General features: G+C 72.3%; 50 protein-coding genes and 1 pseudogene (2 of these 51 only partly in view). 35 read left to right on the top strand and 16 right to left on the bottom strand.

Annotated elements, in window-relative coordinates; all coding sequences use genetic code 11:
• Both ACIP89_RS09075 and ACIP89_RS09070 read right to left on the bottom strand, forming a co-directional pair.
• A protein-coding gene (locus tag ACIP89_RS09075) for an MFS transporter (protein WP_401922926.1) crosses the window boundary here: on the bottom strand, positions 1-845 show its 5' portion. Its footprint begins 490 nt before the window's first position; only the first 845 of its 1335 coding nucleotides appear in the window; the start codon lies at positions 843-845; its stop codon lies beyond the left edge, outside the window.
• 96 nt (positions 846-941) lie between these two features.
• Complete coding sequence (locus ACIP89_RS09070; RefSeq protein WP_024491321.1) at positions 942-1382, bottom strand: MarR family winged helix-turn-helix transcriptional regulator; 441 nt, start codon at positions 1380-1382, stop codon at positions 942-944.
• A gap of 145 nt (positions 1383-1527) precedes the next feature.
• Between ACIP89_RS09070 and ACIP89_RS09065 the strand changes: the two genes are divergently transcribed.
• On the top strand, positions 1528-1734 hold the full coding sequence (locus tag ACIP89_RS09065) for a ribbon-helix-helix protein, CopG family (protein WP_389207718.1): 207 nt from the start codon (positions 1528-1530) through the stop codon (positions 1732-1734).
• A 54-nt stretch (positions 1735-1788) separates the two neighbouring features.
• Here ACIP89_RS09065 and ACIP89_RS09060 read toward each other — a convergent pair whose 3' ends face one another.
• Positions 1789-3243, bottom strand: coding sequence for an NCS2 family permease (locus ACIP89_RS09060; protein ID WP_401922923.1), 1455 nt, complete (start codon positions 3241-3243; stop codon positions 1789-1791).
• 185 nt (positions 3244-3428) lie between these two features.
• Here ACIP89_RS09060 and ACIP89_RS09055 point away from each other — a divergent pair, with 185 nt between their 5' ends.
• Positions 3429-3737 (top strand): DUF2530 domain-containing protein, encoded by a 309-nt coding sequence (locus ACIP89_RS09055; protein WP_401922921.1) that lies wholly within the window; start codon positions 3429-3431, stop codon positions 3735-3737.
• A gap of 114 nt (positions 3738-3851) precedes the next feature.
• A complete protein-coding gene (locus ACIP89_RS09050) occupies positions 3852-6335 on the top strand; it encodes an HAD-IC family P-type ATPase (protein ID WP_401922918.1) in 2484 nt (827 codons plus the stop codon).
• A 27-nt stretch (positions 6336-6362) separates the two neighbouring features.
• Here ACIP89_RS09050 and ACIP89_RS09045 read toward each other — a convergent pair whose 3' ends face one another.
• The 3 genes from ACIP89_RS09045 to ACIP89_RS09035 form a co-directional block, all read right to left on the bottom strand.
• Entirely contained in the window at positions 6363-7106 is a 744-nt protein-coding gene (locus tag ACIP89_RS09045; RefSeq protein ID WP_401922916.1) for a calcium-binding protein, read from the bottom strand.
• Between the two features lie 163 nt (positions 7107-7269).
• On the bottom strand, positions 7270-10476 hold the full coding sequence (locus ACIP89_RS09040; protein WP_402114569.1) for a sacsin N-terminal ATP-binding-like domain-containing protein: 3207 nt from the start codon (positions 10474-10476) through the stop codon (positions 7270-7272).
• A 570-nt stretch (positions 10477-11046) separates the two neighbouring features.
• Positions 11047-11973 carry a DUF3027 domain-containing protein gene (locus ACIP89_RS09035; protein WP_401922913.1) on the bottom strand — a complete coding sequence of 309 codons (927 nt, stop codon included), beginning with the start codon at positions 11971-11973 and terminating at the stop codon, positions 11047-11049.
• A gap of 420 nt (positions 11974-12393) precedes the next feature.
• On the opposite strand from ACIP89_RS09035, the gene ACIP89_RS09030 reads away from it, so the two are divergent.
• Genes ACIP89_RS09030 through ACIP89_RS09015 form a run of 4 tightly spaced genes read left to right on the top strand, consistent with a single transcriptional unit; the run spans position 12394 to position 15956 of the window.
• Positions 12394-13863: an MFS transporter gene (locus ACIP89_RS09030; RefSeq protein ID WP_402113924.1), complete on the top strand. Its 1470-nt coding sequence runs from the start codon at positions 12394-12396 to the stop codon at positions 13861-13863.
• Between the two features lie 27 nt (positions 13864-13890).
• A complete protein-coding gene (locus ACIP89_RS09025) occupies positions 13891-14373 on the top strand; it encodes a DUF2771 domain-containing protein (RefSeq protein WP_401922908.1) in 483 nt (160 codons plus the stop codon).
• A gap of 37 nt (positions 14374-14410) precedes the next feature.
• Positions 14411-15118 (top strand): futalosine hydrolase, encoded by a 708-nt coding sequence (locus tag ACIP89_RS09020; protein WP_402113921.1) that lies wholly within the window; start codon positions 14411-14413, stop codon positions 15116-15118.
• Complete coding sequence (locus ACIP89_RS09015; RefSeq protein ID WP_402113920.1) at positions 15099-15956, top strand: 1,4-dihydroxy-6-naphthoate synthase; 858 nt, start codon at positions 15099-15101, stop codon at positions 15954-15956. The genes ACIP89_RS09020 and ACIP89_RS09015 overlap by 20 nt, the downstream gene beginning before the upstream one ends.
• Positions 15957-16019: 63 nt before the next feature.
• Here the strand turns inward: ACIP89_RS09015 and ACIP89_RS09010 are convergent, their stop codons facing one another.
• Positions 16020-16403 carry a cold-shock protein gene (locus tag ACIP89_RS09010; RefSeq protein WP_073732911.1) on the bottom strand — a complete coding sequence of 128 codons (384 nt, stop codon included), beginning with the start codon at positions 16401-16403 and terminating at the stop codon, positions 16020-16022.
• Between the two features lie 161 nt (positions 16404-16564).
• Here ACIP89_RS09010 and ACIP89_RS09005 point away from each other — a divergent pair, with 161 nt between their 5' ends.
• Complete coding sequence (locus ACIP89_RS09005) at positions 16565-16789, top strand: hypothetical protein (RefSeq protein WP_401922900.1); 225 nt, start codon at positions 16565-16567, stop codon at positions 16787-16789.
• A 273-nt stretch (positions 16790-17062) separates the two neighbouring features.
• Here ACIP89_RS09005 and ACIP89_RS09000 read toward each other — a convergent pair whose 3' ends face one another.
• The 4 genes and pseudogenes from ACIP89_RS09000 to ACIP89_RS08985 all read right to left on the bottom strand — a co-directional run bounded on the left by ACIP89_RS09000 (position 17063) and on the right by ACIP89_RS08985 (position 20203).
• Complete coding sequence (locus ACIP89_RS09000; protein ID WP_401922898.1) at positions 17063-17701, bottom strand: HAD family hydrolase; 639 nt, start codon at positions 17699-17701, stop codon at positions 17063-17065.
• Between the two features lie 136 nt (positions 17702-17837).
• Positions 17838-17990, bottom strand: a pseudogene (locus ACIP89_RS08995) (helix-turn-helix domain-containing protein); the annotation flags it as partial.
• A gap of 105 nt (positions 17991-18095) precedes the next feature.
• The gene (locus ACIP89_RS08990; RefSeq protein WP_401922895.1) at positions 18096-19013 is read right to left on the bottom strand and encodes an RNA polymerase sigma-70 factor; all 918 of its coding nucleotides are present in this window, start codon (positions 19011-19013) and stop codon (positions 18096-18098) included.
• Entirely contained in the window at positions 19010-20203 is a 1194-nt protein-coding gene (locus ACIP89_RS08985; RefSeq protein WP_402113917.1) for an NAD(P)/FAD-dependent oxidoreductase, read from the bottom strand. Before ACIP89_RS08985 ends, ACIP89_RS08990 begins: the two co-directional genes overlap by 4 nt.
• Before the next feature lie 481 nt (positions 20204-20684).
• Here ACIP89_RS08985 and ACIP89_RS08980 point away from each other — a divergent pair, with 481 nt between their 5' ends.
• Genes ACIP89_RS08980 through ACIP89_RS08965 form a run of 4 tightly spaced genes read left to right on the top strand, consistent with a single transcriptional unit; the run spans position 20685 to position 24631 of the window.
• Positions 20685-21695, top strand: a complete 1011-nt coding sequence (locus ACIP89_RS08980; RefSeq protein WP_401922890.1) for a FecCD family ABC transporter permease — start codon at positions 20685-20687, stop codon at positions 21693-21695.
• Positions 21692-22762, top strand: coding sequence for a FecCD family ABC transporter permease (locus tag ACIP89_RS08975; protein WP_401922888.1), 1071 nt, complete (start codon positions 21692-21694; stop codon positions 22760-22762). Before ACIP89_RS08980 ends, ACIP89_RS08975 begins: the two co-directional genes overlap by 4 nt.
• Positions 22759-23604 carry an ABC transporter ATP-binding protein gene (locus ACIP89_RS08970; RefSeq protein ID WP_402113915.1) on the top strand — a complete coding sequence of 282 codons (846 nt, stop codon included), beginning with the start codon at positions 22759-22761 and terminating at the stop codon, positions 23602-23604. The genes ACIP89_RS08975 and ACIP89_RS08970 overlap by 4 nt, the downstream gene beginning before the upstream one ends.
• A gap of 40 nt (positions 23605-23644) precedes the next feature.
• A complete protein-coding gene (locus tag ACIP89_RS08965) occupies positions 23645-24631 on the top strand; it encodes an ABC transporter substrate-binding protein (RefSeq protein ID WP_402113912.1) in 987 nt (328 codons plus the stop codon).
• A 536-nt stretch (positions 24632-25167) separates the two neighbouring features.
• Here the strand turns inward: ACIP89_RS08965 and ACIP89_RS08960 are convergent.
• Together ACIP89_RS08960 and aspS are read right to left on the bottom strand one after the other, a co-directional pair.
• Entirely contained in the window at positions 25168-26007 is an 840-nt protein-coding gene (locus ACIP89_RS08960) for a L,D-transpeptidase family protein (RefSeq protein ID WP_402113910.1), read from the bottom strand.
• Positions 26008-26278: 271 nt separating this feature from the next.
• Entirely contained in the window at positions 26279-28096 is a 1818-nt protein-coding gene (gene aspS, locus ACIP89_RS08955) for an aspartate--tRNA ligase (RefSeq protein WP_401924721.1), read from the bottom strand.
• Between the two features lie 164 nt (positions 28097-28260).
• Here aspS and ACIP89_RS08950 point away from each other — a divergent pair, with 164 nt between their 5' ends.
• Entirely contained in the window at positions 28261-30390 is a 2130-nt protein-coding gene (locus tag ACIP89_RS08950; protein WP_401924724.1) for a SpoIIE family protein phosphatase, read from the top strand.
• A 76-nt stretch (positions 30391-30466) separates the two neighbouring features.
• Here the strand turns inward: ACIP89_RS08950 and ACIP89_RS08945 are convergent, their stop codons facing one another.
• Positions 30467-31573: an AI-2E family transporter gene (locus ACIP89_RS08945; RefSeq protein WP_402113907.1), complete on the bottom strand. Its 1107-nt coding sequence runs from the start codon at positions 31571-31573 to the stop codon at positions 30467-30469.
• An 84-nt stretch (positions 31574-31657) separates the two neighbouring features.
• Complete coding sequence (locus tag ACIP89_RS08940; RefSeq protein ID WP_401924730.1) at positions 31658-32614, bottom strand: pirin family protein; 957 nt, start codon at positions 32612-32614, stop codon at positions 31658-31660.
• Positions 32615-32833: 219 nt separating this feature from the next.
• Between ACIP89_RS08940 and ACIP89_RS08935 the strand changes: the two genes are divergently transcribed.
• From ACIP89_RS08935 to ACIP89_RS08845, 19 genes are all read left to right on the top strand, one after another.
• Positions 32834-33823, top strand: a complete 990-nt coding sequence (locus ACIP89_RS08935) for a LuxR C-terminal-related transcriptional regulator (protein ID WP_401926223.1) — start codon at positions 32834-32836, stop codon at positions 33821-33823.
• 219 nt (positions 33824-34042) lie between these two features.
• Positions 34043-34222 carry a hypothetical protein gene (locus ACIP89_RS08930; protein ID WP_402113904.1) on the top strand — a complete coding sequence of 60 codons (180 nt, stop codon included), beginning with the start codon at positions 34043-34045 and terminating at the stop codon, positions 34220-34222.
• A gap of 52 nt (positions 34223-34274) precedes the next feature.
• Complete coding sequence (locus ACIP89_RS08925) at positions 34275-35606, top strand: nucleotide sugar dehydrogenase (protein ID WP_402113902.1); 1332 nt, start codon at positions 34275-34277, stop codon at positions 35604-35606.
• Positions 35603-38692, top strand: coding sequence for an amino acid adenylation domain-containing protein (locus ACIP89_RS08920; protein ID WP_402113900.1), 3090 nt, complete (start codon positions 35603-35605; stop codon positions 38690-38692). The genes ACIP89_RS08925 and ACIP89_RS08920 overlap by 4 nt, the downstream gene beginning before the upstream one ends.
• The gene (locus ACIP89_RS08915) at positions 38689-39492 is read left to right on the top strand and encodes a polysaccharide deacetylase family protein (RefSeq protein ID WP_402113898.1); all 804 of its coding nucleotides are present in this window, start codon (positions 38689-38691) and stop codon (positions 39490-39492) included. Before ACIP89_RS08920 ends, ACIP89_RS08915 begins: the two co-directional genes overlap by 4 nt.
• Positions 39489-40784 (top strand): MFS transporter, encoded by a 1296-nt coding sequence (locus ACIP89_RS08910; RefSeq protein WP_401926215.1) that lies wholly within the window; start codon positions 39489-39491, stop codon positions 40782-40784. Before ACIP89_RS08915 ends, ACIP89_RS08910 begins: the two co-directional genes overlap by 4 nt.
• A gap of 58 nt (positions 40785-40842) precedes the next feature.
• Complete coding sequence (locus tag ACIP89_RS08905; RefSeq protein ID WP_401924746.1) at positions 40843-42135, top strand: ATP-grasp domain-containing protein; 1293 nt, start codon at positions 40843-40845, stop codon at positions 42133-42135.
• A gap of 87 nt (positions 42136-42222) precedes the next feature.
• Entirely contained in the window at positions 42223-42630 is a 408-nt protein-coding gene (locus tag ACIP89_RS08900) for a glyoxalase (RefSeq protein WP_401924749.1), read from the top strand.
• 126 nt (positions 42631-42756) lie between these two features.
• Complete coding sequence (locus tag ACIP89_RS08895; protein WP_402113897.1) at positions 42757-44301, top strand: Ldh family oxidoreductase; 1545 nt, start codon at positions 42757-42759, stop codon at positions 44299-44301.
• Positions 44298-45242, top strand: coding sequence for a Gfo/Idh/MocA family protein (locus ACIP89_RS08890; protein ID WP_401924754.1), 945 nt, complete (start codon positions 44298-44300; stop codon positions 45240-45242). Before ACIP89_RS08895 ends, ACIP89_RS08890 begins: the two co-directional genes overlap by 4 nt.
• Positions 45239-45991 carry a hypothetical protein gene (locus ACIP89_RS08885; RefSeq protein ID WP_402113894.1) on the top strand — a complete coding sequence of 251 codons (753 nt, stop codon included), beginning with the start codon at positions 45239-45241 and terminating at the stop codon, positions 45989-45991. Before ACIP89_RS08890 ends, ACIP89_RS08885 begins: the two co-directional genes overlap by 4 nt.
• On the top strand, positions 45988-46887 hold the full coding sequence (locus tag ACIP89_RS08880) for a sugar phosphate isomerase/epimerase family protein (protein WP_401924758.1): 900 nt from the start codon (positions 45988-45990) through the stop codon (positions 46885-46887). The genes ACIP89_RS08885 and ACIP89_RS08880 overlap by 4 nt, the downstream gene beginning before the upstream one ends.
• Positions 46884-47684: a sulfotransferase gene (locus ACIP89_RS08875; protein ID WP_401926206.1), complete on the top strand. Its 801-nt coding sequence runs from the start codon at positions 46884-46886 to the stop codon at positions 47682-47684. The genes ACIP89_RS08880 and ACIP89_RS08875 overlap by 4 nt, the downstream gene beginning before the upstream one ends.
• Before the next feature lie 30 nt (positions 47685-47714).
• A complete protein-coding gene (locus ACIP89_RS08870) occupies positions 47715-48986 on the top strand; it encodes an ATP-grasp domain-containing protein (protein ID WP_401924763.1) in 1272 nt (423 codons plus the stop codon).
• An 81-nt stretch (positions 48987-49067) separates the two neighbouring features.
• Entirely contained in the window at positions 49068-49889 is an 822-nt protein-coding gene (locus tag ACIP89_RS08865; RefSeq protein ID WP_402113891.1) for a glycosyltransferase family 2 protein, read from the top strand.
• A gap of 21 nt (positions 49890-49910) precedes the next feature.
• On the top strand, positions 49911-50825 hold the full coding sequence (gene cysD, locus ACIP89_RS08860; RefSeq protein WP_402113889.1) for a sulfate adenylyltransferase subunit CysD: 915 nt from the start codon (positions 49911-49913) through the stop codon (positions 50823-50825).
• A gap of 2 nt (positions 50826-50827) precedes the next feature.
• Positions 50828-52180 (top strand): sulfate adenylyltransferase subunit 1, encoded by a 1353-nt coding sequence (locus ACIP89_RS08855; RefSeq protein WP_402113886.1) that lies wholly within the window; start codon positions 50828-50830, stop codon positions 52178-52180.
• A 1-nt stretch (position 52181) separates the two neighbouring features.
• Positions 52182-52943, top strand: a complete 762-nt coding sequence (locus ACIP89_RS08850; protein WP_401924772.1) for an ABC transporter ATP-binding protein — start codon at positions 52182-52184, stop codon at positions 52941-52943.
• Entirely contained in the window at positions 52930-53823 is an 894-nt protein-coding gene (locus ACIP89_RS08845) for an ABC transporter permease (protein ID WP_401926197.1), read from the top strand. The genes ACIP89_RS08850 and ACIP89_RS08845 overlap by 14 nt, the downstream gene beginning before the upstream one ends.
• A 47-nt stretch (positions 53824-53870) precedes the next feature.
• Here the strand turns inward: ACIP89_RS08845 and ACIP89_RS08840 are convergent, their stop codons facing one another.
• Complete coding sequence (locus ACIP89_RS08840; RefSeq protein WP_018522179.1) at positions 53871-54311, bottom strand: SseB family protein; 441 nt, start codon at positions 54309-54311, stop codon at positions 53871-53873.
• Positions 54312-54475: 164 nt separating this feature from the next.
• Here ACIP89_RS08840 and ACIP89_RS08835 point away from each other — a divergent pair, with 164 nt between their 5' ends.
• From ACIP89_RS08835 to ACIP89_RS08825, 3 genes are all read left to right on the top strand, one after another.
• Positions 54476-56302, top strand: a complete 1827-nt coding sequence (locus ACIP89_RS08835) for an acyl-CoA dehydrogenase (protein ID WP_401926195.1) — start codon at positions 54476-54478, stop codon at positions 56300-56302.
• Positions 56303-56491: 189 nt separating this feature from the next.
• The gene (locus tag ACIP89_RS08830) at positions 56492-57169 is read left to right on the top strand and encodes a hypothetical protein (RefSeq protein ID WP_402113884.1); all 678 of its coding nucleotides are present in this window, start codon (positions 56492-56494) and stop codon (positions 57167-57169) included.
• 61 nt (positions 57170-57230) lie between these two features.
• Positions 57231-57671, top strand: partial view of a M18 family aminopeptidase gene (locus ACIP89_RS08825; protein ID WP_401924783.1) — the 5' end (the start) only. 861 nt of this gene lie beyond the right edge of the window; 441 of the gene's 1302 nt are visible here — the first part of the coding sequence; its start codon is at positions 57231-57233; its stop codon lies beyond the right edge, outside the window.

Raw genomic sequence — 57671 nt, 5'->3', positions numbered from 1 at the left:
ATGTTGAAGAACGAGTACATCCCGGCGCCGCCGTGGAAGACCTCGTCCGCGTAGGCCGTCAGCCAGATCGGGAAGTTGAATCCGAACGTTCCGACGAAGCCGACCAGGACGATCGGCCAGATCAGCTCCGGGCGGCCGGAGACGTAGCGCAGCCCCTCGCGCAGCTGGCCCTTGGCGCGCGGTACGACCACGGCCTTGTGCAGCTCGCTCGTGCGCATCATCATCAGGCCGACGAGCGGCGCGAGGAACGACAGGCCGTTGAACATGAACGCCCAGCCGCTGCCGACCGAGGTGATGAGCACACCCGCGACGGCGGGACCGATGAGCCGGGCGGACTGGAAGTTCGCCGAGTTCAGGCTGACCGCGTTCCGCAGCTGGGCGGGGCCGACCATCTCGGAGACGAACGACTGGCGGGCCGGGTTGTCCACGACCGTGACCATGCCGAGCAGGAACGCGATCAGGTAGACGTGCCACACCTGGACCACACCGGAGAGCGTGAGCACCGCGAGCGCGACACCGCACAGGCCCAGCGCGGCCTGGCTGAAGAGAAGGAGCTTGCGCTTCGGGAGCCGGTCGGCGATGACGCCGCCGTAGAGGCCGAAGAGCAGCATGGGGAGGAACTGGAGTGCCGTGGTGATACCGACGGCGGTGGCGGACCCGGTGAGGCTCAGGACGAGCCAGTCCTGCGTGATGCGGGACATCCAGGTACCGGTGTTGGAGATCACGGCGCCGGTTGCGAACAGGCGGTAGTTACGGATCTTCAGCGACGAGAAGGTCCCGCCGGGCTTGCTCTCGTGGGTGGAAGTCGGTGCGGGGGCGGAGTCTGCTCCGGATCCCGTACTCAAAAGGGTTCGCCTCCTCGGGCGTGGACATCTTGCTGACTGACGGGGATGCGGCGGCGGGGGCGGTGCGCCGGTGATGGTCCGGCGCGGCCCGCTCCGCTACAGGTGGGCGAGCTTCTCCAGCACGGGGGCCGCGTTGCGAAGCGTCTCCCACTCGTCCTCGTCCAGGCCTTCGGCGAGGGTGGTCAGCCAGGCGTTCCGCTTGTTGCGGCTCTCGGCGAGCATGGCCTCGGCCTGCTCGGTCTGGCTGACCATCTTCTGACGACGGTCATCGGGGTGCGGTTCCAGTCTGACAAGTCCCTTCGCTTCCAGCAGCGCGACGATGCGGGTCATCGACGGCGGCTGCACATGTTCCTTGCGGGCCAGCTCACCGGGGGTGGCCGAACCGCAGCGGGCGAGCGTGCCGAGCACCGACATCTCGGTGGGGCTCAGCGACTCGTCGACACGCTGGTGCTTGAGGCGCCGGCCGAGCAGCATGACGGCGGAACGAAGGGAGCTCACGGCGGCGGCACTGTCGCCGTCGTGGATCAGGTCAGGCATGTTTGTTAGCGTAACTCATTACCTACCCTAAAGACCACTCGGTGGTACACGCGCGAGACCCGGATCACCAATCGATCACCCAAACGAGTGAGTCAGTTCCGGAAAGTCACGCGTGTCGGGCCCGGGAAACGTAACCCTGCTTGGCATGGGATCGACAGTGCTCAGCCTGCGGATAGACGGTGAGCTGCTCGACCGGCTCAAGCGGCACGCCGCCAGACGCGGAATGAGCGTCCAGGACTACGTGGTCCGGACGCTCATTCGCGATGACTTCGACGAGCGCTTCCAGGCGGCCGTCGACGAGACGGAGAAGTTCTACGGAGCGGACGGACGGGCGGCCGAGGAGGTCACCTGACCCCCTCGGCCGCCCGTCCGTCCGTTCGCGCGTCCGCCCGTTCGCGGCGGAGCGTTACGTGAGGCCGAGCGCCGGCATCGCGTAGTAGAAGACGAAGACCGCGGAGACCGCGTACATGGCCAACGGCACCGAGCGACCGCGCCCGGCGGCCAGCCGAAGCACGCAGAACGCGATGAAGCCGATGCCGATTCCGTTGGTGATCGAGTACGTGAACGGCATCATCACCATGGCGAGGAAGGCCGGCATCGAGAGCGTGTAGTCGCTCCAGTCGATGTCCCGCACCGAGCCCGAGATGATCAGGAAGCCCACCGCCAGCAGGGCCGGAGTGGCCGCCTGCGAGGGGACCATGGTCGCCAGTGGGGTCAGGAACAGCGCCGCCGTGAACAGCAGACCCGTCACGATGCTCGCGAAGCCCGTGCGGGCTCCCTCACCGACGCCCGCCGTGGACTCCACGAAGCAGGTGCCCGCGGAGGCGGAGCCCGCGCCGCCCGCCGCGACCGCGATGCCGTCGACGAACAGCACCTTGTTGATGCCGGGGAAGTTGCCGTCCTTGTCCATCAGCTTGGCCTCGTCGCCGACGCCGAGGATGGTGCCCATCGCGTCGAAGAAGCAGGACAGCAGCACGGTGAAGACGAACAGGATGCCGGTCAGCACGCCGACCTTGTGGAAGCCGCCGAACAGGCTGACCTCGCCGATCAGCCCGAAGTCCGGCGAGGAGACCGGGTTGCCCGGCCACTGCGGGACGGTCAGGCCCCAGGCCTCGCCCGGCAGGTCCGCGACCGCGTCGATGATCAGCGCGACCACCGTCATCGCGACGATGGAGATCAGGATCGCGCCCGGCACCTTGCGGACGATCAGCGCGAGGGTGAGCAGCGCGCCGAGCACGAAGACCAGGACCGGCCAGCCGTTGAGGTGGCCGTCGCCGCCGAGTTGCAGCGGGACGGTGGTGTGCGCGACGTCCGGGATGCGGGAGACGAAGCCCGAGTCGACCAGGCCGATCAGCAGGATGAAGAGGCCGATGCCGATCGCGATGCCCTTGCGGAGCGAGGTCGGTACGGCGTTCATCACGCGTTCCCGGAGCCCGGTCGCGACCAGCAGCATGACCACGATGCCCGCGAGGACGACCATGCCCATCGCGTCGGGCCAGCTCATCCGGGGGGCGAGCTGGAGGGCGACGACGGTGTTGACGCCGAGGCCCGCCGCCAGCGCGATCGGCACATTGCCGATGACGCCCATGAGGAGCGTGGAGAACGCGGCGACCAGCACCGTCGCGGTGACCAGCTGGCCGCTGTCGAGCTGGTGCCCGTACATGTCCTTCGCGCTGCCGAGGATGATCGGGTTCAGCACGATGATGTACGCCATCGCGAAGAAGGTGGCGAATCCGCCACGGATCTCACGCGCGACCGAAGAGCCCCGCTCGGAGATCTTGAAGAAACGGTCCAGGCCGCCGGAGGGCTGGGGAGCCGGGGGAGGCGTGGCGTCGACCGAAGCGGTGGCCGAGGGGGACATGTATGACCTCAGTCGTACCTAGAGGGGCTCAATATGGTCAGCTTTGGATGTTCACACGAATAATTCGAGACAGCCATAAGCAGATTCAGTATGAATACATAAGGCGAAGATCGCTATCTCCGCGCGTAGACCCTTGGGCCGACTGGCCTGGCCGCTCTTATGCACACGCCGCATACACTGACTGCATGGCGAAGTGGACACCGAAGCACGAGGCACCCGAGCCCCTGGAGGGGCCCGTCGTCGCCACCATCACGGGCGGCACGATCCTCTGGTTCGTCCTCTTCCTCGTCCAGCTCCCGTTCTACGGCTGGTTCGACGACCACGGGCACCTGTGGTGGGTGTGGACGTGCCTGGCCGGCGGCGCCCTCGGCCTGATCGGCATCTGGTACGTACGGGGACGCGACGCCGCGCTCAAGCGGGCCGCCGCGACCGCCGCCACCCCGCCGACCGGCTCCGGGGGCACCCCAGACGCCACCCCCGGCGCCACCGCCTGAGAGCGGACCGCGGCGCGGGTCCGTACCACCACGGGACGATTCCCGTCCTCCCCCGGTCTGATCTTCGGACCACCCGGTGGGTGAACCGGACGTTCCACCCGTACCGTCTGAACCATGACTCAGCGGGCACTCGACCCCTCCGGGGATGAGCCGAACAGATCCTCCGCGCCTTCCGGCGCCGACCGGCCGGTGATGACCGACGCCGGCAGCGAACTCGATCCGGTGCACCCGGCCGGGCCCCCGGCACCCGGCGGCGGGCGCGGGCTGACCGCGGCCGAGGTCGCGGAGCGGATCGCCCGGGGCGAGGTCAACGACGTCCCGGTCCGCTCCTCCCGGTCCGTGCGCGAGATCGTCCGCGCCAACGTCTTCACCCGGTTCAACCTGATCATCGGCGTGCTCTGGGTGATCATGCTGTTCGTCGCGCCGATCCAGGACAGCCTCTTCGGCTTCGTGATCATCGCCAACACCGGCATCGGCATCGTGCAGGAGTGGCGGGCCAAGAAGACCCTGGACAGCCTCGCGGTCATCGGTGAGGCCAAACCCACCGTGCGCCGGGACGGAGTCGCCGCCGAGATCTCCACCTCCGAGATCGTCCTGGGCGACCTCGTCGAGCTCGGCCCCGGCGACAAGGTCGTGGTCGACGGCACGGTCGCGGAGGCCGACAGCCTGGAGATCGACGAATCCCTGCTCACCGGCGAGGCGGACCCGGTCCTCAAGCGCGCCGGCGACCCGGTGATGTCCGGCAGCTTCGTCGTCGCGGGCGGCGGCGCCTTCGCCGCGACCAAGGTCGGCCGCGAGGCCTACGCCGCCCAGCTCGCGGAGGAGGCCTCCCGCTTCACGCTCGTCGAGTCCGAGCTGCGCAGCGGCATCTCCACCATCCTCAAGTACGTCACCTGGATGATGATCCCGACCGCGATCGGGCTGGTCCTCAGCCAGCTGGTCGTGAAGGACCACAACTTCAAGGACTCCGTCGCCAGGACCGTCGGCGGCATCGTCCCGATGATCCCGGAGGGCCTGGTCCTGCTGACCTCGGTCGCCTTCGCGATCGGCGTCATCCGGCTGGGCCGCAAGCAGTGCCTGGTCCAGGAACTCCCCGCCATCGAGGGACTGGCCCGGGTCGACGTCGTCTGCCTGGACAAGACCGGCACCCTCACGGAGGGCGGCATGGACGTCACCGAGGTGCGCGCGCTGAACGGCGCCGACGAGCCGTACCTGCGCCGCGTACTGGCCGCGTTCGGCGCCTCGGACCCGCGGCCCAACGCCAGCCTCCAGGCGATCATCGACGCCTACCCGGTCCCGGACGGCGAGGGCTGGCGCGTCACCCAGGCGCTGCCGTTCTCCTCGGCCCGCAAGTACAGCGGCGCCGCCTTCGAGGAGGCGGCGGGGCAGACTTCCGGCTGGCTCCTCGGCGCCCCCGACGTGCTGCTCCCCGAGGACGACCCGGCACTCGGCGAGATCGAACAGCTCAACCAGCAGGGCCTGCGCGTCCTGCTGCTGGCCCGGGTGGACGGGCCGCTCGACGACCCGGCGACCGCGACCGGGGCGGACCCGAGCGCGCTGATCGTCCTGGAGCAGCGGCTGCGGCCCGACGCCCGGGAGACGCTCGCCTACTTCGCCGACCAGCGGGTCGCCACGAAGGTGATCTCCGGCGACAACGCCGTCTCGGTCGGCGCCGTCGCCGCGAAGCTCGGGCTGCCGGGCGCAGAACACACCATGGACGCGCGCAAGCTGCCGACGGACCCCGACGCCATGGCCACCGCCATGGAGGAGAACACCGTCTTCGGCCGCGTCACCCCGCAGCAGAAGCGGGAGATGGTCGCCGCCCTCCAGTCCCGCGGCCACACCGTCGCGATGACGGGCGACGGCGTCAACGACGTCCTCGCCCTCAAGGACGCCGACATCGGCGTCTCGATGGGCTCCGGCTCCGAGGCCACCCGCGCGGTCGCCCAGATCGTGCTGCTCAACAACAGCTTCGCGACGCTGCCGTCCGTCGTGGCCGAGGGCCGCCGGGTCATCGGCAACATCACCCGGGTCGCCACCCTGTTCCTGACCAAGACCGTCTACTCGGTACTGCTGGCCGTCCTGGTGGTCTGCTTCCAGGTCGAGTACCCGTTCCTGCCCCGGCACCTGACCCTGCTGTCGACGCTGACGATCGGCATCCCGGCGTTCTTCCTCGCCCTCGCCCCCAACAAGGAGCGCGCACACCCCCACTTCGTGCGACGCGTCATGCGGTACGCGATCCCGTCCGGCACCATCGCGGCCGCCGCCACCTTCGCGACGTACCTGATCGCCCGGCACGTCTACACCGGCCCCGGCTCGCTGGACGCGGAGACCAGCGCGGCCACCCTCACGCTGTTCCTGGTCTCGATGTGGGTCCTGGCGATCATCGCCCGCCCCTACACCTGGTGGCGGATCTGCCTGGTGGCGTCGATGGGGGTGGCGTTCCTGATCGTGCTCGTGGTGCCCTGGCTCCAGGACTTCTTCGCGCTGAAGCTGGTCGGTGCGCAGATGCCGTGGACGGCGGTGGGCATCGCCGTGATCGCCTCCGCGGCACTGGAATACGCCTGGCGCCTGGTGAGCCGCCACTTCCCCGTGTAGCGGGGAGGCGGCGGCCCACCGCGGCGGCTACTTCACGTCGACGAAGTCACCCGCGGAGTTGACGGCCGGAGTGGAGGCCGTACCGGCGAAGCTGTAGCGCCAGTATCCGTCGACCGAGGCCTTCACCGTGGTCTTCAGGGTGCCGGTGCTGCTCGTCTTGACGGTCTTCACCGTGCTCCAGGTCTTGCTGCCCTTCTTGAGGAACTGCAGCTTGACCGACTGGCCGGTGTAGCCGTGGTACTTGAAGTCGTCCCAGTTGGCCCGCGCCAGCTTGCCGGTGACCGTGAGGGTCTTGCCCTTCTTCACCGGCTCGGGGGCGGCGTTGACGGTCTGCGTGGCCGCCCGCTGGAACTTGAAGCTGCCGGCCTTGTCCTTCCAGTTGTAGTCGCCGTCCTTGGCGTCCGCCCACACGTTGACGTACCAGGTGCCGGCGACGTCGTTGGAGTACGGCAGGTCCACCTTGGGGGCGACGGTGAACGAGGCGGTGCAGGTGCTCCCGGAGCACTTGGTGCTGTCCGGCGTCAGGTAGCCGAATCCGGGGCCCACCAGCTCAATGTCGATGCCCTCGATGCCGGAGTTGTCCTTGGCGGTCACCGCGACGGTGAACTTCTTGACGGCGCTGGTGCCGACCACCACGTTCTTGCCACCGTTGACCGTCACCTTGGTGATGGCGGTGTCGCCGTAGTGGCCGTTGGCCTGGGCAGCCGGTACGGCGAGGGCCAGCAGGCCCAGAGCACCGACGGCGACGGTCGCAGAGGTACGCATGCGCATGTGTTTCCCTGTGGGAAAGGGCCCCTGGTGCGCGAGCGCACCGGCGGGGCCGATCGGTCTGTTGAGCCGGAATGGCTCAACAGACCAGACACGCGAGGGATGTGAAGGGTTGCACGCGAATATGAAGATTTCGCGAAGCCCCCGAAATCGTGGGGCCGAACCGTCAGTCGAACCAGCGGTCCCGGGCCAGTTCGGCGGTGCGGGACGGGTCCTCCAGCAGCGCCGCGACCTCGAAGCGGCGCGGCCACTGGCCCGCCGCCCAGGCCAGGCCCGCCGCGACGCCCTCCAGGGTGGCGGCGTGCACCGTGCCGTCCGGGGTGCGGCGCCAGTCCAGCTCGACGCCGCCCGCGCGCAGTTCGCCGTGCTCGACGTAAGTGTCCGGGGTGCCGGGGCCGAGCAGTACCCGCACCGGCTCCGGGACCTGGTGCTCCTCGCCCTCTGACGTCACCTCCGCCTCGACGCTCTCGCCGAGCCGCCGCACCTGGAACAGCTCGGCCAGCTCCGCCGCGTTCGCCGGGGCGACCGGCAGCAGCGGCAGCCCCGCGGTCAGCGGCAGGAGATCGGGGGCGTCCGCGATCACCGCGTCCGCCGCGTCGACCACCCGTACCTCGCCGTCGACCACGGCCCGCAGCTCGTCCGGCAGCGTGACCTGCTCCGGTTCCAGCTCGGCCAGGGCGGTGTACAGGGAGTGCAGTTGTACGGGACCGACCGTGCGGTCCCCGTCCGCGAGCCGGCCCAGGAGCTCGGCCGCACCGCCGGGTTCGTCCAGCAGGGCGGCGACCGAGGTCCGTACGCCGAGCGAGCGCAGCACCTCGGCGTCGTCGAAGCCCGTCGCGTCCACGGAGTCGTACAGGCCCCTCAGCCGGGGATCGCCCCCGTCCGCGCGCAGGCCCGCCGGGCGGCGGCCGTCCAGCACCGGGTGGTCACGCAGCCACCAGGCGGTGTACGGGCGCACGGACTGCGTGGTGCCGTCCGGGAGGAGCACCCGCACCGGCTGGGTCAGGGCATCGCGCAGCGGGGGGCGGGCCAGCATCGCGAGCGCCTGGGGCCAGGCCTCGTCGTCGACCAGGTCGAGGTCGCGGACGGCGACGAGCTCGGTGGCGACGGGCGGCACCACGGTGTCCGGGAGCTGGTCCAGGATGTCCTCGCACCAGACGTCCACGGCGTCGAGCAGCCCGGCGTCGTCGGACTCCGCGAAGTCTCCGTCGCGGGGCTCCAGTTCGTCCGGGTCCAGCACCACATCGGTGGCCCGTACCAGCGCGAACGTGGCCAGCACCCCGCAGGCGGTGAGCGGCTGCTCGCCCCAGCGCTCGGCCAGCTCCTCGTCGCACAGGGCGAGTTCGCCCTCGCGCATGACGGCGGCGAACGGGCTTTGGGGCAGCACGAGTTCACCCGCGGGGGCGGACTCGCCGTCCTCGTCGGGCAGGGCCAGCGCGCCGAGCCAGGGCTCGTCGCCGGGCAGCAGCTCCGCGTCCCGGACGAGCGTGAGGACGGTGTCCACCAGCTCGTCGCCGTCCAGCGCGTCCTCGTCCCAGATCTCGCCCGCGTCCAGCGAACCGGCGACGGCGGCCCGCACCTGCGGGGTCGTCAGCACGGCGCGCGGGGTGGCGGGCAGGGCGCCCAGCCTCTCCAGGAGCGGGTGCGCGGCGTCCGGGTGGGCGACCTTCAGCCCGAGCCGGGCGAGCCGGTCCAGGACCGGCCCGGTCAGCGCGTCCGGGAGCGGGAGCAGGATCTGCCGGGGGCCGATGGTGGTGCGGGGAACGGCCGGGGCCTCGGGGTCGCCGCCCTGGGAGGCCGTGCCCGCGAGCGGCACCGGCAGCCCGGAGAGCCGGTCCGGGTCGATGCCGGCCAGGCTGTCGTACAGCCGCCGCCACCAGCCCGGATCGCGCTCCAGACCGGCGAGCCGGTCGATCGCCTCGGTCAGCGGCACCCGGGCGACACCCAGCGTGCGCAGCTCGACGCGGCGCTCCAGACCGGCCGGCAGCAGGCAGGGCAGCACTTCCGCCAGCACCGCGACGGTCCCGGCGCCGACCCCCTCCAGCACCTCGGCCTCCAGCGGCCGCAGCGCGGTGGTGGCCTTGCGGCCCTCTTCGGTCCCGGCGTCCCAGCTGTCCCAGCGGTCGGGCTCGGCCGCGGGATCGCGCGGCGCGGCGGGCTCCAGGAACGCGACGCGCGGCAGCCGCTCCAGGATCGCGGCGCGCAGCGCGCCGTCCAGCCCGCCCTTGCCGAGCGGTCCGGGCACGAGCGCGATGGTGGCGGTGGAGACCGGCTGCCAGTCGGCGAGCAGTTCGGCGTACGCGTCGGCCGCGCGCTGCACCAGGAAGTCGGTGAGCGGGCCCGTCGCGGGGTGGCGGCGGGTGGTGTCGAGCGGCAGCGAGGCGATGAGCAGGGCGGGGACGCCGAGCGGTTCGTCGGTGGGCGTCGGCGCGTGCACGACGGGTGCGGTACGGGGGCGCACCGGGGCGCCCTCCGCGTCCACCGGGACGGCCCAGGTCACCGACCAGTGCGGGCGCAGCCGTTCCTCCAGCGGGCGGCCGACGAGCAGGGCGGGCTCCACGGGGCCGTGCCGGGCGACGGTGCGCCAGCGGTTCGTGCCGCGCTCCGAGTCGTCTACGTGGACGTACGGGCCGTGCTGCGAGCGGCTCAACGTCCTTGTGGTGTCCGGGGTTTCGATGACGATCTCGTCGAGCCCGCTCAGCGTGAGCAGCAGCGCGTCGTCCACGGCGGCGAGCAGCCTGCCGACCAGGTCCTCCGCGCCGCCGTCGCGCAGCGGCAGGACGACGACGGTGTCGTAGCCTTCCGGAGCGGTGCCCTCCGCGGGCAGCGGGAGCCGGAGCAGCGGTACGTGTCCGTCGCGGCGGCGCAGTTCGTCGCCCAGCCCCGGGCTGCCGATGGCGGCGTCCCGGGCGAGGTCGCGAGCCTCGGCCAGGGACCAGCGCACGCCGCCGTGCCGGCCGATGACGGCGGGCTCGTCGCTCACCGCGAGCACGGCGGCGAACCCGACGCCGAACCTGCCGACGGCCCCCTCGTGGCCCTCGCGCTTGGCGGACGCGCGCAGCGTGGACAGCGACTCCACCCCGGTGGCGTCCAGGGGCGCGCCGGTGTTCGCGGCGGCGAGGACCGCCGGAGCGGTCGCGGTCGCCGGGTGCAGGGTGAGCCGGAGCCGGCCGGGTGCCTGGGCGCGGGCGGCGGCGTCGGCGGCGTTCTGGGCCAGCTCGACGACGAGGCGGTCGCGGTAGCCGCCGAGTGCGAGGTCCTCCTCGGCGTTGGCGTCCTCCCGGAAGCGGGCGGGTCCGGCGCCCCAGGCGTCGAGCACGCGGCGCCGCAGCCGTGCGGTGCCGAATGGGTCGGCCCCTTCGGTCGCATTCATGCTCACGCTGTGACTCCCTCGTCCGTGGTCCGTACGCGTACCGCGCGCTGCCCAGTGTGCGCCCTGTCCCGGCGCGGGGGTTCCGTCCTCAATCGCCGGACGGGCTGGGTTGTGCGGGGTGCTCCGCCGCTGCGGGGTGCGCCTGCCCCCGGTGGGTGGGGGGTGGTGCCCCTCCGGGGCGTCTCCTCGGAAATGGCGTGTTCACCCCGGACCGCGAGGGACCCGGGTCGTACGCCATTCCCTGCGGGGACCCCCCTGCACGTCCCCACCCCTGCGTCACTCGCGTCTGCAGACGCGGGACGGCCCGGGTTCGGGGGCGTGCAGGGGCGTCCCCGCAGAAAAATGGCGTACTACCCGGCCCCCGCTACGTCTCCGGTCGCCACGCCAGTTTTTGAGGAGACGCCCCGGAGGGACCCCGAACCCCCACCCACCGGGCAGGCGCACCCGCACCCAGCGGAGCACCCGCACAACCCAGCCCGTCCGGCGATTGAGGACGGAACCGGTTCGCCGGGGCACCCCGCACCCCGCACCCCGCACCCCACAAGCGCACCGGAACCCGCGGCGGAAGCCTCAGGAGTGGCCGAGGTCCTCCGACGGCGCGTCCGGCTCCGCCGGCACGGAGCCGGAATCCCGCGCCGGACGAAGCGGATACTCGTCCACCCGCATCGTGTCCAGCGCATGCGGCGCCGGCTTCGGCGGCTTCGGCATCACCGCGGCCTCCGAATGCCCACCGCAGCCGTACGACAGGGACACCACATGCCCGTCCGCCGGACCGAACTCGTTCGCGCACACCCCGAAGGCCTGCTTCAGCGAACCCGCCAGCGGCACCAGGAAGGCACAGGACACACAGGTGGCCGGCGCCGCCTGGGCCATCGGCGTCTTCGCGCCGAACCCCTCGTCCCAGCGGTCGGCCGCCGCGTACAGCCCGTACCGCGACAGCACCCGCGCACGCCGCATCCCGAGCTCGTCCGCGACGGACGCGATCGAACCGCGTCGCGGGGTCCCCGGGCGGGTCGTCAGCTCCGCGTCCTCCGACTCGACGAGCTCGGCCAGCTCACCGGAGACCGGGGAGTTGGGCGGCGGCTCGTCGTCACCGGTGTAACCGGGCTCCAGCCGGAGGTCGTCCGCCTCCGTGGGCAGCAGGTCGCCCGGCCCCATGTCGCCCGGCCGCAGCCGCTCGCTCCACGGCACCCACTCCGGTGCGAGCAGCGCGTCGTCGCCCGGCAGCAGCACCGTTTCGTCCAGCGTGACGTTCTTCGCCCGGGAGGCCCTGGCGACCGTCACCGCCCAGCGCCAGCCCCGGTAGGCGGGGTCCTTGCACTCGAAGTAGTGCGTGACGACCCGGTCCCCCTCGGGGACCACGGCCACATGCTCACCCACGACCCCTGGCGCGGCTGCCTCCTCGGCCGCCGCGCGGGCGAGGTCTACGGCCTCGGCGCACAACCGGTCGGGAACAGGGGTACGGGCCGTACGGCTTCTCGTCGTCGCAGCACTCACAGGTCTCGCTTCTCTCCTACGCCAGTCTCACGAGCGCGCCAGCACATCCATCGATTTCAGCCATTCGGTTGCGGGCGGAGCGGACCTGGGGGCCGCGTCGACGTCCACACCCGTTGTGCCTGCCTCGGGCGCACCTTCTGCAATCCATTCTGCGGGATCACCGAGAGGCGCGCGGCCAAGAACAACCGCCGGTGGCGCGCTACGCACGCTACCCTCTCCGCCGCTTCCCGCCCACCTGCCCGACCCAAACGACGCCGTATCCGGTGCCGTGTCCCGTGTAAAGGGCACTGTCCGGCCATCCGTATCCGCCGGGCCCGCACCCGCTGCGACCTGCCCCGTCACTGACCCGACGGGGCGTCGCGCGCCGCGCCCCGTGCCTGTCCCGGTTCGTGATGACTGGTCCTGGGGCACTATGACCAAGTGGCTTCTGCCAGGTCGCACGACGGACCCGGCCCGCTCCGCAGGACGGGCCGGACGATCGGTCATGCCCTGCGCTCCCCGTTCACCGGGACCGCCCGGGGCATCCGGAAGGCCACACACGCCCACGGGGCGGGGGAATCCGGTCTCGGCAAGCTGATCGAGCTGCACGCGGTGAACGGCGCGGGTGACGTGATGATCACCGTCGCACTGGCGTCCACGGTGTTCTTCTCCGTACCGACGGACCAGGCCCGCGGCCGGGTCGCGCTGTACCTCGCCGTCACCATGGCGCCGTTCATCGTCCTCGCCCCGGTCATCGGCCCGCTCCTGGACCGTCTGCCGCACGGCCGCCGCGCGGCGATGGCGGGCTCCATGCTGGCCCGTGCGCTGCTGGCGCTCACCATGTCGGGCGCGGTCGCCACCGGCGGCCTGGAGCTGTATCCGGCGGCCCTGGGCGTGCTGGTCTGCTCGAAGGCGTACGGGGTCGTGCGCAGCGCCGTCGTCCCGCGCCTGCTGCCACCGCGCTTCTCGCTGGTGAAGGCGAACTCGCGGGTGACCCTCGCGGGTCTCCTCGCGACGGGCGCGGCCGCCCCGGTCGGGGCGGGGCTCCAGACGATCGGCCCGCCGTGGCCGCTCTACGGCGCCTCCGCGATCTTCGTCGGCGGCGCCGTCCTCGCCTTCACCCTGCCGCCCAAGGTGGACTCGGCCAAGGGTGAACGCAAGGCGCGTCTGGTGCACCCGCACGAGGAGGGCGCCGTCCGGCCGGAGCCGCTCCGCAGGGAACCGCTGCGGAAGGACGCCAAGGAGCCGCTCCGTAAGGACGCCACGCCCGGGGCCGCGAAGAGGCGCAGGTGGGCGAGGAACGGCGAGAAGCGGCCGGGGCTGCGTTCGGTCGGCCCGTCCGTCCTGCACGGGCTCCAGGCGAACGCCGCGCACCGCGCGCTCTCCGGCTTCCTGATCTTCTTCCTGGCGTTCCTGCTGCGCGAGCAGCCGCTCTCCGGGCAGAGCGCCGCGATCTCGCTCGGCATCGTCGGCGTGGCGGCCGGGGCGGGCAACGCGCTGGGCACTGCGGTCGGCTCCTGGCTCAGGGCCCGCGGCCCGGAGATCATCATCGCCTCCGTGCTGGGCCTGGCGCTGGGCGTCGCCGTACTGGCCGCGGCCTTCTTCAGCACGGTGATGGTCGCCGCGCTCGCGGCCATGGCGGGCTTCACCCAGGCCCTGTCGAAGCTGTCGCTGGACGCGATGATCCAGCGCGACGTGCCGGAGGAGGTGCGCACCTCGGCCTTCGCCCGCTCCGAGACGCTGCTCCAGATGGCGTGGGTGGTGGGCGGCGCGATCGGGATCTCGCTCCCCCTCAACGGCGTACTGGGCATGGCGGTCGCCGCGGGCGTCCTCGCGCTCGGCGCGGCGGCCTCCGTACGGGGGCTGCTGGGAGCCGCGCGGCGCGGCTCGCCGCACCCCCGCGTGGCATGAGCCGGAGCGACCGATAGCCTTCGGCCCATGACCGTTGCGTTCTTCTCCGGTAAGGGCCGTCGAATCGGCGTCGCTCTTGGTGCCGTGTCCGCGGGACTCCTTGTCCTCTCCGCCTGCGACAAGCCGACGCCACTCGCCACCGTGACGGTCGGCGACAACTCGGTGAACACCGAGGCGTCCTGCTACAACGACGGCAAGGCCCTCAAGGAAGCCGACATCAAGGGCTGCCTCAACAAGAAGGCCGACAAGACCGTCAAGGTCGCCATGGACGACAAGGTCCACTTCGGCGTGGACCCGTCGGTCTCGGACAACGGCTGGACGCTCTTCATCAACGGCCAGCAGGCCGAGCAGGAGCCGTACAAGAAGACCTACCGCTCCATCCCCGGCAGCGCCTTCTTCGCCAGCCAGACCGGCGAGGCCACCGCGGACAAGACGCAGATCAGCATCGTGGAGACCAAGGGCAAGGAGCTGCTGGGCATCTGGCACTTCGAGCTCAAGAAGACCAGCTGACCCACCCCCTCCTGTCGCTTCCCCGGAGGCCCATCCCGTGCGCGTGCTCGTCGTGACCGCAGTCCCGGTGGAACGGGACGCGGTCACGCGTGCGTTCGGGGACGGCTCCGAGGTGTCGGTGCGCCGGGTGCCGGGCGCGGAGATCCACCGCGCGGGCCCCTTCGACGTGCTCGCGGGCGGCGCGGGACCGGCCGCCTCGGCGGCCTCCACCGCGTTCGCCCTGGCCTCCGACCGCTATGACCTGGTGATCTCGGCGGGCATCGGCGGCGGCTTCACCGGCGTCGCCCCGGTCGGCTCGCTCGTCGTGGCCGGCCGCATCGGAGCGGCGGACCTGGGTGCCGAGACCCCCGCGGGCTTCGTGCCCGTCACCGATCTCGGCTTCGGCCGGGTCTGGCACTTCCCGCCCCGCTCGCTGGTCCGCGCGGTGGCCGCCGCGACCCACGCGGTGACCGGCGACGTCCTCACCGTCTCCACCGTGACCGGCAGCGCGGAGCGCGCCGCCGCCCTCCTCGCCGCGCACCCCGGCACCGTCGCGGAGGCCATGGAGGGCTTCGGGGTCGCGGAGGCGGCGGACCGGCTCGACCTGCCCGTCCTGGAGATCAGAGCCGTCTCGAACGCCGTCGGCCCCCGCGACCGTGACGCCTGGCGCATCGGGGACGCGCTGACCGCGCTCACCGACGCGTTCGGCAAGCTCATACCCGTACTGGAAGGCTGGACGACCCCACATGACCGCGACCACTCATGACCCGCTGCGCATCGCCTTCTCGCCGTGCCCGAACGACACGTTCGTCTTCGACGCCTGGGCACACGGCCGGGTCCCGGACGCGCCCGCCCTCGATGTCACCTTCGCGGACATCGACATCACCAACGGCATGGCGGAGCGCGGCGAGCTGGACGTACTGAAGGTCTCGTACGCGGTGCTGCCCTGGGTCCTCGATGAGTACGCGCTGCTGCCGTGCGGCGGCGCGCTGGGACGGGGCTGCGGGCCGCTCGTCCTGACGCGCGAGCCGGGCACGGACCTGACGGGCAGGACCGTCGCCGTGCCGAGCGAGCGCTCCACCGCGTACCTGCTGTTCCGGCTCTGGGCGGCGGAGGCGGTGCCGGGCGGCGTGGGCGAGATCGTCGTCATGCCGTTCGACGAGATCATGCCGGCGGTACGGGACGGCAAGGTCGACGCCGGTCTCGTCATCCACGAGGCGCGCTTCACGTACCAGAACTACGGTCTGCACAACCTGGCCGACATGGGCCGCCACTGGGAGGACACGACCGGGCTGCCGATCCCGCTCGGCGCGATCATCGCGAAGCGCTCCCTGGGCGCGGAGACGCTGAAGCTGCTCGCGGAGTCGGTGCGCGCGTCGGTGCGGATGGCGTGGGACGACCCGCAGGCCTCCCGCCCGTACGTCCAGGAACACGCCCAGGAGATGGACCCGGCCGTCGCCGACCAGCACATCGGCCTGTACGTGAACGAGTTCACCGCGGACCTCGGCGAGGACGGCTACGCGGCGATCCGCGGCCTGCTGACCCGCGCCGCGGCCGAGGGGCTGGTACCGCCCCTCGGACCGGACGCGCTGTCGTATCCCTGAGCCGGGGTCCCGCACGTCCCCCGTCGAGTCCTGAGCCAGAGTCCCGCGCCAGGGGCCCGTACGTCACACGTCGAGCTGGTCCGCGACCGCCCGCAGCAGGCCGGCGATCTTCGCTCCGGCCGCCTTGTCGGGGTAGCGGCCGCGCTCCAGCATCGGCGTGATGTTCTCCAGCACGGTCGTCAGGTCCTGCACGATCGACGCCAGCTCGTCCGGCTTGCGGCGCTGGGCGGCCGCGACGGACGGGGTCGGGTCGAGGATGGCCACGGAAAGCGCCTGGTCACCGCGCTGCCCGGCGACCACGCCGAATTCGACGCGCTGGCCGGGCTTGAGTGCGTCGACTCCGGTGGGGAGCACCGACGAGTGCACGAAGACGTCACTGCCGTCGTCGCGGGAGAGGAAGCCGAAGCCCTTCTCGCTGTTGAACCACTTGACCTTGCCAGTCGGCAAAGCACGCACCCCATCTCAACCCGTATGCCGGAACAGAGCCTCAGCAGGCCAGGCCGTCCAGTGATCGCGCTCCCCCTGCTGGCAGCAGCCTCCACAGATGAAGTACCCCTCGTCAAGGCAGGTCATCCGGACTGGTGTCCTGAAAGAACTACTCTGACCGTGTGAGTACTTCCCCTTCTGGCGCGGGCGACCTGCTGGTCCGGCTCGGCGCGATCATCTTCTTCATCGGCGCGCTGGCCACACTGGTCACGATGGCCCCGCTGTTCCTCGGCACCGAGCCGTTCCCGCCCATCGCGTACGCGGTGTGCATGCTGATGGGCGTCGGATTCCTGGTCGCCGCGGCGGGCGTCGTCCGCTCGGCGCGGGCGGGCGCTCCGCAGCGGTAGGGCGACGAGCGCGGGGCGCTTGCCCGGCCCGTCGTGCGGGGGCTCGTGGAGGGAGCGGGGCCGCTTTCGGTACCGGACGACGTCCCGGTCGCAGCGCTGCGCTCCCGGGGCGGCGCACATCTGTCCTGAAATGCGTGACACCTGCAACGAATCCCCCGGTACAGATGAAGCCTTCCTGACAAGACCGCCGAGACCGCCAGTGCATTCGAGGCGGAGTTCACCGCTTGCAGCCACGGCGTGGTGGGTGCCGGGGCACCGCGGCGGCAGGGCCTCCTACGCCGCGTACCCGTTCGCCGCGTACGCGGTCAGCCAGGCCGGGAACTCCGTCAGGGAGGACAGGACCACGTCCGCGCCGGCCGAGCGGAGCTCGTCCGCGGTGCACGGGCCCGTCGTCACGCCCACCGACAGGGCGCCCGCGGCGCGTGCGCCGCGTACGTCGCCCGTGTGGTCGCCCACGTAGACGCCCGCCCCGTGCTCGCGCAGGGCCTCCGCCTTCGCCTCCGCCCACAGGCCGCCGGTCAGCACGTCGGGCTCGATCCCCACGTGGGTCAGGTGCAGCTTGGCGCTCGGCTCGTACTTGGCGGTGACGACCATCGTGCGGCCGCCCAGTGCGCGGATCGCCTCGACCGACTCGCACGCGCCGGGCATGGCGGGTGACGGGGCGATCGCGTATGTGGGATACATCTCACGGTAGCGGTGGACCATGGCGGGCACCTCAGCCGCCGGGAACCAGTTGACCAACTCGTCCTCCAGCGGAGGTCCCAGCCGGCTGACCACGAGATCGGCGTCGATCACCGCCCCCGTCTCGGCGGAAAGAGCCAGGTAGCAGGCCTTGATGCCGGGCCGTGAGTCGATGAGCGTCATGTCCAGGTCGAAGCCGACCATCAGCGCGTGCGATGCCATGGCCTCCATTGTGCCGAGCGGACGGGGGACCCGGTACACCCCCGGGCCGCCGCCCGGAGCCAGGAGGGTCGACAACGGCTCCTCCCACCGCGGCAAGGCCGCAATGGACCTGCGCAGCCTGGAACGCGGTGAAGGCGGCGGGCCGCCCCGGGCGCTTGCGGTCGTCCAGTCCCGGCGGGCCGAGGTCGGCGAACCGGCTCCGCCAAGTGCGCACGGTGTCCACGTGCACTCCCACCTCAACGGCGATACGCGCGTTGGACCTGCCCCGGGCCGCCCGGAGCACGATCCGCGCTCGCACCCTGGCCCGGTGTTCGGTCTTGTGGCCCCCGGCCGCCTTCTTCAACCGGAGCCGCTCGGCGGCCCTCACGGGGATTGCGGCGGGCGTGACTATCGATCGGGTGGCTCAGGAGAGAGGGTGCCGCGTGCCGTCGGCGACGGCGTGGAGCTTGTCGGGGTTGGCCACGTTGTGGATGGTCGAGATGCGGCCTTCCGGGTCGAAGTCGAAGGTCAGCGTGGCGATCACGCGGTCCGGGCCGCGGAAGACCACGCCGGGGCCGCCGTTGATCGAGGTGAGCTCCGCCCGCATCTGCCCGGGCTCGATGCCCTGGTAGGTCACGGTGCCGAGCGCGGCGAACCAACCGGCCACGGTTTCCAGGCCGACGACCGGCTTGAGGGCCTGGCGTACCTTGCCGCCGCCGTCGGTCCACAGCGTCACGTCGGGGGAGAGCAGCTCCATGAGGGTGTTGATGTCGCCGCCCGTCGCCGCTGCGAAGAACCGCTCGGTGACGTCGCGCTGGCGGGCACGGTCCGCGGTGAAACGGGGCCGGCGGGCCTGGACGTGCTCGCGGGCGCGGTGCGCGGCCTGCCGGACCGCCGGCTCCGAGCGCTCCACAGCGTCGGCGATCTCCGCGTAGCTGAAGGCGAAGACCTCCTTCAGCACGAAGACCGCGCGCTCCAGAGGGCTCAGCGTCTCCAGGACGACCAGCAGGGCCGTGGAGACCGAGTCCGCCGTGGCGACGCCGTCGGCGGTGTCCGGGCCGGTGAGGATCGGCTCGGGCAGCCAGGGCCCGACGTAGGTCTCGCGCTGGTGGCGGGTCGAACGGAGCCGCTCCATCGCCAGGTTGGAGACGATCCGGGTCAGATAGGCCTTGGGGTCGGCGACCTGGGAACGGTCGGCCGCCGACCACTTGAGCCAGGCGTCCTGGACCGCGTCCTCTGCGTCGGCGGCGGAGCCGAGGATGCGGTAGGCGACGGAGAAGAGCAGGGTGCGGTACTGCTGGAAGGCGAGCTGGTCGGGGCTGGTCTGCTGCGGCTGGGTCACTTGGCGCTCCTGATCCGGGTGTAGCGGCCGCCGTGCGGCCAGAGGGCGCCCGAGGCGGGCATCTTCTTCATACGGGCGAAGGTCGCCCACGGCGCCGCGGTGACCGTCTCCTTGTACTTCGCGGCCCGCTTGCCGGTCAGCACGATCCGGCGGGGGCTGTCGTCGGGGCGGGTGAACTGCACGACGGCGTCGTTGCGGCCCAGGCTGACGGGTGTGTGGTAGTAGCCGAAGCGGAAGGGCTTGGGCTCCTTGCCGGCCAGCACCCGCAGGATCGAGAGAGCCGCTTGAACGCCGGTGGGCATGCCGCCCTGGCAGGTCCCGTGCATCACGCCGTAGCCCTGACGGATCGCCGCCGCGTCGCCCACGGCGTAGACGTCCGGGTGGGAGACCGAGCGCAGCGCGCTGTCGGTGACCACCCGGCCGCGCTCGTCGACCGTCAGGCCGGCGGCCGTGGCCAGCGGCGAGACACGGGTGCCGCTGGTCCACAGCACCGCGGCCGCCGGGATGCCGGTGCCGTCGGCGAGCTCGACGCTGTCCGGCAGCACCTTGACCACCTCGACGCCGCTGCGTACCTGCACGCCGAGCCGGGCGAGCGCCGCGTCCAGGTGTGCCTTGGCCTTCGGGTGCATGCCCGCGCCCGGCTCCTGCCGGCCGAGGAGCACCACCTGGAGCTCCGGGAGCCGCTCGGCTATCTCCGCGGCGGCCTCGACGCCGGTGAGGCCGCTGCCGCCGACCACGACGGTCCCGCCGTCGAGCCGGGTCAGCTGGTCGGCGAGGAGGGCGGCGTCCTGCGGGCTGTCGAGGGTGTAGGCGTGGTCGTCCACGCCGGGGACGGCGGCGGTGTCCGCGATGCTGCCCAGGCCGTAGACCAAGGTGTCGTAGCGCAGGACTTGGTCGTCGTCGATCCGGACGGTCTTCGCCTCGGCGTCCACGGCGGTGACCCAGCCGCGGACGAAGCCGGCCCCGGTCCCGTCCAGCAGGTCCGGGATGTTCATCTCGGCGGTCTCCTGACCGGTGGCGGTCATGTGCAGTCGGAGCCGCTCGGTGAAGGTGTCGTACGGGTTGACCAGCGTCACGCGCAGGTTCCCGCGCTTCCTGGTGCGGGCCGCAAGCTGGATCGCCGCCGAGAGCCCGGCGTAACCGGCGCCCAGGACCAGGACCTCGTGCTGCTGCGCTGCTGTCGCGTTCATCGCTCTGCTGCCTCTTTCGTGTCGGTCGTTCCCGCCGTGCGAACGACCACCAGACGCAAGCTGAACTCCCGTTCGTGACATGAGGCCGGAGTGGCCTGCGTCACATTGCGAAGAGAGAACAAATGCACGGCATGAGCCCCCCGAGCGCCGCGACGCAGCATTCAACCATGATCGAACTGGCTCCGCGCGGGAACTGACGAGCCATCAGGAGCCGCAGGTCAGCGGCAGGGCGTGCGGCTTCCCCACCGCCCGCGAGCACGACCGCCTCTACACCAGCCCCCGACCAGCAGAACTACACCCACACCGCTTGATCGCGAGCTTCACTCAGGACGAACCGCACCCACATCGCCGATCGCCATCACCTCGATCCCTGAACGGCGGCGCCCACGACCAGCTCCGACGGCAACCCCCGAAGGACTTCCGGAGCCGACCACTTAGACTTAGCCAAGCCTTACTTTGCTTCGCTTTTCGATTGGGTCCGATGCCAGCCGCCGCACCACGCCGCTCCAGACGCGCTCTCATGACGGCGGCGGCCGTCCTGGCGCTGCTGTTCGCCGTACTGCTCAGCCTCGCCGTGGGGGCACGCTCCATCGCCCCGTCCGCCGTCCTGGACGCCCTGCTGCACGGCGGGCACTCCGACGCCGCCGAGGTAATCCGGAACATGCGGGTGCCCCGCACCCTGATCGGGCTGATGGTCGGCGCCGCCCTCGCCCTCGCCGGCACGGTGCTCCAGGGCATCACCCGCAACCCCATCGCCGACCCCGGCATCCTCGGCATCAGCCAGGGCGCCTCGGTCGGGGTGGTGCTGGCCATCGCGTACGCGGGCATCCACACCCTCACCGGGTACGTCTGGTTCGCCTTCGCCGGGGCGGCGATCGCCTCCGTCGCGGTGTACGCCATCGCCTCCAGCGGACGCGGCGGCGCCACCCCGGTGAAACTCGCGCTCGGCGGCGCCGCGATCAACGCGCTGCTGGTCTCCGTGACCATGGCCGTACTGACGACCAAGGCGTCCGCGCTGGACGAGTTCCGGTTCTGGCAGGTCGGTTCGATCGCCGGCCGCGAGGCCCAGATCGCCCAGCAGATCTGGCCGTTCCTGCTGGTCGGCACGGTCCTCGTGCTCTCCGTCGCCCGCGGGCTCGACGCGCTCGCGCTCGGCGAGGACATGGCGAAGGGGCTCGGGCAGAAGATCGCGACCGTACGGATCGTCGGCGGCATCGGCGCCACCGTGCTCACCGGAGTCGGCGTCGCGGCGGCCGGGCCGATCGCGTTCATCGGCCTCGCCGTCCCGCACATCGCCCGCGCGATCGTCGGCAGCGACCACCGCTGGGTGCTCCCGATGGCCGCCCTGATCGGACCCGTGATGCTGCTCGTCTCCGATGTGATCGGCCGGATCGTCTTCCCGCCGAGCGAGGTCCCGGCCGGGGTCATGACGGCGCTCATCGGGGTGCCCTTCCTGGTCACCCTGGTGCGCCGGAAGGCGGTGCCCGCATGAGCGCCACCACCGCCGCCGTGCGGCCTGCCGGGTACAGCGTCCTCAAGGTCGGGGCGCGCGGACGGTTCCTGCTGCACCGCCGGGCCGCGCTCGTCGCCGCCTCGCTCGTCGTCCTGCTGGCCGTCGTCTGCGTCGCGTACCTCTGCGTCGGCGAGAGCTTCGTCGCGCCCGGCGAGGTCCTGAAGGTGGTCCTGGGCAGGCCGTCCGCCGACGAACTCGTCGTCGGCACCCTGCGGCTGCCCCGCATGGTCGTCGGGCTGCTCGTCGGCCTCGCCTTCGGGATCGCCGGCGCACTGATCCAGACCGTCGCCCGCAACCCCCTCGCGAGCCCGGACATCATCGGCATCAGCCAGGGCGCGAGCGCGCTCACGGTCGGCGCGATGACGTTCGGCATCACCTCGTACACCGTCCTGCCGTACCTGTCGGTGATCGGCGGGGTCGCGGCCGCCGCGCTCGTCTACGCCTTCGCCTGGCGCGGCGGGCTGCACGCCACCCGCTTCGTCCTCATCGGCATCGGCTTCGCCATCGCCCTGCGCTCGGTCACCACCCTGTTCCTGACCAAGGGCGACTACCTCGTCGCCCAGCAGGCGCAGATCTGGATGACCGGCTCGCTCAACGGCCGCGGCTACGACGAGGCAGCGCCCATCGGCTGGACGCTGCTGATCCTGCTGCCCGCCGTCCTGTGGGCGGCCCGCGCGCAGCGCACCGTGACCATGGACGACGACACGGCGACCGCGCTCGGGGTACGCCTCGGCCGGGTACGGCTCGGACTCGTCGCGCTCGGCGTGGTCCTGGCGTCGGTGGCGACGGGGACGGCCGGGCCGGTCGACTTCGTCGCCCTGCTCGCCCCGCAGATCGCCCGCCGGATGACCAGGACCGCCCAGATCCCGCTGTTCTGCTCCGCGTTGCTCGGCGCGGTCATCGTCGTCTTCGCGGATCTGCTGGCCCGCAGGCTCTTCTCCCCCACCGAACTGCCGGTGGGCGTCCTGACGGCGGCGGTCGGCGCCCCGTACCTGATCTGGCTGATCATCCGCGGTCACGGTGGCCGCAGGGGAGGCAACGCATGACCACCACCCGGAAGCAGGACGCGGCGACCAGCAGGCTGACGGTGGCCGGGCTGACCCTCGCGTACGAGGACCGCACCGTCGTCCACGAGCTGGACCTCGCCGTCCCCGACGGCCGGGTGACGGTCATCGTCGGGCCGAACGCCTGCGGCAAGTCGACGACGCTGCGCGCGCTCGGCCGGCTCCTCAAGCCGCGCGGCGGGGCGGTGCTGCTGGACGGCACCGAGCTGTCGAAGATCCCCACGAAGAAGATCGCCCAGTCGATCGGGCTGCTCCCGCAGACCCCGGTGGCCCCCGAGGCGATCACCGTCTCCGACCTGGTCGCCCGCGGCCGCCAGCCCCACCAGCACTGGTGGCAGCAGTGGTCGCAGGAGGACGAGCGGGCGGTGACGGACGCCATGGAGCGCACCGACATCACCGCGCTCGGCTCCCGCTCGGTGGACGAACTGTCCGGCGGGCAGCGGCAGCGGGTGTGGATCGCGATGGCGCTCGCCCAGGAGACCGATCTGCTGCTGCTCGACGAACCGACCACGTACCTCGACATCGCCCATCAGGTGGAGGTCCTCGACCTGGTGCGCCGGCTCGCCGCCCCGGCCGCCGACGGCACCAGGGGCCGGACCGTGGTGACCGTGCTCCACGACCTCAACCAGGCCGCCCGGTACGCCGACCACCTGGTCGCCATGAAGGCGGGCCGGATCGTCGCGGAGGGCCGCCCCGAGGACGTCGTCACCGCCGAGCTCGTCCGCGAGGTCTTCGGCCTGGACGCGGTGATCGTCCCGGACCCGGTGACGGGTTCGCCGCTCGTCGTGCCGGGAGCGCCCTGGCAGCCCGCGCACGCGTCCTGAACCCGGACTCCCGCACCCCACCCCCGACGAAAGGCAATCCATGGCCACCTCCGTCCGCCGCCGTGGCCTCACCCTCGGCGCACTCGCCCTGACCGGCGCACTCGCACTCTCCGCCTGCGGCTCCTCCGACTCCGACTCCGGCGCCAAGGGCGACGGCGCCTCTTCGGCGGGCGGCGGCACGCACACCGTCAAGACGGCGATGGGCGACGTGAAGGTCCCGGCGCACCCCCAGCGCGTCGTGGTCCTGGACACCGGAGAGCTGGACTCCGCGCTCACCCTCGGCGTGGAGCCCGTCGGCGGGACGCACTCGGCGACCGAGGACGGCTTCCCCGCCTACCTGCCGGCGGCGAGGACGAAGGGCATCAAGGAGGTCGGTGAGATCGCCAATCCCAACATGGAGGCCGTCGCCTCCCTGAAGCCGGACCTGATCCTCACCAGCAAGGTCCGCGACGGCGACCGCTACAAGCAGCTCAGCGCGATCGCCCCGACCGTGATGACGGAGTCCACCGGCTCGGACTGGAAGAACAACTTCAAGGTCCACGCGGAGGCGCTCGGCAAGCAGGCGGAGGCGGAGAAGGTCATCGCCGCGTACGACGCCCATGTCGCGAAGGTGACGGAAGCGGTCGGCGGCAAGAAGAAGGCGGCGGCCACCGACGTCAACTTCGTACGCTTCGTCGAGGGCGCGGACATCCGCATCTACGGCAAGCAGAACTACATCGGCTCGATCCTCGCCGACATCGGCATGGGCCGCCCCGCCATCACGGACAAGGCCAAGGACGGCTTCTCGTACGACGTGTCGCCCGAGAAGATCGACCTCGCGGACGCGGACGCCGTCTTCACCTCGACGTACGGCGACCCGGACAAGGCGGGCACGACCCGGACGATGAAGAGCGGGCTGTGGAAGAACCTGAAGGCCTCCAAGGACGGAAAGGTCTTCAAGGTCGACGACCGGCTGTGGATCGCGGGCATCGGCTACACGGCGGCCGACCAGATCCTCGACGAGTTCCAGACGAAGATGACGGGCTGACAGCGGGGCCCTCGGGCGGGCGGCAGCGGGGCCCTTGGCTTGCCCGTTTGCGGGGCGCGGGGTTCCGTCCTCAATCGCCGGACGGGCTTGCTTGTGCGGGTGCTCCGCGTTGCGCGGGGGTGCGCCTGCCCGGTGGGTGGGGGTTCGGGGTCCCTCCGGGGCGTCTCCTCAAAAACTGGCGTGGCAACCGGAGACGTAGCGGGGGCCGGGTAGTACGCCATTTTTCTGCGGGGACGCCCCTGCACGCCCCCGAACCCGGCCGTCCCGCGTCTGCAGACGCGACTGATGCAGGTGGGGACGTGCAGGGGGGTCCCCGCAGGGAATGGCGTACGACCCGGGTCCCTCACGTACCCGGGTGAACACGCCATTTCCGAGGAGACACCCCGGAGGGGCACCACCCCCCCCACCCACCGGACCAGGCGCACCCCGCAGCGGCGGAGCACCCCGCACAACCCAGCCCGTCCGGCGATTGAGGACGGAACCCCGCACCCCGGACAGCGGCGGCCGACACCGCAGACCACAGGCCCCCGGGCCTGTCAGCGCAGGAGCGACGCCGCGTCGCCCATCACGACGACGGGTTCCCTGGCCGGGTCGAGCAGGCCGAGCAGCTCCCTCATCCGGTCCTCCGTGACCGAGACGCAGCCCTGGGTGGGGCCGCCGTGGTCGACGTGGATCCAGATGCCGCCGCCGCGCTCCGGGCCGAGCGGGCGGGTGTGGTCCAGGGGGGAGGTGCCGGGGAGGCGGTTGTAGTCGATGGCGATGACGTAGTCGAAGGACCCCTCCAGCGGCTCCCCGTGGAAGCCCTCGCCCGCCACCTTGAAGTCCGGGCTCAGGTCGTACGGGAACGCCGTGGCCGGGGGGTCGAGCCGGCCGCCGGCCGCGGTCAGGGTGAAGACGCCGACGGGTGAGCGGAGGTCGCCCTCCCAGTGCTCGCCCGTCCAGCCGTTCAGGGCGTTGTGGGCGGGCCAGGGCGCCATCGCCGCCCGCCAGTCCGCGGTGGGGCCGTCGCGGGTGTAGAGCACGGCGGTGGAGCGGTTGGAGTCCACGGACTCACCGGTGACGACGAACGCCTGGCGGGTGCCGGCCGGGATCGCCGCCCTGGTCCGCGGGCCGAGCCCGGGGATCTCACGGGGCGGGGCCGGCGACGGTCTGGGCGGCGCGGCGGCGGCCGAGGACGGCGCGGGGGCCGTCGCGGGCGGCGACACGACGGCCCCGGGCGGACCGGGGACACCGGAGGCATCCGAGGCCCCCTTGAGGGCGGCGCTGCCCCCCGTACCGAAGAGACCGCCCGATCCGCACCCGGTCAGCAGCAGGACGAGGACGGCGCAGAAGACGTACGGCAGCCGCAGGGGCACGCACGAGCGGGGCACGGACACGGAGGAGCTCCTCAGCAGTCGGTGGCGAAGCCGCAGGGGCTCGGCGGACACGGCCTGGGGGTCCGCTGTGCCGATGTCGGCCCAGGCAGTCTTTGCCGCAGCCGGGACCGGCCAATCCGGCGCCGGGGCCATCCGGCTGTACCCGTTCAGGTGATTCGTGTACTTGTATGCCCGCAGCCCGGGTGTGAGCAGGCCCCACCAGGACGTGAAACAGCCCCCGGCCGACCGGCCGGGGGCTGTTTCACGTGGAACCGAAGCGGAACCGCTGACGCTACTTCGCGCCGGTGTCCCTGACGACCGAGTCCTTGGCCTCGGCCTTCTCCTTCGCGGGCGCGACCGGCTTGCGGAGCTGGATGTTCAGCTCGCGCAGCCGCGTCTCCTCCAGCACCGTGGGCGCGCCCATCATCAGGTCCTGGGCGTTGCCGTTCAGCGGGAAGGCGATCGTCTCGCGGATGTTGGGCTCGTCGGCCAGCAGCATCACGATGCGGTCGACGCCCGGGGCGATGCCACCGTGCGGCGGGGCGCCGAGGCGGAAGGCGCGGAGCATGCCCGCGAACTCCTGCTCGACGGTCTCGCGGTCGTAGCCGGCGATCTCGAAGGCCTTGAGCATCAGCTCGGGCTCGTGGTTGCGGATGGCGCCGGAGGACAGCTCGATGCCGTTGCAGACGATGTCGTACTGCCAGGCGAGGATGGAGAGCGGGTCCTTCTCCTCCAGGTCCTTCAGTCCGCCCTGGGGCATCGAGAAGGGGTTGTGCGAGAAGTCGATCTTCCCGGTGTCCTCGTCCTTCTCGTACATCGGGAAGTCGACGATCCAGCAGAACCGGAAGACGCCGTCCTCGAAGTGGCCGGCGCGCTTGGCGGCCTCGACGCGGACGACCGACATGATCTTGGAGACCTCGTCGAACTCACCGGCGCCGAAGAACACGGCGTGGCCGGGAACGAGGGAGAGCCGCTCGGTGAGCGTCTTGACGTCCGCCTCGGTGAGGAACTTGGCGATCGGGCCCGCCAGCTTGCCGTCCTCGCCGACCCGGACCCAGGCCAGGCCCTTGGCGCCGTGCTCGACGGCGTAGTCACCGAGGCCGTCGAAGAACTTCCGGGACTGGCCCGCGGTGTCCGGCACCGGGAGCGCGCGGACGTGCTTGCCGGCGAAGGCCTTGAACTCCGAGTCCGCGAAGACGTCGGAGATGTCCACCAGCTCCAGCTTGGCGCGCAGGTCCGGCTTGTCGTTGCCGTACTTCAGCATCGACTCGCGGAACGGGATGCGCGGGAAGGGCGAGGTGACGTGGCGGCCGTTGCCGAACTCCTCGAAGAGCTCGGTCATCAGCTTCTCGATCGGGCGGAAGACGTCCTCCTGCTCGACGAAGGACATCTCGACGTCGAGCTGGTAGAACTCGCCGGGCGAGCGGTCGGCGCGGGCGTCCTCGTCGCGGAAGCACGGCGCGATCTGGAAGTAGCGGTCGAAGCCTGAGATCATCAGCAGCTGCTTGAACTGCTGCGGGGCCTGCGGCAGCGCGTAGAACTTGCCGGGGTTCAGCCGGGACGGGACCACGAAGTCACGGGCGCCCTCGGGAGAGGTCGCGGTGAGGATCGGGGTCGCCATCTCGTTGAAGCCGAGGGCCACCATCTTCGAGCGGATCGAGGCGATCACGGAGGAGCGCAGCATGATGTTGCGGTGCATGCGCTCGCGGCGCAGGTCGAGGAAGCGGTACTCCAGACGCCGCTCCTCGTTGACCCCGTCCTCCGCGTTGATCGTGAAGGGCAGCGGGGCGGCCTCGCCCAGCACCTCGACCTCGGTGACCTCGATCTCGATCTCGCCGGTCGGGAGCTCCGGGTTCACGTTGTCGGCGCCACGGGCGGAGACCTTGCCGTCGATCCGTACGACGGTCTCCTTGGTCAGCTTCGCCAGGGCGTCGTTGCCGGGGGTACCGGGGCGGGCGACGAGCTGCACCAGACCGTAGTGGTCGCGCAGATCGATGAAGAGGATGCCACCCAGGTCTCGGCGATTGTGCAGCCAGCCGCTCAGCCGGACGTCGGTGCCGACGTCAGAGGCGCGGAGCTCGCCGCAGGTGTGGGACCTGTACCGATGCATCGTCGTTCATCCAGTCTTCGCGGTTGGGGGCAGATACAGCCACCCCAGGCTACCGCCCGCGACCCGGCCGTTTCATTGCCATTGTCCCCGGCAAGGGCGCCAGGGGGCGTGGCCGCCGGGACCGCCGGTGGCGTTTGGGGGCTACATCTTCTTAAAGTGGGGCAATGCGCACCGAGGATGTCCTGGCCGCGACCGCGACCGGTCTCTGGCGCTGGGACAACGCCGCCGGGACCGTCACGCTCGACGCGGAGGCGGCCCGGCTGCTGGAGCTGCCCTTCGAATCGGGCGTCTTCCGTGAGTCGGAGGTGCGCTCCCGTTTCCATCCCGTCGACTGGAACGAGATCTACGGGGTGGTCAACCTGGCCGTCGCCGAGGGCACGCTGGCCGAGGCCCGGCTGCGGATCGTGGACGGCCACGGGCGGGTGATGCGTACCGTACGGAGCCGTTCCCGGCCGCTGCCGCCCGTGGAGAGCGGCGACGCGGACTACGTGCTGCTCGGCACCCTCCAGGAGGTGGCGGAGCCGCAGCCCGGCACCGAGGGGGCGCAGAACCGGATCACCGGCGACTGGCGCCGGTCCCGGGAGGCGTTCCTGCTGGACGCGGGGCGGGCGCTGGCCGAGGCCCGGTCCACGGCGGAGGTGCTGCGTGTCGCCTACTCGCTCTCCATGCCGGGTTTCTCGCCGGAAGGGCTGGCGGTCTTCGGGGTCGAGGGCGAGCGGCTGACGATCGTCGGGCACCACGGTCACCACCCCGGTGACGAGGGGCCGTTCGACGAGATGCCGCTGGAGACCGACTACCCGGCCGCCGAGGTCGTACGGACGGGGCGGGCGATCTATCTGCCGAGCCCGGAGGACTACTACGACCGCTACCCGGCCACCTGGCCGCTGGCCCGCCGGTTCGGGCGCCGTTCCTGGGCCTTTCTGCCGCTGATCGTGGCGGGCCGCACGATGGGCGCCTGGATGGCCGGTTTCCGGCACCCGGTGTCGTTCTCGCCGGACGAGCGGGCGGTGCTGACGACGGTGGCCAGGATGCTCGCGCAGGCGCTGGCCCGCGCCGGGATCGCCGAGACCGAGCGGGAGCTGTCCGAGGGGCTCCAGCGCACGATGATGCCGTCCCTGGGGGCCGTCATCCCGGGGATGACGGTGGCCGCACGGTACGTGCCGACCGGGGGCGGGCTCCAGGTCGGCGGCGACTGGTACGACATGATCCCGCTGCCCAACGGCCGGGTCGCCCTCGTCATCGGCGACGTCCAGGGCCATGACGTGCGGGCCGCCGGGCTGATGGGCCAGTTGCGGATCGCCCTGCGCGCGTACGCCTCCGAGGGGCACCGCCCGGACGCGGTGCTCTCGCGGGCCTCGCGCTTCCTCTCCGGGCTCACCGAAGCGCACGAGGACGCGGAGCACGCCGAACCGCGCTTCGCGACCTGCCTGTACGCCGAGGCGGACCCGGCCACCGGCACCCTCGACATCGCACGCGCCGGGCACCCCGACCCCGTGGTGATGACGCCCGACGGGACCGCGTTCATCCGGCAGACCGCGGGCGGGCTCCCGCTGGGCATCGAGGCGGACACGGACTACCCGACGACCCGGTTCACCCTGGAGCCAGGAGAAACGATCATGCTCTGCACGGACGGGCTGATCGAGACCGGCGGGCACGACCTGGCCACCGGCTGGGTCCGGCTGCGGCCGATCCTGGAACGGCACACCAGCGATCTGGAGAAGCTCGCGGACGCCCTGGTGCAGGCGGTGCACGGGCCCGCCTCGCACTACACGACGGGCCCGCTCGCGGACCGCCGCGAGGACGACGTCGCGGTGCTGCTGCTGCGCCGGGAGAGCCCGGCGACCCGGACGGCTCCGCCGCGGCGGACCGCGATGACCATCGCCCAGGCCGAACCGGAGCGGATCGCGGCGGCCCGGCAGCAGGTGCGCGAGATGCTGCACGACTGGGCGGACCCGGAGCAGGTCGATTCCGCCGTGCTGATGATCTCCGAGATGGCCACGAACGTGCTGGTCCACACGGACGGCGACGCGCTGATGGTGGCGCAGGCCAGCGGGGAGCACGGGGAGCGGCGGCTGCGGGTGGAGGTGGCCGACGGCAGCGACGAGCTGCCGCACAAGCGGCGGCCCGGCGAGATGGCGTCCAGCGGGCGGGGACTGGTGCTGATGGAGATGCTCGCCGACGCGTGGGGGGTGGACCCGCGCGGTGAGGGCAAGTCGATCTGGTTCGAGCTGTACGAATCGACGGAGCCGGTGGAGTTGGCGGAGGCGGAGCCGGTCCGGCTTCCGGAGCGGTAGCCGGGGACCGGTGTTGCGGGGGCGGCTGCGTGGGCGCCCCCGCGCGTTCGGGCACTCCGGCGCGAGGGTTCCGTCCTCAAGCGCCGGACGGGCTGGGTGCGCCCGGCGGGCTGGGCGGTGGGGCGTCCGAGGTGTCTGTCGGCGGCAGTCGGCCGTTGCGCAGTTCGCCGAGGACGCCGAACGCCGCCGCGCACACCGGGACCGCGAGCAGCATCCCCAGCAGGCCCGCCACGCTCGCGCCCGCCGTCAGCGCGATCATGATCGTGGCGGGGTGCATCTGGACCGTACGGCTCTGGATCATCGGCTGGAGGATGTGGCCCTCCAGCACCTGCACGGCGAGCACGATCCCGAGCGCCCAGAGCGCGATCACGAAGCCCCGGTCCGCGAGCGCCACCAGGACCGCGACGGCCCCCGAGATGAACGCCCCCAGATACGGGATGTAGGCGCCGACCAGCACGAGCGCGCCCAGCCCCACCGCACCGGGCACCCGCAGGATCAGCAGGCCGACCGTGATGCAGACGGCGTCGATGAGCGCGATGAACGTCGTACCGCGCATGAAGCCCTCGACGGCCTCGAACGCGCGCCGGCCCATCGCCTCGACCAGGTCGCCCGCGCCGCGCGGGGCGATGGAGTGCGCGAGGTGCGCGGCCCGGTCGGAGTCGCGCAGGAAGAAGAAGGTCAGCAGGAGCGCGAGGACGCTCGTGGCGATGAGCGAACCGACCAGGCTGATGCCGGTCAGCAGCCCGCCCGCGGCGCTCGCGCCGAACTTCTCGACGAGCTTCTTCGCGTTGGTGGCGAGGTCGTCCACGTTCGTGTTGCCCTCGACCCCGAAGTGGTCCGCGACCCACTGACCGGCGTCCTTGAGCGACTGGACGATCTGGTCACCGGTGTCGAGGAGCGCGGTGACGACGATGTAGCCGGCGCCGCCGACCACCGCGACGAGCAGGGCGCAGGTGAATCCGGCCGCCACCGAGCGGTTCACCCCGTGCGCGGTCATCCTGCGGTGGACCGGGCCGAGCAGCGCCGTACCGAGCAGCGCGAGCAGGACGGGGGTGACGGCGGTCTTGAGCGCGACGCAGAGCCAGATGGCCACCGCGGCGACGCCGGTGACCAGCAGGACGACACCGCACCAGGCGGCCAGCCGCCGGGCACCGATGGGCAGGAGGGGCTTCCGGTTCTGCACCCTCCCACCCGATCACGCCGCGCGGGCGGTGTCCCGCCCGCGCGGCCGTACGAGTGACGGACCGTCATACGACGACGGCGCGGCTCACATCCCGTGGACGGCGGGCACGGTGCCGAGGCGGCCGGCCTGGAAGTCCTCGAAGGCCTGCTTCAGTTCGGCCTGGCTGTTCATCACGAACGGCCCGTAGTGCGCCATCGGCTCCCGGATGGGGCGCCCGCCGAGCAGGACGACCTCCAGGTCCGGGGTGTGGCCGTCCTGCTGCTCGTCCGCGCGGACGGTCAGCGAGGAGCCCGCGCCGAAGACGGCGGTCTGGCCCATGTGGACGGGCCTGCGCTCCTCGCCCACGGTGCCGCGGCCGGCCAGCACGTACGCGAGGCCGTTGAAGTCCTCGCGCCACGGCAGGGTCACCTCGGCGCCGGGGCGCACGGTCGCGTGGATCATCGTGATGGGGGTGTGGGTGACCCCCGGACCCTCGTGGCCGTCGAGCTCGCCCGCGATCACCCGGAGCAGCGCGCCGCCGTCCGGGGAGGCGAGCAGCTGGACCTGGCCGCCGCGGATGTCCTGGTAGCGCGGGGCCATCATCTTGTCGGCCTTGGGCAGGTTCACCCAGAGCTGGAGGCCGTGGAAGAGGCCGCCCGACGTGACGAGCGACTCCGGCGGGGCCTCGATGTGGAGCAGCCCGGACCCGGCGGTCATCCACTGGGTGTCGCCGTTGCCGATGGTGCCGCCGCCACCGTTGGAGTCCTGGTGGACGAAGGTGCCGTCGATCAGGTAGGTGACGGTCTCGAAGCCGCGGTGCGGGTGCCAGGGGGTGCCCTTCGGCTCACCGGCCGCGTACTCCACCTCGCCCATCTGGTCCATCATGATGAACGGGTCGAGGTACTTGTAGTTGATCCCCGCGAAGGCGCGGCGCACGGGGAACCCCTCGCCCTCGAACCCGCTGGGTGCCGTGGTCACGGCGAGCACGGGACGGGCGACGGCGTCGCCGGCGGCGGCGACCTTGGGCAGGGTCAGCGGGTTCTCGACGGTTACTGCGGGCATGGGAGCCACCTCCGGGGACTGTTCTGCGACCAATTTAGTTGAATGGTGAACATCTAGCAAGGCGACTTCCATTCCCGCGGCTCCGCGGACGCGAGCATCGACTCTCCCGTGGGGCGGGTGGTACCTATGGGTCACCCTGGGCCCTCCGGGCACACTGCGGGGAAGGGCACGACGTCCCGCCGCGACGGAGGGGGAGCCGAGCCGACAAAAGGGGGACGAGTGAACAAGCTGACCGAACAGGTACGCCAGCGCTTCTACGGGCTGATCCACCGGAATCCCGGCTGGTCGCTCGAACAGATGGCGGCCGAGGCCCACTGCTCCCTCGCCGAGGCGGATCAGGCCTGCGACGCCCTCTGCGCCGTCGGCCTGCTGGTCCCCGCCTCGTCGGCCCCCTGCGGCTACGTCACCGTCACCCCGGAGGCCGCGCTCACCCGGCTGTTCTCCGCCGAGGAACGCCAGACCGCGGCGCACCTGCAGCATCTGGCCAGAATCCGCGGCGCGGTCGCCTCCCTGATCGGCGACTACCCGCGCCTGCACGACGAGCGCCGGGAGTCCGTCGAGATCGAGACCCTGCCGACACCGGCGCTGGTGAACTCCTTCCTGGAGGACGCGGGCAGCACCTGCAACGTACGCATGCGCTCGATGCACCCCGGCGGGCCGCCGCCGGAGGAGCTCATGGACGACATGCTGCTGCGGGACAAGGAGATGGAGAGCCGCGGCATCCGGGTGGAGACGCTCTACTCACGACGCACCGCCGAGGTCCCCTACATGGCCGCGTACCTGACCGACGCGGAGCGGATCGGGCGCGAGGCGCGCACCGCGGACTACCTGCCGCTGCGCATGATCCTCTTCGACGACGACCTCGCGGTGCTTCCGATCAACCCGCAGGACACCGCCGAGGGGGCCTTCGCCATCCACGGGCAGGCGCTGGTGAGATCCCTGCACGCGCTGTACGACTACTGCTGGCACACCTCGGTGCCCGTCCGCCCCGCGCCCCCGCAGGCCGTCCTCGGGGCGGAACTCGAATCCCAGGACGTCGTCGTGATGCGCATGCTCGCCGACGGCGTCAAGGACGAGGCGATCGCCCGCCACCTCGGCATCTCCTCCAGGACGCTGAGCCGGTACATGACCGGCCTGATGGACCGGCTGGGCGTGCACACACGCTTCCAGGCGGCCCTGCGCGTCGCGGAGCTCGGACTCCTGGACTGAGGGCGGACCGGAAGGGGGTCCTCCCCTTCCGGAAAGATCTCGCATGCTGAGACGGATGTGTGGTGTGGCGCCCTGTCGCCATGGCTGATGGCCGCCGCACGCAACGTCTTGCTCGGTGAACAGGCGCGGCAGCAGCATGGGTTCCGCCGGCGGCGGGCGGCCCCAACCGCCCTTACCTCCGCCGGACTTCGCACTCGCCAGACATACCGGGGGACAGCTATGCCTGCACGATTCCGCACCTTCCTCTGTACCGCCTTCCTCTGTACCTCCCTCTTCTGTGCCTCCCTCCTCACCGCGGCGGGTACGGCCCATGCCGCGACGGCGGGACCGGCCGCCGGCGCACCGGTCCCCGTACCGATCGCCACGGACCGGACGGAGGGCGACAACGGCTGGTGGTAGGGGCGCCCCGCGCCACCCACCCACCTGCCCAGTCCGCGCACAGGAGAGCCCGATGGACGTCATCGCCGCCGCACCACCCGGTCCACCCGAGCCGGTCCTCACGGACGGCCCCGCCCTGGCCGAACACCCCGACCGCACCGTCGACGTCGCCGTCGTGGGCATCGGCTACGCGGGCCTGCCGCTCGCCGTGGCCGCCGCCGCGGGCGGCCACCGCACCCGCGGACTGGACCTGAGCGACTTCCTGGTGGCCCAGGTCAACATCGGCCGGCCGCCCGTCGACACGGTGACCCGCGCCGAACTGAATGCCGTGGCGCCATTGCTCGACGCCACCACGGACCCCGCGTTCCTGAGCGAATGCTCCGTCGTCGCCCTGTGCGTCCCCACGCCGGTGGACACCCATGGCGTGCCGGACCTGGAGCCCCTGCTCTCCGCGGTGCGTACGGTCCGCCAGCACCTGGTGTCCGGACAGCTGGTGATCATCGAGTCCACCACCTATCCCGGGACCACCGACGGCGTCATCCGCGAGATCCTGGAGGAGTCGGGCCTGACCGCGGGCACGGACTTCCACCTGGCCTTCTCGCCGGAGCGGGTGGACCCGGGCAACACCCGGTACGGCTTCCACAACACGCCCAAGGTGGTCGGCGGACTGACCACGGCGTGCGGTGCCCGCGCCGCCGCGTTCTACGCGGGACTGACCGAGCGGGTGCACGTCACCCGCTCCAGCCGTGAGGCCGAGGCCGCCAAGATCCTGGAGAACACCTACCGGCAGGTGAACCTGGCCCTGGTCAACGAGTTCGCGCAGATCTGCCACCGGCTGGGTGTCGATGTCTGGGAGACCATCGAGGCCGCCGCGACCAAGCCCTTCGGCTTCACCCCGTTCCGTCCCGGCGCGGGCGTCGGGGGCCACTGCATTCCGGTCGACCCGCTCTATCTCGTGCACCGCGCGACCCAGGCCGGGGTGCCGTTCCGGATGGCCGAGCAGGCGCAGCGGATCAACGACTCGATCCCCGTCTGGGTCGCCTCCCGGGCGCAGGAGCTGCTGGCGGCGAACAGGATCAACGTCCGCGGGGCCAAGGTGCTCCTGCTGGGCGTCACCTACAAGCCGGACGTCGCCGACATCCGCCACTCACCGGCCGAGCCGCTCGCCCTCGAACTGCTCGGCGCGGGGGCCGATGTGATGTTCCACGACCCCTACGTCACCACGTTCTCCGCCCGCGGCCGGAGAGTGCCCGCCGGGCGGGACCTGGTGGCCGACCTCGCCGCCGCCGACCTGACGATCGTCGTGCAGCGGCACCGGATGTACGACAAGGGGCTGCTGGCCCGCGCACGGCTCGTCCTCGACCCCTGCGGCCCCGGCACGACGGAGGAGGTCGGGAACGCATGACCCGGAACCCCTCCGTCGTGGACCTGATCCGCGGCCAAGCGGCGGCCCGCCCCGCGGACATCGCCCTGCGGACCCCGGCGGGCACCATGACCTACGCCCAGTTGTCGCACCGCGCCGAGCAGGCCGCGCAGGCCCTCGCGGGCCGCGGCGTACGGCGCGGCGACACCGTCCTGGTCCGTCTGCCCTCCGGCCCGGAGGCGGTCGTCGCCATGCTCGGGGCCTGGCTGGCCGGCGCCGTGTTCGTACCCGTGGACACGGCGACCCCCGCGGAACGCCTCGCGTACGTGCTCCGCGACAGCGGCGCCACCGTGGTCATCGACGACCGCACGGCGCTCCTGCCGTCCGCCGGGGACCCGGTGGAGCCCGCGGGCCCGCACACCGCGGACGACGAGCACGGCGCCTACGTCATCTACACCTCCGGGTCCACCGGGGCGCCCAAGGGAGTCCTGGTCGGGCACGGGGCGCTGGCGCGCCACGCCGACGCGTGCGTGGGCCTGTTCGCGCTCGGACCGCACAGCACCGTGCTGCAGTTCGCGAGCCTCGGATTCGATGTCGCCCAGGAGGAGATCTGGCCGACCCTCGCCGCGGGCGGCACCCTCGCCTTCCACGGCGCGGACGGCGTCCCGGGCACCGCTCAACTCGCCTCGTACGCCGAGCAGCTCGCGGTGACGGTCCTGCAACTCCCCACCGCCTACTGGCGCATGCTCTGCGCGGAGCTCGACGGGGAGCGGGAGCCGTCCTTCGCCGGGGTCCGCACGGTGGTCATCGGCGGCGAGAACGCCACGACCGCCGACGCCCGCGCCCACCGCCGCACCCCCCTCGCGCACACCGTGCTGGTGAACGGGTACGGCCCCACCGAGACCGTGGTCACCGCGACCGCCCTGGTGCTCGCCCCCGGAGACGAGGTGCCCGGCACGGCCGGGCTGCCCATCGGGGAACCGGTCGGCGACCGGGTGGCCCGGGTGCTGGACGAGGACCGGCGGCCCGTCGCGGACGGCACACCGGGCGAACTGTGGATCGGCGGCGAGCCGCTGGCCCTGGGCTATCTCAACGACACGGCGCGGACGCGGGAGCGCTTCCTGCCCGATCCGTACGCGGCGGCGCCCGGCGCGCGGATGTACCGCACCGGCGACATGGTGGCGCGGCGGGAGAACGGCGGCCTCGAATTCCTGGGGCGCGTCGACAACCAGGTGAAGGTGCGCGGCCACCGCATCGAACTCGACGAGGTCGACCGCCACCTGCTCGAAGCCCCCGGGATCACCTCCGCGACCTCGTTCACCCTGGACGACGGCGCCGGCGGGAACGTACTGGCGGCCGCCGTCGCCCGCGAAGGGGACGGCCCCGACCCCCGAGCCGTCCGGGAGCACCTGCGGGAGCGGGTCCCGGCCTATCTGGTGCCGGGCCGCATCGCGGTACTCGACCGGATGCCCCTCACCACCTCCGGCAAGACCGACCGCCGCGCGGCGGCGGAGGCCGCGGCCGCCGTCCTCGCCGCCGGGGCGGCGCACGGGCACGACGACGAGGCGCGGTCACCGCTGGACACGGTGGTCGCCCTGCTCCGCGGACTGCTGCTCGCGCCGGAGCTCGGCCCCGACGACGACTTCCTCGCCCGGGGCGGCGACTCCCTCATGGCCCTGCGCGTCTGCGGACGGATGCGGGCGCGGGGCATCTCCATGACCCCCGGCGACCTGCTCGTCGGGCGCACCGCCCGCGCCGCCGTCTCCCGGGCGGAGGGCCGCCGCGCGCCGGACGCCGTCGAGGAGGAGCCCGCCGGCCCGCTCGGCCTGCTGCCCGCCCAGCACCGCTGGCTGGGCGACGGCGAACTGCCGGCCCGCGACCACTTCTGCCTGAACGCGCTGTTCACCACCGACTCCGGAATGTCCGCGGACCGCCTCGCCCGGGTGGCCGGGGCCCTGCAACGACGCCACCCCGCGCTGCGCACGGCGCTCCGCGCGGACGGCACGGCCGAGCTGGTGGAAGCCGACCCCTCGGACGCCGTCCGCGTCATCGACCTGTCCGCCGTCCCGCCGCGCGAGCGGACCGCCCGCCTGGAGGAGGCACTGGCCGGGGCGCAGACCACGATGTCGCTCGACCGGGGCCGGGTCCTTCAGCTGCTGTACGTCGAGGGCGTGGAGGACGGGGCCCGGCTGCTGCTGACGGTCCACCACTTCGTCCTCGACGGAGTGTCGATGGGGCTGCTCGTCGATGACCTCGAACTGCTGCTGGGCGACGGGCGGCCGGGAGCCGCCGCGACGGGGCCCCGGGCCGTCGGCACCGCGCTGCGGGACTGGGTGCGCTCCGGGCAGGCCCGGCAGGACGCCACCGCATGGGCCCGCGGAACAGGGGAGTTCGCCGAACTCCGGCCCGACGCGGCAGGCTCCGCGCCGCTGCCCACGCTGCGCACCCACCGCTTCCGGCTGCCCCGGGACCTCACCGGCCAGGTGCTCCACCGCCTCCCCGCCGACGGCGTCGCCCCGCACGACTTCGCCCTCGGCTGCCTCGTCGGCGGACTGGCGGCCTGGACCGGAGAGCCCGTGCACGGGGTGGACGTCTACGCGCACAGCCGCGACGTGTCCCCCGGGGACCTCGACCTGTCCCGCACGGTCGGCTACGTACAGAGCACCTACCCGGCCGTCCTGCGGTGGGAGGGCGAGGGCCTGCGCGCCCTGGCCGCCGCGCTCGGCGGTCCGGCCGCCCTGCCCGAACGCCGTTACGGTTTCGACGCGTTGCGCTTCCTCTCGCCCGATCCCGCCGAGCGTGCCGCCCTGGCGGCCTGCCCCCGCCCCCGGGTCCGGCTCAACTTCCGCGGCCATCTGCTGCGGCTGGAACAGCGCGCGCCCGGCGCGGTGCTGCGGCCCGCGGACGAGAGCTTCGGCGCTCACCGCTCGCCGCTCCAGCGGGAGCGCTACCTGCTGATGGCCGAGGGGGACATCGTGGACGGTGAGCTGGAGATGAGCCTGAAGTACTCCACGGTCCACTGGAGCGCGGAACGGATCGAGGAGCTGGCCCGCCACATCGACGGCGTGATGCGGCGGACCCTGGACTCCCCCGACGCCGGCCGCCCGGTGGACGGCGGTGCGCGATGAACCCGCTCCCGCCCGTGGTCCCCGGCGTCCCGGCCGAGCACCAGCCGGCCCTGGGCAGCGCCCCGGGGTGGCCCCTGGTCCTGTACTTCCACCACGTGCACCCGGACGTGCGGCACTACACCGCCCTGACCCCGGACGCGTTCGAGCGGGGCCTTGAGCAGGTGCTCGAACGGTTCGACCCGTACGACCCGGCGGACCTGCTGGCCGACGGCGGCCCCCGCAGGCCCGAGCGCCCCACGGTGCTCGTCACCTTCGACGACGGCTACCGCGACAACACGGCCTACGCACGGGACATCCTGGACCGTCTCGGCGTCCGCGCGGTGTTCTTCGTCTGCACCGGACTGCTCGGCCGGCGCAGCCCCCGTCCGCGCGAGGACCACCTGACGTACGAGGAGTGCGACGGGCTGGCGCGGGAGGGGCACCTGATCGGCGCCCACACCCGCACCCACCCGCACCTCGACCGGATCCCGGCGGCCGAGGCCCGCGCGCAGACCCTGGGCTCGCTCGACGACATCCGTGAGCGGTACGGAGCGGGCCCCGCCCGCCTGTTCGCCTACCCCTACGGCGGGGTGCCCGCCGGACCGCTGCTGCCCGACGGCGTGCTGGCCTTCGGAACGGTCCGCTCGCCCGCCACGCCGTGGACCGCGGACCACCGGCGGATCCGCAGGACCTATCTGCCCTCGGGGGCGGCCGACACCTGGGCCGGGCTGGTCCGCCACTGGCGCACCGGGTGGGACGGGCCGTCGGGCCCGTCCGCCGACGGCCCCGTCCCGACCGCTTCCGAGAGGGAAGAGAGATGACCGAACAGAAGACGTGGCGCACCCGGCTGACCGGGGCCCTGCCCGCCACCAGGGAGTCCCGGATCATCGCGGTCAACGCGCTGATCGGGTCCATGGGGACCGGGATGTTCCTGGCGAGCTCCGCCCTCTACTTCACGCGCTTCGCCGGGATCAACGAGACACAGCTCGGCGTGGGCCTGGGGATCGCGGGTGTGGTCGGGCTCGCCACCACCGTGCCGATGGGCATGCTCGCCGACCGCTTCGGCCCCAGGAACATCATCCTGGTGGTCTGCCTGTGGCGCGCCATCGGCTACCTCGCCTACCTGAGGGTCGACGGGTTCAGCCAGTTCGTGGTGACGGCCAGCCTGCTCTACATCATGGACCGGGCGGGACAGCCCCTGAACCAGGCCCTGGTGGGCCGTCTGATCACCGGGACCGAACGCAACCGCACGATGGGATTCATCCGGTCCCTGCGCAACCTCGGCTTCACCGTCGGGTTCTCGCTCGCCGGGATCGCCCTGACCACCAATTCGAAGACGGCGTTCCACTGGCTCTTCATCGGCAACGCGGCCAGCTTCCTGGTGGTGTTCTCCCTCGTCTGGATGCTGCCCCGGGTCGGCCCGGCGGTGGCGAAGGACAAGGGGGACGGGGAGAGCGCGAAGACGGTCGTCCCGCCGATCCGCGACTGGCGGTTCGTGGCCGCCACGGCGGCCAACGGGGTGATGTTCCTGCACGACGCGATCCTGATCACCGTGCTGCCGCTCTGGGTGGCCGAGCACACCGCGTCGCCGATCTGGATGATCACCGTCCTCGTCACCACCAACACGGTCCTCACGGTGCTGGCCCAGGTCAGGGTGACGCGCCACATCGGCGACCTGGCCACCGCGACCCGGGCCACCACCGTGTCGTCGGTCCTGTTGCTGTTCGCCTGCGTCGCCTTCGCGGCGAGCGGCTGGTCGGACACGGCCGGCTGGGCGGTCGTGACCCTCGTGGCCGCCCTGCTCCTGCTGACCTTCGGGGAACTGCTGCACTCGGCGTCGTCCTGGGAGATCTCCTTCGCGATGTCGCCCGAGGCGGCCCAGGGCCGGTACTTCGCCTTCTTCAACGTGGGTTTCTCGGCGGCGGAGATCGCCGGGCCGGCCGTGGTGCTGTGGCTCCTCTCCCGGACGGGGCCCGGCGGCTGGCTGATCATCGCGGTCTGCTTCCCGCTGGCCGCGGCCCTGAGCTGGCTCGGCACCCGGCAGAAGCCGGCCCCGGCCACCGGCGGGCCCACGCCGCACTCGGAGCCCGTACCCGCGGCCGACGGCTCCTGACCGACCGCACCGACCCATTCCCACCCCTCGGTGGAATGCGCACTGACGGAGGAAAAGCATGTCCGACACACCCCCGCCCCAGCATCTCCTGATCGTCAGCGGCGGGCGCGATCTGCCCGATCGCGCCCGCGACGCCTGGCCGGGACTGCGCACCACCGTCATCTGCCGGCCGGAGGTGGTGCCCCGGCTGCGCAGCCGGGAGAAGATCCAGCGCCTGATCGTGCTCCGCGAGGACGCCCCGGTCGAGGAGTGGGTGGCCGCGGCACGGTTCGTGCACGCGGTCGATCCGGTCGACCGGCTGACCAACTTCACCGAGAAGGACACCGAGAAGACCGCGGCCATCGGTCTCGACCTCGGTCTCGACTGGCACAGCGCGGAGACGGTACGGGCGGTGGCCGACAAGTACGCGATGCGCCGGGTGCTGGCCGAGGCCGGGGTCGGTGAGGTCGTCGCCGAGACCGTCCACGACGTCGAGGGCGTCCTCAAGGTCGCGGAGCGGACCGGCTACCCGCTGATCTGCAAGCCGGTGCGCGGGGTCGCCAGCAAGGGCGTCACCCGTATCGACGGGCCGGCCGACATCCCCCGCGCCCTTGAGTGGGGCGCGGAGGGAGCCGGTGACCTGGACGCACCGGACCTGCTCGTCGAACAGTTCCTGAGCGGCGACGAGTACAGCGTGGAGTGCGTCAGCGAGGACGGCGAGCACCTGGCCGTGGGCGTCACCCGCAAGATCTCCGAGCACGATCACTTCGTCGAGGTCGGCCATGTCGTCCCGGCCCCCCTCCCCGACGCGGACGAGCAGCGGATCCGTACGACCGTGACCGGCATGCTGACGGCCCTCGGGGTCCGGCGGGGCGTCACGCACACCGAGGTCATCGTGGCCGAGGACGCGGTCCACGTCGTGGAGACGCACCTGCGTCCGGCGGGCGACGAGATCCCCGAGCTGTGGGCGCGGGTCAGCGGGGTCGACCTGATCGACGTCGTCGCCCGCCAGGCCGTGGGCCTCAAGGTCCTCGACGGTCTCCGGGCGACCCTCGCCGCCCCGCACGACGGTCCGGCCGCGGCGGCCATCTGGTACGCCTGCCCGGACGCGGTGGGCGAGATCGTCGAGGTGGCGGGCGAGGAGGAGGCCCGCGCGCTGGAGGGCGTCGTCGACGTCGAGGTGCTGCGCGAACCGGGCAAGCGGCTCAAGGGAGTCACCGGATCCTTCGCCCGGGGTGCACATGTCTGCGCGGTGGGCACGTCACAGGACGAGGCGTTGCGGCGTGCCCAGGAAGGCGTACGGAAACTGTCGTTCACCGTACGCAGTGACGGCATGGCCGCGCGCCACGAGGCACTCGCCTCGACCGGCTGACACCGCGTCAGCCGAATCCGGACGGCACCGGTCCGGCGTCCCGGCGCGGGACCGGTGCCCGCACAACAGAGAGAAGAGAGACCAGACATGACCGATCAGAACAACGAACCGACCGCCGCCGACTACGCGTTCGGGGGACTGCACCACGTCCAGCTGGCCATCCCGCCGGGCGGCGAGGACCAGTGCCGGGCGTTCTGGGGCGAGGTGCTCGGAATGACCGAGCTGGAGAAGCCCCCCGTCCTCGCCGCCCGCGGCGGGTGCTGGTTCCGCGGCGGCGGCCTGGAGGTCCACCTCGGCGTCGAGCAGGACTTCTCGCCCGCGCGCAAGGCGCACCCCGGAATCCTCGTCGAGTCGCTGAGCGGCCTGGCCAAGCGCCTGGAGGAGGGCGGCCACGAGGTGACGTGGGACGACAACTTCCCGGGCCACGACCGCTTCTACGCGTTCGACAAGTTCGGCAACCGGCTGGAGTTCCTGGAGCCGCAGGCCGCCTCCTAGGGGACTCCTCCCCCGAGGGCCTGCACGGGGTCGTCCCGTGCTGCCTGGGGGCGACCCCGTGCAGGCCCCGCCCCGGGCGACCCGGTGGCGTTCCGACCCTTACCACGCCATATCGAGGAGTCAGCAATGACCGAAGCAGCGGGCAGGCCGCCCGCATTCCGCATCGCGGACCTGATCGTGGCCGAGGGCCCCGAGGGGGCGGAACGCATCCTGATCGCGGGGCTGACCGTCACCGTGGCCGCCGGCGAGATCGTCGCGGTGCTCGCGGACGACACCGGATCCGCTGCCGCCCTGGTCCAGGTGCTCGCCGGACGACGGCGGGCCCAGTACGGGGCCCTCGACGCCGGCGGGGCCGGCCGGTCGCGCCGGATCAGGCCGTCTCTCCCGGCGGGCGTGAGCGTGGTGGCCGCGCACGGGCGCTGCCCGGACGGCCCGGCCCCCGTCGTGGTCGTCGACGCCACCGGGACGCGGCCGGCGGAGTCCGGCGCCGATCCGGCACACACCGCGGCCCGGCGGGGCGGCGCGGTGCTCCTGGTCACCACCGACGCCGAGGTGGCGGCGTCCGCGGACCGGACCGTCCACCTCAATCGGGCGCCCCGTCCCGAACCCCGCCCGAAGGCGGCGGTCCGCTTCACCACCGAGGCGCTGCGGGAGGCCGCGGCCGGATCGCTGACCGCCGCCGGCGTCGGCGCCGAGCGCGCCGCCCTGGTCGCCCGGGTCCTCGTGGACGCCGATGTGCGGGGTCACTTCTCGCACGGTGTCGGTCTGCTCCCGATGTACCTCGACCGGCTGCGCGAGGGAGGCATCGACCCCACCGCGGAGCCGGAGTGGAGCCAGGAGGAGGGGTCCGTCGTACGCCTCGACGCCCGCGGTGGTTTCGGACAGGTGGCCGCGGACCTCGCGGCCGGCCGGTGCGCGGAGCGGGCCGCCCGCACCGGGCTGGCCGCCGTCGCCGTCCGGGGCAACAACCACGTGGGCATGCTCGCCGCCTACCGCGACCACTTCGTCCGCCACGGTGTGGTCGGCCTCGTCCTCAACGTCTCGGGCCCGAGCGTCGCCGCCCCCGGCGCGGGACGCCCGACCCTCGGGAACGACGCCGTGTGCATGGTCGTCCCCCGTGCGGACGGGTCCCCGCTCGTCGTGGACTTCGCCACCGGGACGGTCGCCAGCGGAAAGATCCGGCACGCCGCACACCGCGGCGAACAGGTGCCCGCGAACTGGCTGGTGGACCGCGAGGGCCGCCCCACCACCGATCCGGAGGAACTCGACCGCGGCGGTGCCGTCCCGGTCTTCGGCGGATACAAGGGCCTCGGGGTCGCGGTGATCACCGAGGTGCTGGCCGGCATCCTGGCCGGCGGCACCGTGAGCCCACTCGTCCACAAGCAGCGCGCCGAGCCCGAACGGGCGATGGACTGCTCCCAGCTGTTCCTCGCCCTGTCGCCGGACGCGTTCGGCAACCCTCCGGTGGATGAACTCCTCGACGTCCTGTCGGGCGCGGTGGCCGCCGGCTACCCGCAGGGACCGCCCGAGGTCCATCTGCCGGAACAGCAGGAGCGGCTGGCCGAGACCGTGGCCGCCGAACACGGCGTCCCGGTACCGGCGTCGGTCGTCGAGCAGCTCGGCTGGGGCGACACCCGGACCGCCCCGGCCACGGCAGGAGGTACCGCATGAGCACGCCACTCGGGGTGGGCGTCGTCGGATTCGGCATCGCCGCCCAGCAGCACGCCACCGCGCTGGAGCAGCTCCCCGAGGCCGGGATCGCGTCCGTCCTGGAGCAGGACCCCACGGTCGACACCGGAAGCCACCACCGGGCCGGTTCCTGGGAAGAGCTCCTCGACGACCCCTGCGTCGACCTGGTCGCCCTGTGCGTACCGCCCGGCGGGCGCGCGCGGATGGCGGTCCAGGCGCTGGAGGCGGGCAAGGCCGTCCTGCTGGAGAAGCCGCCCGCCGTGTCCGTGGGCGAGATCGACAGTGTCGCGGCCGCCGCCCGGCGCACCGGCCTGCCGGTCGGCGTCATGCTCCAGCACCGGATGCGACTGCCGGAGGCGGCCCTCGCCGCCACCTGGTCGGCGTCCTCCGTCACAGCGGTCCTGGAGGTGTCGCGGTTCCGGCCGCCGGCCCACTACCGGCGTGCCGGTTGGCGCAGCGACCCCACCGCGGCCCTGGGCGGGATCTCCGCCCACCTGGGAGTCCACTACCTCGACCTGGCGTGTCAGCTGCTCGGGCGGCCGGAGTCGGTGCGCCTGACGCCGAACAGGGAGGTCGCCGCGGGCATCGACACCCGCGTCACGGGGATGGTCGCCTTCCGGTCCGGGGCCACCCTGGCGTTCACCGTGACCGCCGAGTCGATGGTCCGGACCGAACGGCTCCAGATCCTCGGTCCCGACGGAGGGTTCAACATCACCGACGGCACGGTGATGACCCAGCTCGACGGCACGGAACAGACCTGGCCCACGGTGCCGACCTCGCACCTGCGCACCGAGGTCTACCGGGAGATGGCCGAGGCGGTGGCGACGGGGCGTCCCCCGGCGCGCTGCCACCTGGACGGCGCCCGTGCGGTGACCGAGATCCTCGCGTCGATCGCCGCCACCGCCGCGGCGGTGGCCGCGTGAAGCCGCTGATCGGTATCTCCTCCGGCTCCGCGCCGCGCCTCGACGCGGGGGCCCTGGCCGGCCTCGTCCTCTCGTCCGGCGGCACGGCCGTCGACGTCAGGGAGGGCAAGGGCCACGCGTGGGAGGCCGGCGGGCTCGGCGCTCTGCGCGCCGCCGGTGCCGAGGTCTGCTTCGTCGGCGTCTCCACCGTGCTGGGCTCGGCGGAGCACCCGCCCGGCTCCGTCGACGGCCTGCGCATGCCCGAGCGGGGCCTGCCGGTGAAGGTCTTCGCGGCCGCCGGGTGCACCGCCCCGGACCGTTTCGCGCTGACGCTGGCGCAGATCGCGGCGCTGGTGGCCAGGGTCGGTGACAGCTCCCTCGTCCTGGTGGAGACCCACCACGGATACGCGCCCGTGGCCGAACTCGACGAGCTGTGCCGTCGCGCGGGCACCTCGGTCCTGCTCGACACGATGGGCCTCGCCAGAATCGACGGCGATCCCGTCGCGGCGGCGGCCCGGCTCGCCCGCTGGATTCGCTACGCCCAGGTCAAGGGGTTCGACTGGGACGAGCCCGCCACCTCACGGCACCGGCCGCTCGCCTCCGCCCGGCCGGAGCTGACCCGCAAGGTCCTCGACGCGGCGGGGGAACTGCGCGCGGTCACCGTCGAGTCGAAGGCGCCGTCCCTCGCCGAGGACATCGCGCTGCTGCGCGAGTGGTACCCGCCGGACCCGCCCCTTCCGCTGGCCCTCGGAGAGGAGATCCCCTCGTGAGACTCGCCGTCATCAACGACGAACTGTCCCAGGACATCGAGCAGGCGGCGGCCACGGCGTCCCGCCTCGGCTTCGACGGACTGGAGATCCGCTCCAGCGGCGGCGTGGCGCCGCATCGCATGGACGACGCCGCCCTCGCCGGGATACGGGCGACCGTGGCCCGGCACGGACTGCGGGTGGCCGGCTTCGACCCGCCGGCGCTGAAGTGCGAACTGCCCCGCAGCGCCGCCGAGACGGACTCCGCCCGCGCGCTGGTGACGGACTCCGTGCGCCGGGCCGAGCTGCTCGGAGCGCCGTTCGTCCGCATCTTCACCTTCTACCGGCAGGGCGATCCGGACCCGCGCCGGGCGGCCGCCGCCGCCCGGGAGGTCCTGGACGGCGTCCCCTTCGGGCGCGTCCCCCTGCTCGTCGAGACGGGCATGCGGACCAACAGCCCGACCATGCGCCACACACTGGAGTTCCTGGACGCGCTGGGCGACGACCGGCTCGGCATCCTGTGGGATCCGGGCAACAGCGTCTTCAGCGGCTGGGACCCGGCCCCGTTCCCGCAGGACTACGCGCTCGGCCGCGAACGCATCCGGCACGTCCACGTGAAGGACCCGGACGGCCGGCGGGCCTATGTCCGCCTCGGCGACGGGGACCTGCCCTGGCCCGCGATCATCGCCCGGCTGGCCGAGGACGGATACCGGGACTGGATCTCCCTGGAGACGCACTGGCGCGTCGGCCGGGTGCTGAACCAGGCGCAGCGGGACGAGCCGTGGGGCGAGGAGTTCACCGCCGGCGGATTCGAGGCCAGCAGCACCTGTATGCGGCTGCTCCGCGAGATGACGCGGGCCGCGGGCGAGGACGCCGTCCCCGCCGACCCCGACGCGCACACGGTGGAGGCCGGCGCATGAGCGACTCACCCGTGATCCTGCTCGGGGGCCAGCGCTGCGGCACCACGGCCCTCGCCTACGCGATGAACCTGGCCTTCCACGACGCGGGCGGACACTTCACCGTCAACGGCAAACTCCCCTACCTGCTGCACCGCTGGCTGAACCGGCAGGACCTGGCCGACCACCATCTGCGCACGGACGAGATCCTGCACGCCCTGGACCGCAGGCCGCCGGACGGCTCGGGCGTCGAACGCTGGCGTGCCCGGGTGGAGGAGAGCCTGCGGGCCGCCGCCAGGGACGTCGCGGAGGGCGCCTGCGGAGACGACCCGGTGGACCTGGCACGGCGCATCCTGGCCGAAACCCGGGGCGAACTGCCGTACTGCGGTGACAAGTACAACGAGTACCTGCTGCACCTGCCCTGGTTCGGCGAGGTACTGCCGGACGCCCGCTACGTGATGCTGGTGCGCCACCCGGCGGAGGCCGCCCGCTCGATGCTGCGCTGGAAGGGCGACCGGCCCTACGTGCCCCTCACGCAGGAGGGCGCGCTCGCCAAGTGGACGGCCTGGAACCGGCACTGGCTCGACTTCGCACCGGCGGTACCGGACGGGAACGCCCTGGTCGTCGAGTACCACGCGCTGTGCCGGGGCGAGGAGACCGAACGCCTGTCACGGTTCACCGGACTCGACCTCGCACCGTACCTCGCCGGTCTGAAGCCCCGTTCCCCGGCGGAGGACACCGACGACGCACTCCCGGCGGACACCGCCGCCGTGTGGGAGGCGCTGCGTCTCTCCGCGCTTCCCACGCTCGCCCGTGCCTGATCCGCAGAACTCCTGACGAAGGTGATTCCCTTGCCCGCAACCCGCGTTCTCGTCGTCGGCGGAAAGGCCGGCATCGTCCGCAAGGCCGCCGCGCTCGGTCTCGACGTGGTGCACGTCCAGAAGCCGTCCGCGTTCGACCCGGATGTGGTCGAGCACTGCTCCCAGCTGCTGCTCGTCGACTACCAGGACGTGCCCACCGTCACCGCCCTGGTGCGCGCCCTGCACGAACAGCGCCCGTTCGCCCGGGTCTTCACCCAGACCGAGGCGGCCCAGGTGGTCGCGGGCCATCTCACCGACGCGCTCGGACTGCCCGGCAACAGCGAGCGGACCACCCGGCTGCTGCACGACAAGCCGGCCCTGCGCGCCCTGCTGAACGAACAGGGCATCGGACCGGTGCGGACGGTGACCCGGCCGACCGCAGAGGAGCTGCGCGACTTCGTGAAGGCGGCGGGCTCCGCCGTACTCAAGCCGACCATGGGCTCCGGCAGTCTGGGTGTCCGCCGGATCGCCTCCGTCGACGAGGTCGACGAGGCGTGGGCGTGGCGCGAGGCCTTCGGCCTCGACGACTTCATGGCAGAGGAGTGGCTGGTCGGCGAGGAGCTGAGCGTCGAGACGTTCTCCCGGGCCGGGGCGCACACCGTCGTCACGGTCACCGGCAAGGAGACCGGGCAGGGGGTGGTCGAGCTCGGTCATGTGGTGCCCGCGCCGCTGGACGGAGCCGAACGGCGGGCCGTCGTCTCGACGGTCGAGGCCCTGCTGGACGCCGTGGGCCTCGTCGACGGGCCGGCGCACACCGAACTGATCCTCACGGCCGCCGGCCCCCGCGTCATCGAGTCGCACAGCCGGCGCGGCGGGGACCGCATCAACGAACTGGTCCGACTGGTCCACGGCGTCGACCTGGAGGAGGCCGCCTACCGGCTCGCCCTGGACGGCGACCCGCTGCCGCCGCGGGCGGAGCCGACCGGTGCGGCCGCCATCCGCTTCCTCGTCGCGGAGCCGGGAACCGTCACCTCGGTGACGGGCGCGGCGGAGGCCGAGGCGATGGACGGCGTCGTCCAGGTCGACGTCCAGGTCGAGCCCGGGGACACGGTGCACGAACTGCGCTGGTCGGAGGACCGCTGCGGCCATGTCGTGGTCCGCGCGGCCGACGCGGAGGCCGCCGGCCGGCTCGCCGCGGAGGCTGCCGCCCGCATCGTCATCACCACGGAGCCGGCCGCCGGCGACGACGGGCGGTCCGCCACGCTCGGCACGCTCCTCGACGAGGTGGACGAGGTCCTCGACCCGTTCGCCGCGCCCCGGTGACCGGCCGCGTCCCGCCCCACGCCCCCCCCGCCCGGCCCGCGCAGCCGGCCCCGGCGAACGTCCGCAAGGAGTAGAACCGCGATGAGCACGACATCCCCAGACGAGGGCAAGCAGGTCTCCGTGGTGGTCGCCACCCGGAACCGCCCCACCGACATCGACGCACTGCTGACCTCGATAGCGGCGTGCGACACGGGCATCGTCCACGAGGTGATCCTGGTCGACGACGCCTCCGAGACCCCGCTGCGCGTCGACGGGTCGGCCCACCCGTTTCCCATCCGCCTGCTGCGCCACGAACGGCGCCGAGGCGCGGCGGCCGGCCGCAACCTCGCGGGCCAGGAGGCGACCGGCGATGTCCTGGCGTTCCTCGACGACGACGCCCGGCCCCTGCCCGACTGGTTCGACGTCCTCGACACGGCGCTCACCCCGGGGCGGGCGGCGATCACCGGCCGGGTGCTGCCGTTCGACAGCAGTGTGGTGGCACGCGCCCGCCAGTACCGCTACGAGGTCCGCTACGCGCAGCACGTCCCCGGCAGCGAGGTCACGTTCTTCGCGGGCGGCAACTCGGCCGTGTGGACGGAGGCGTTCCGCGCAGCCGGGGGGTTCCCCGACCAGGTGACCGCGAGTGACAACGGTCTCGTGGAACGGCTCGCCGAGTCCGGTGGCCGGGTGCACTTCGTGCCGGGGCTCCGCGTGGCCCACCGCAACAGCAAGGGCGCCGGGATCGCGCTGCGCGAGGCCTGGCGGGCGGGCCGGCTGGCCCCGCGCAGCGCGCCCGCCGCCGCGCTGCGCCGGTTCGCGGTCAGCGCCCGGTCCCAGCCCTGGTCGGACGACCCGGCGGCCGCCGGCCTCAACCTGGGTCTCCAGGCGGCGAACTCGCTGGCCACCGCCCTTCCGGCGGCCTGAGCGATGGCGACTACGGGGGCAGTGCGCCGAGCGGACGCGGGGGCCACGCTCTCCCATCTGGACGTTCTGGAGTCGGAGGCGGTGCACATCTTCCGTGAGGTGGCGGGGGAGTTCGAGCGTGCGGTGATCCTGTTCTCCGGCGGCAAGGACTCGATCCTGATGCTGCGCCTGGCGCTCAAGGCGTTCGCGCCCGCGCCGGTGCCGTTCACGCTGCTGCACGTGGACACCGGGCACAACTTCCCCGAGGTCCTGGAGTACCGCGACCGCACGGTCGCCGAGCACGGGCTGCGGCTGCACGTCGCCTCCGTCCAGGAGTACATCGACGCCGGGAAGCTCCGCGAACGCCCGGACGGCACCCGCAACCCGCTCCAGACCGTGCCGCTGACCGAGGCGATCCAGCAGCACCGCTTCGACGCGGTGTTCGGCGGCGGCCGCCGCGACGAGGAGAAGGCCCGCGCCAAGGAGCGGGTCTTCTCGCTGCGCGACGAGTTCTCCCAGTGGGACCCGCGCCGCCAGCGCCCCGAGCTGTGGCAGCTGTACAACGGCCGGCACGCACCCGGTGAGCACGTCCGGGTCTTCCCGCTGTCGAACTGGACCGAGCTGGACGTGTGGCAGTACATCGAGCGCGAGGGCATCGAGCTCCCGGAGATCTACTTCGCCCATGAGCGCGAGGTCTTCAGCCGCTCCGGCATGTGGCTGACCGCGGGCGACTGGGGCGGCCCCGAGGAGCACGAGCGGACCGAGATCCGCCGGGTCCGCTACCGCACGGTCGGCGACATGTCCTGCACCGGCGCGGTCGACTCCGACGCCGCCACACCGGCCGCCGTGGTCACCGAGATCGCCGCCTCCCGGCTCACCGAGCGGGGCGCGACCCGCGCCGACGACAAGGTGTCAGAGGCCGCGATGGAAGACCGCAAGCGCGAGGGGTACTTCTGACCATGACGACACCGACCCGGCCGGCCGAGCGGCTGTCGGCCACCACGCTGCTGCGGTTCGCCACCGCGGGGTCCGTGGACGACGGCAAGTCCACCCTCGTGGGACGGCTGCTGCACGACTCCAAGTCGGTTTTCACCGACCAGCTGGAGGCGGTCGAGGACGCGTCCCGCAAGCGCGGCCAGGAGGCGCCCGACCTCGCGCTGCTGACCGACGGACTGCGCGCCGAGCGAGAACAGGGCATCACCATCGACGTCGCCTACCGCTACTTCGCCACGCCCCGGCGCCGGTTCATCCTGGCCGACACCCCGGGCCATGTGCAGTACACCCGCAACATGGTCACCGGCGCCTCCACCGCCGGGCTGACGGTGATCCTGGTCGACGCCCGCCACGGCGTGGTCGAGCAGACCCGCCGGCACGCGGCGCTGACCGCGCTGCTGCGGGTCCCGCACGTGGTCCTCGCGGTCAACAAGATGGACCTGGTCGACTACGCGGAGCCGGTGTTCGCCGCCATCGCCGAGGAGTTCACCGCCTACGCGGCCTCGCTCGGCGTCCCGGAGATCACCGCGATCCCGATCTCCGCGCTCACGGGCGACAACGTGGTGGAACCCTCCGCGAACACGCCCTGGTACCGAGGGCCGAGCGTCCTCGAACACCTGGAGACCGTGCCGGTGTCCCCGCTGTCCGGGGCCGGCCAGGACGCGGAGCCGGCCCGGTTCCCGGTGCAGTGCGTGATCCGGCCCCGGACGGCCGAACACCCCGACTACCGGGGCTATGCCGGCCGGATCGAGGCAGGGGCCTTCCGGGTGGGCGACGCGGTCACCGTGCTGCCGTCCGGCCACACCTCGGCCGTCTCCGGGATCGACCTGCTGGGCCGGGCCGTGCACACGGCGCGGGCGCCGCAGTCGGTCACCCTCCTGCTGGCGGACGACATCGACATCTCGCGCGGCGACCTCATCGTGCCGAGCGGCGACGCGCCCCCCACCACCCAGGAGGTTGAGGCCACCGTCTGCCATCTCGCGGACACCCCCCTCACCGTCGGTCTGCGGGTGCTCCTCAGGCACACCACCCGCACCGTCCAGGCGATCGTCAGGGACATCCCGTCCCGCCTCAGCCTGGACGACCTCTCCCAGCACCCGGCCCCGGGACAGCTCGTCGCCAACGACATCGGCCGGGTCGTGGTGCGCACCGCGGAGCCGATCGCGCTCGACCCGTACGCCCGCTCCCGGGCGACCGGCTCGTTCCTGCTGATCGACCCGGCCGACGGAACCACGCTCGCCGCCGGGATGGCGGGCGGCTCCTTCGGCGCCGCGGCCGCCGACGCGCCCGGACCCGACGGCACGGACCGGGACTCCTGAGGTGCCGGGGCACAGCACCACGGCCGTCGAGGTCCGCGGCGTCACCAAGGAGTACGGCACGGGTGCGGCCCGTCGCGTCGTGCTGGAGGACGTCGGTCTGCGGCTCGCGAAGGGCGAGTTCGTGTGTGTCGTCGGTGGCTCCGGTTCGGGCAAGTCGACCCTGCTCCACCTGGTCGCCGGGCTGGAGACGCCGAGCGCGGGGAGGATCTCCGTCACGGGCGGACGTCCCGCCGTGATGTTCCAGGACCACGCCCTGTTCCCGTGGCTCACGGCGGGCCGGAACGTCGAACTGGCGCTCCGCCTCGCGGGCGTCTCCCCGGCCCCCCGCCGCGACCGGGCCCGGAGCCTGCTCGACCTGGTGGGGCTCCCCGGGAGCTACGGGCAGCGGGTGCACGAGCTGTCCGGCGGCATGCGCCAGCGGGTCGCCCTGGCCCGTGCCCTGGCGCAGGGCGCGGACGTCCTGCTGATGGACGAGCCGTTCGCGGCGCTCGACACCGCGACCCGGGCGACGCTGCACGGCGAGCTCGTCCGCGTCTGCGCGGAACGGGGGGCGACGGTGCTCTTCGTGACCCACGACGTCAGGGAGGCGGTGGCGCTGGGGGACCGCGTGGTGCTGATGGCGTCGGCCCCCGGCCGGGTGGTGGCCGAGTGGTCTGCCGGACCCCGCTCCGCGCGAGGCGCCGACGCCCCGGACGCGGCCCGTCTCGTCGACGAGATCACGGCCCGGCTCGGTGAGGAGGCCGACCGCCGTGCACGCTGTTGACAGCGCGGCCCGCCCGGCGGACGCGGCCGGGCGGCCCGCCTCGGGCCGCACCCGGGAACCGCCCGGCGGAGGCCTCCGGCGAGGCCTGGCCGGAGCCCGGCTGAGGCGGTTCGCGGCCCGCGTCGGGCCGGGCTGCTCCGCGGTCCTGCTAGTGGTGGGTGTCTGGCAGCTGGTTCACCTGCTCGGCCTGTCACCGGTGCTGCCCGCACCGGCGGTGGTCCTGCGCGACCTGTCCGACGCCTGGTCCGCGGGGACGCTCGGCCCCGGACTGCTGCACAGCCTGGGCCGCTGCCTCGCGGGGTTCGCGGCGTCCGCGGCGGTGGGTGTGCCCCTGGGGCTGCTGCTGCACCGGTTCCGGTTCGTGCGGGTGCCCCTCGCCCCGACGCTGAGTGCCTTCCAGTCACTGCCTGCGGCGGTCCTGGTGCCCATCGCCGTGATCTGCCTCGGCACCTCGCAGGCCGCGGTGTACCTGGTGGTGCTCCTCGGCGCCGTTCCCTCGGTGGCGACCGGGGTCCTCACCGCGCTGGACCAGGTGCCGCCGCTCCTGGTGCGGGCGGGCCGGAGCATGGGGGCGACGGGGGCGGCCGGGGTGCGCCACGTCCTGCTTCCGGCCGCCCTGCCCGGTGTGGTGGCCGCGCTCCGGCAGGGCTGGGCGTTCGGCTGGCGGGCCCTGATGACGTCGGAACTCATGGCGTCCGCCCCCCTGCCCGGCCTCGGCCAGGTGCTCGACGCCGGGCGGCGCAGCGGCCGCCTCGGACCGGTGCTGGCCGCCGCCCTGGTGATCCTGGCCGTCGGGGTGGTGGTCGAGACGGGTGTCTTCGGGCCGGTGCAGCGCCGGGTCCTGCGCGCCCGCGGGCTGCCCGCCGCGCGGGAGCGGTGAGCCCGCGGGAGGCGGTCAGGGCCTTTCGTCTGGATCGGGCCGGGCGCTCAGCCGTACATCCGGCGCATCGCGAAGTCGACCATCTGCTCCACGGCCTTGGCGTCGAAGACCATGCGGTGCTCACCCTCCATGTCCAGGACGAAGCCGTAGCCGGTGGGCAGCAGGTCGATCACCTCGGCACCCGTGATCACGAAGTACTTGGACTCCTTGCCCGCGTAGAGCCGCAGCTCCTTGAGCGTGGTGAACATCGGGATGACGGGCTGCTGGGTGTTGTGCAGCGCGAGGAAGCCCGGGTTGTCACCCCGGGGGCAGTAGACCTTCGACGTCGCGAAGATCTGCTGGAAGTCCTCGGCGGCCAGCGAGCCGGTCGTGAAGGCCCGTACCGCGTCGCCCAGCGAGGGCGGCGAGGGTTCGGGATACAGCGGCTGCTCGCCGTAGCCGCCACCCATCGGCTGCTGTGCGCCCTGATTCTGGTCGTAGCCGTACATGAGGCAAAGAGTAATCGGACACATCTGCAGCTTGAGGGGTTGCGTCTTATTACTGACGGGTAGCATCATCGTAAGGGGTCACCTGACAACGACCCCGTCCGCGAGTCCGGGCCACCCCTCCACGGGGCGCTGCGCGCCACTGCTATTGATTACGGAGCCTTCCCATGGGGCACTACAAGTCGAATCTCCGCGACATCGAGTTCAACCTCTTCGAGGTCCTCGGGCGCGACAAGGTGTACGGCGCCGGACCGTTCGCGGAGATGGACGTCGAGACCGCGAAGAGCATCCTCGACGAGGTCACCCGCCTCGCGGAGAACGAGCTCGCCGACTCCTACGCCGACGCCGACCGCAACCCCCCGGTCTTCGACCCGGAGACCAACACCGCACCGGTCCCGGACACCTTCAAGAAGTCGTACCAGGCCTTCATGGACTCCGAGTACTGGCGCCTGGGCCTCCCCGAGGAGATCGGCGGCACCACCTCGCCGCGCTCCCTGATCTGGGGCTACGCGGAGCTGCTGCTCGGCGCCAACCCGGCCGTGTGGATGTACTCCTCCGGTCCGGCCTTCGCCGGCATCCTCTTCGACGAGGGCAACGACGCGCAGAAGAAGATCGCCGAGATCGCCGTCGAGAAGCAGTGGGGCTCGACGATGGTGCTGACCGAGCCGGACGCCGGCTCCGACGTCGGCGCGGGCCGCACGAAGGCCGTCGAGCAGGCGGACGGCTCCTGGCACATCGAGGGTGTGAAGCGCTTCATCACCTCGGGCGAGCACGACATGTCCGAGAACATCATCCACTACGTGCTGGCCCGCCCCGAGGGCGCGGGACCGGGCACCAAGGGCCTCTCGCTCTTCATGGTCCCGAAGTTCCACTTCGACTGGACCACCGGCGAGCTGGCCGAGCGCAACGGCGTGTACGCGACGAACGTCGAGCACAAGATGGGCCTCAAGGCGTCCAACACCTGCGAGATGACGTTCGGCGACCAGCACCCCGCCAAGGGCTGGCTGATCGGTGACAAGCACGACGGCATCCGCCAGATGTTCCGCATCATCGAGTTCGCCCGCATGATGGTCGGCACGAAGGCCATCGCGGCGCTCTCGACGGGTTACCTCAACGCGCTGGAGTACGCCAAGGAGCGCGTCCAGGGCACCGACCTGTCGCAGTTCATGGACAAGACGGCCCCCAAGGTCACCATCACGCACCACCCCGACGTGCGCCGCTCCCTCATGACGCAGAAGGCGTACGCCGAGGGCATGCGCTCCCTGGTGCTGTACACCGCCTCCGTCCAGGACGCGATCCAGGAGAAGGAAGCCGCGGGCGAGGACGCGAAGGCGCTGCACGGCCTCAACGACCTGCTGCTCCCGATCGTGAAGGGCTACGGCTCGGAGAAGTCGTACGAGCAGCTGGCGCAGTCGCTCCAGACCTTCGGCGGCTCCGGGTACCTCCAGGAGTACCCGGTCGAGCAGTACATCCGTGACGCCAAGATCGACACGCTGTACGAGGGCACGACGGCCATCCAGGGCCAGGACTTCTTCTTCCGGAAGATCGTCCGCGACCAGGGCGCCTCGCTCAACGCCCTCTCCGAGGAGATCAAGAAGTTCCTCGCGGGCGCCCAGGGCAACGAGGAGCTGTCCGGCGCGCTGGACTCGCTCGCCAAGGCCGCCGTGGACCTGGAGGCGATCGTCGGCACGATGATCACCGACCTCACCGCGACCGGCGAGGACGTGAAGAACATCTACAAGGTGGGCCTCAACACCACCCGCCTGCTGCTGGCCTCCGGCGATGTCGTCGTCGGCTACCTGCTACTCAAGGGCGCGGCCGTGGCCGCCGAGAAGCTGCCGACCGCCTCGGCCAAGGACGTCGCCTTCTACCAGGGCAAGATCGCCGCCGCGAAGTTCTTCGCCGCGAACGTCCTGCCCGGCGTCGGCGCGGAGCGCGCACTCGCCGAGTCCGTCGACAACTCCCTGATGGAGCTGGACGAGGCCGCGTTCTAGGCTTCACCGCTCAAGACCGCCACCCGCACCGCCACCCGGACACGCTTTCGGGTGGCGGTGCTGTCGTACGGGCCGGGGACGCCGGGTGAAGGTCCGATACCGATATCGATCCGACGGCGAGCGATACACCCTGGGGCCGCCCCCGCCCTCCCTATGATCGGAGCTCGATTCCGAGGGGGAGGCCGGCACATGAGTCGTCCGGGCAAGCGGTGGTACGTACGGGGCGCGGCGGTGGGGGCGGTGGCGCTGCTCCTCGCGGGCTGCGGCGGCGGAGACGGCGGCGGCGGTGGCGGCGCCTCCAAGGCGCTGGGCAAGGCGGAGCTGCTCTCGGTGCTGCCGGACGCGAAGGCGCTGCCGGGCTGGCGGACCGTGGCGGAGCCGGACGCGCAGAAGCCGGTGGCCGAGTACCCGCCGCCGGTCTGCCAGGTGCCCGACAAGAAGAAGCGGCAGGCCACCTGCGGGGAGATCACCTTCTGGGGCGTCTCCTCGTTCGTGCGCAAGCCCGACGTGACCTCGCTGAACTTCTGGACCCTCGGCTACAAGGACGAGAAGACGGCCGACGCCGCCTACGACGCGCTGAACGCGTACTACGGCGGGGACAGGGTCGGGGTGGGCGCGAAACCGGTGGAGATAGGTGAGCCGGGGGCGGAGCGCGAGGCCAACCGGGCCGGAACGGGCACCATGGGCGGCCCCGCGACCATCACCCAGCTCCGGGTCGGCACCCTCGTGCTGGGCATCAGCACCGGGACCCAGGGCAAGTCGGCCGTACCCGACGCGGAGGTCAAGGCCCTCGCCGCCATGGTCGCGGACCGGGCCCAGCAGGCGCAGGACGGCGAGAAGCCCTCCGCCGCGGTCACCGGACGATAGCGGTGCGTCACCGGGGGGCAACGGTGAAAGCTCCCGCTCATGCCTGGTTAAAGTGAAGAACATGAGTTCTTCCCTCCGCTTCGACCGCGGCCACACCGACGATCTGATGGCCTTCCTGATGGACTGCCCCTCCCCGTACCACGCCGTGGCGACCGCCGCGTCGAGGCTGGAGAAGGCCGGTTTCCGGCAGGTCGCGGAGACGGCGTCCTGGGACGGGTCCAGCGGCGGGAAGTACGTCCTGCGCGGCGGCGCGATCGTGGCCTGGTACGTGCCGGAGGGCGCCGAGGCCCACACCCCGTTCCGGATCGCGGGCGCGCACACCGACTCACCGAACCTGCGCGTGAAGCCGCTGCCCGACACGGGCGCCCACGGCTGGCGGCAGGTCGCCGTGGAGGTCTACGGCGGCACGCTCCTCAACACCTGGCTGGACCGGGACCTCGGCCTCGCCGGGCGCATCTCGCTCCGCGACGGCACGCACCGGCTGGTCGACATCGACCGGCCG

It is taken from the genome of Streptomyces sp. NPDC088730, assembly GCF_044751215.1.
Lineage (GTDB): Bacteria > Actinomycetota > Actinomycetes > Streptomycetales > Streptomycetaceae > Streptomyces.
The sequence above is the reverse complement of the archived record's forward strand: the minus strand, read 5'-3'. Positions and strand labels throughout refer to the sequence as shown.

Bases quoted from the DNA above. Each gene is read 5' to 3' on its own strand.
- ACIP89_RS09070 (WP_024491321.1), bottom strand. From the start codon at position 1,382: ATGCCTGACCTGATCCACGACGGCGACAGTGCCGCCGCCGTGAGCTCC.
- ACIP89_RS09065 (WP_389207718.1), top strand. From the start codon at position 1,528: ATGGGATCGACAGTGCTCAGCCTGCGGATAGACGGTGAGCTGCTCGAC.
- ACIP89_RS09060 (WP_401922923.1), bottom strand. From the start codon at position 3,243: ATGTCCCCCTCGGCCACCGCTTCGGTCGACGCCACGCCTCCCCCGGCT.
- ACIP89_RS09055 (WP_401922921.1), top strand. From the start codon at position 3,429: ATGGCGAAGTGGACACCGAAGCACGAGGCACCCGAGCCCCTGGAGGGG.
- ACIP89_RS09050 (WP_401922918.1), top strand. From the start codon at position 3,852: ATGACTCAGCGGGCACTCGACCCCTCCGGGGATGAGCCGAACAGATCC.
- ACIP89_RS09045 (WP_401922916.1), bottom strand. From the start codon at position 7,106: ATGCGCATGCGTACCTCTGCGACCGTCGCCGTCGGTGCTCTGGGCCTG.
- ACIP89_RS09040 (WP_402114569.1), bottom strand. From the start codon at position 10,476: ATGAATGCGACCGAAGGGGCCGACCCATTCGGCACCGCACGGCTGCGG.
- ACIP89_RS09025 (WP_401922908.1), top strand. From the start codon at position 13,891: ATGACCGTTGCGTTCTTCTCCGGTAAGGGCCGTCGAATCGGCGTCGCT.
- ACIP89_RS09015 (WP_402113920.1), top strand. From the start codon at position 15,099: ATGACCGCGACCACTCATGACCCGCTGCGCATCGCCTTCTCGCCGTGC.
- ACIP89_RS09000 (WP_401922898.1), bottom strand. From the start codon at position 17,701: ATGGAGGCCATGGCATCGCACGCGCTGATGGTCGGCTTCGACCTGGAC.
- ACIP89_RS08985 (WP_402113917.1), bottom strand. From the start codon at position 20,203: ATGAACGCGACAGCAGCGCAGCAGCACGAGGTCCTGGTCCTGGGCGCC.
- ACIP89_RS08980 (WP_401922890.1), top strand. From the start codon at position 20,685: ATGCCAGCCGCCGCACCACGCCGCTCCAGACGCGCTCTCATGACGGCG.
- ACIP89_RS08975 (WP_401922888.1), top strand. From the start codon at position 21,692: ATGAGCGCCACCACCGCCGCCGTGCGGCCTGCCGGGTACAGCGTCCTC.
- ACIP89_RS08970 (WP_402113915.1), top strand. From the start codon at position 22,759: ATGACCACCACCCGGAAGCAGGACGCGGCGACCAGCAGGCTGACGGTG.
- ACIP89_RS08965 (WP_402113912.1), top strand. From the start codon at position 23,645: ATGGCCACCTCCGTCCGCCGCCGTGGCCTCACCCTCGGCGCACTCGCC.
- aspS (WP_401924721.1), bottom strand. From the start codon at position 28,096: ATGCATCGGTACAGGTCCCACACCTGCGGCGAGCTCCGCGCCTCTGAC.
- ACIP89_RS08950 (WP_401924724.1), top strand. From the start codon at position 28,261: ATGCGCACCGAGGATGTCCTGGCCGCGACCGCGACCGGTCTCTGGCGC.
- ACIP89_RS08940 (WP_401924730.1), bottom strand. From the start codon at position 32,614: ATGCCCGCAGTAACCGTCGAGAACCCGCTGACCCTGCCCAAGGTCGCC.
- ACIP89_RS08930 (WP_402113904.1), top strand. From the start codon at position 34,043: ATGCCTGCACGATTCCGCACCTTCCTCTGTACCGCCTTCCTCTGTACC.
- ACIP89_RS08925 (WP_402113902.1), top strand. From the start codon at position 34,275: ATGGACGTCATCGCCGCCGCACCACCCGGTCCACCCGAGCCGGTCCTC.
- ACIP89_RS08920 (WP_402113900.1), top strand. From the start codon at position 35,603: ATGACCCGGAACCCCTCCGTCGTGGACCTGATCCGCGGCCAAGCGGCG.
- ACIP89_RS08915 (WP_402113898.1), top strand. From the start codon at position 38,689: ATGAACCCGCTCCCGCCCGTGGTCCCCGGCGTCCCGGCCGAGCACCAG.
- ACIP89_RS08910 (WP_401926215.1), top strand. From the start codon at position 39,489: ATGACCGAACAGAAGACGTGGCGCACCCGGCTGACCGGGGCCCTGCCC.
- ACIP89_RS08905 (WP_401924746.1), top strand. From the start codon at position 40,843: ATGTCCGACACACCCCCGCCCCAGCATCTCCTGATCGTCAGCGGCGGG.
- ACIP89_RS08900 (WP_401924749.1), top strand. From the start codon at position 42,223: ATGACCGATCAGAACAACGAACCGACCGCCGCCGACTACGCGTTCGGG.
- ACIP89_RS08895 (WP_402113897.1), top strand. From the start codon at position 42,757: ATGACCGAAGCAGCGGGCAGGCCGCCCGCATTCCGCATCGCGGACCTG.
- ACIP89_RS08890 (WP_401924754.1), top strand. From the start codon at position 44,298: ATGAGCACGCCACTCGGGGTGGGCGTCGTCGGATTCGGCATCGCCGCC.
- ACIP89_RS08875 (WP_401926206.1), top strand. From the start codon at position 46,884: ATGAGCGACTCACCCGTGATCCTGCTCGGGGGCCAGCGCTGCGGCACC.
- ACIP89_RS08865 (WP_402113891.1), top strand. From the start codon at position 49,068: ATGAGCACGACATCCCCAGACGAGGGCAAGCAGGTCTCCGTGGTGGTC.
- ACIP89_RS08855 (WP_402113886.1), top strand. From the start codon at position 50,828: ATGACGACACCGACCCGGCCGGCCGAGCGGCTGTCGGCCACCACGCTG.
- ACIP89_RS08840 (WP_018522179.1), bottom strand. From the start codon at position 54,311: ATGTACGGCTACGACCAGAATCAGGGCGCACAGCAGCCGATGGGTGGC.
- ACIP89_RS08835 (WP_401926195.1), top strand. From the start codon at position 54,476: ATGGGGCACTACAAGTCGAATCTCCGCGACATCGAGTTCAACCTCTTC.
- ACIP89_RS08830 (WP_402113884.1), top strand. From the start codon at position 56,492: ATGAGTCGTCCGGGCAAGCGGTGGTACGTACGGGGCGCGGCGGTGGGG.